At 62.8% G+C, this 54,803-nt stretch carries 60 protein-coding genes, 2 tRNA genes and 1 pseudogene (2 of these 63 only partly in view); 30 read left to right on the top strand and 33 right to left on the bottom strand.

All coding sequences use genetic code 11. From position 1 onward, the window contains the following. Nucleotides 1-728, bottom strand: partial view of a threonine aldolase family protein gene (locus LVY65_RS12500; protein ID WP_235068582.1) — the 5' portion only. It extends 274 nt beyond the left edge of the window; only the first 728 of its 1,002 coding nucleotides appear in the window; the start codon lies at nt 726-728; its stop codon lies beyond the left edge, outside the window. Between the two features lie 113 nt (nt 729-841). Next, nucleotides 842-916, bottom strand: a tRNA-Thr gene (locus tag LVY65_RS12495). 91 nt (nt 917-1,007) lie between these two features. Between LVY65_RS12495 and LVY65_RS13285 the strand changes: the two genes are divergently transcribed. Continuing rightward, nucleotides 1,008-1,136, top strand: a complete 129-nt coding sequence (locus tag LVY65_RS13285; protein ID WP_268828752.1) for a hypothetical protein — start codon at nt 1,008-1,010, stop codon at nt 1,134-1,136. Nucleotides 1,137-1,218: 82 nt separating this feature from the next. Here LVY65_RS13285 and LVY65_RS12490 read toward each other — a convergent pair whose 3' ends face one another. After that, complete coding sequence (locus tag LVY65_RS12490) at nt 1,219-3,018, bottom strand: aminopeptidase P family protein (RefSeq protein ID WP_235068581.1); 1,800 nt, start codon at nt 3,016-3,018, stop codon at nt 1,219-1,221. Between the two features lie 91 nt (nt 3,019-3,109). Here LVY65_RS12490 and LVY65_RS12485 point away from each other — a divergent pair, with 91 nt between their 5' ends. Then, the gene (locus LVY65_RS12485) at nt 3,110-5,176 is read left to right on the top strand and encodes a S9 family peptidase (protein ID WP_235068580.1); all 2,067 of its coding nucleotides are present in this window, start codon (nt 3,110-3,112) and stop codon (nt 5,174-5,176) included. Here LVY65_RS12485 and LVY65_RS12480 read toward each other — a convergent pair whose 3' ends face one another. The 3 genes from LVY65_RS12480 to LVY65_RS12470 form a co-directional block, all read right to left on the bottom strand. Next, a complete protein-coding gene (locus tag LVY65_RS12480; RefSeq protein WP_235068579.1) occupies nt 5,177-5,503 on the bottom strand; it encodes a TraR/DksA family transcriptional regulator in 327 nt (108 codons plus the stop codon). Between the two features lie 86 nt (nt 5,504-5,589). Continuing rightward, complete coding sequence (locus LVY65_RS12475; protein WP_235068578.1) at nt 5,590-5,964, bottom strand: hypothetical protein; 375 nt, start codon at nt 5,962-5,964, stop codon at nt 5,590-5,592. A gap of 214 nt (nt 5,965-6,178) precedes the next feature. Further along, the gene (locus LVY65_RS12470; protein ID WP_235068577.1) at nt 6,179-6,592 is read right to left on the bottom strand and encodes a hypothetical protein; all 414 of its coding nucleotides are present in this window, start codon (nt 6,590-6,592) and stop codon (nt 6,179-6,181) included. Nucleotides 6,593-6,814: 222 nt separating this feature from the next. Between LVY65_RS12470 and LVY65_RS12465 the strand changes: the two genes are divergently transcribed. After that, nucleotides 6,815-7,381, top strand: coding sequence for a thermonuclease family protein (locus tag LVY65_RS12465; RefSeq protein WP_235068576.1), 567 nt, complete (start codon nt 6,815-6,817; stop codon nt 7,379-7,381). Between the two features lie 49 nt (nt 7,382-7,430). Here the strand turns inward: LVY65_RS12465 and LVY65_RS12460 are convergent, their stop codons facing one another. Continuing rightward, nucleotides 7,431-8,045, bottom strand: a complete 615-nt coding sequence (locus LVY65_RS12460) for a hypothetical protein (RefSeq protein ID WP_235068575.1) — start codon at nt 8,043-8,045, stop codon at nt 7,431-7,433. A gap of 127 nt (nt 8,046-8,172) precedes the next feature. On the opposite strand from LVY65_RS12460, the gene LVY65_RS12455 reads away from it, so the two are divergent. The 3 genes from LVY65_RS12455 (at nt 8,173) to LVY65_RS12445 (ending at nt 9,694) form a co-directional block, all read left to right on the top strand. Then, on the top strand, nt 8,173-8,745 hold the full coding sequence (locus LVY65_RS12455) for a hypothetical protein (protein WP_235068574.1): 573 nt from the start codon (nt 8,173-8,175) through the stop codon (nt 8,743-8,745). A gap of 165 nt (nt 8,746-8,910) precedes the next feature. After that, nucleotides 8,911-9,258 (top strand): HNH endonuclease, encoded by a 348-nt coding sequence (locus tag LVY65_RS12450; protein WP_235068573.1) that lies wholly within the window; start codon nt 8,911-8,913, stop codon nt 9,256-9,258. A gap of 190 nt (nt 9,259-9,448) precedes the next feature. Next, entirely contained in the window at nt 9,449-9,694 is a 246-nt protein-coding gene (locus LVY65_RS12445) for a hypothetical protein (RefSeq protein ID WP_235068572.1), read from the top strand. 180 nt (nt 9,695-9,874) lie between these two features. Here LVY65_RS12445 and LVY65_RS12440 read toward each other — a convergent pair whose 3' ends face one another. The 7 genes from LVY65_RS12440 to LVY65_RS12410 form a co-directional block, all read right to left on the bottom strand. Then, nucleotides 9,875-11,431: an HNH endonuclease family protein gene (locus tag LVY65_RS12440; protein ID WP_235068571.1), complete on the bottom strand. Its 1,557-nt coding sequence runs from the start codon at nt 11,429-11,431 to the stop codon at nt 9,875-9,877. 97 nt (nt 11,432-11,528) lie between these two features. Then, nucleotides 11,529-12,107 carry a hypothetical protein gene (locus tag LVY65_RS12435; RefSeq protein WP_235068570.1) on the bottom strand — a complete coding sequence of 193 codons (579 nt, stop codon included), beginning with the start codon at nt 12,105-12,107 and terminating at the stop codon, nt 11,529-11,531. Between the two features lie 100 nt (nt 12,108-12,207). Next, on the bottom strand, nt 12,208-13,263 hold the full coding sequence (locus LVY65_RS12430; RefSeq protein WP_235068569.1) for a ribonucleotide-diphosphate reductase subunit beta: 1,056 nt from the start codon (nt 13,261-13,263) through the stop codon (nt 12,208-12,210). 6 nt (nt 13,264-13,269) lie between these two features. Continuing rightward, on the bottom strand, nt 13,270-13,539 hold the full coding sequence (locus tag LVY65_RS12425) for a hypothetical protein (protein WP_235068568.1): 270 nt from the start codon (nt 13,537-13,539) through the stop codon (nt 13,270-13,272). Then, nucleotides 13,536-13,760 (bottom strand): hypothetical protein, encoded by a 225-nt coding sequence (locus tag LVY65_RS12420; RefSeq protein WP_235068567.1) that lies wholly within the window; start codon nt 13,758-13,760, stop codon nt 13,536-13,538. Before LVY65_RS12420 ends, LVY65_RS12425 begins: the two co-directional genes overlap by 4 nt. Continuing rightward, the gene (locus LVY65_RS12415) at nt 13,760-13,987 is read right to left on the bottom strand and encodes a hypothetical protein (protein ID WP_235068566.1); all 228 of its coding nucleotides are present in this window, start codon (nt 13,985-13,987) and stop codon (nt 13,760-13,762) included. The genes LVY65_RS12420 and LVY65_RS12415 overlap by 1 nt, the downstream gene beginning before the upstream one ends. A 27-nt stretch (nt 13,988-14,014) precedes the next feature. Next, nucleotides 14,015-15,892, bottom strand: coding sequence for a ribonucleoside-diphosphate reductase subunit alpha (locus tag LVY65_RS12410; protein WP_235068565.1), 1,878 nt, complete (start codon nt 15,890-15,892; stop codon nt 14,015-14,017). A 542-nt stretch (nt 15,893-16,434) separates the two neighbouring features. On the opposite strand from LVY65_RS12410, the gene LVY65_RS12405 reads away from it, so the two are divergent. The 4 genes from LVY65_RS12405 to LVY65_RS12390 all read left to right on the top strand — a co-directional run bounded on the left by LVY65_RS12405 (nt 16,435) and on the right by LVY65_RS12390 (nt 18,636). Further along, complete coding sequence (locus LVY65_RS12405) at nt 16,435-16,626, top strand: YdcH family protein (RefSeq protein WP_235068564.1); 192 nt, start codon at nt 16,435-16,437, stop codon at nt 16,624-16,626. Continuing rightward, complete coding sequence (locus LVY65_RS12400; protein WP_408021993.1) at nt 16,613-16,885, top strand: TFIIB-type zinc ribbon-containing protein; 273 nt, start codon at nt 16,613-16,615, stop codon at nt 16,883-16,885. The genes LVY65_RS12405 and LVY65_RS12400 overlap by 14 nt, the downstream gene beginning before the upstream one ends. Before the next feature lie 137 nt (nt 16,886-17,022). Continuing rightward, nucleotides 17,023-18,030, top strand: coding sequence for a TerC family protein (locus tag LVY65_RS12395; RefSeq protein WP_235068562.1), 1,008 nt, complete (start codon nt 17,023-17,025; stop codon nt 18,028-18,030). Between the two features lie 135 nt (nt 18,031-18,165). After that, nucleotides 18,166-18,636 (top strand): c-type cytochrome, encoded by a 471-nt coding sequence (locus LVY65_RS12390; RefSeq protein WP_235068561.1) that lies wholly within the window; start codon nt 18,166-18,168, stop codon nt 18,634-18,636. 10 nt (nt 18,637-18,646) lie between these two features. On the opposite strand, the gene LVY65_RS12385 is transcribed toward LVY65_RS12390, so the two are convergent. From LVY65_RS12385 to LVY65_RS12360, 6 genes are all read right to left on the bottom strand, one after another. Continuing rightward, nucleotides 18,647-19,846: a serine hydrolase domain-containing protein gene (locus LVY65_RS12385; RefSeq protein WP_235068560.1), complete on the bottom strand. Its 1,200-nt coding sequence runs from the start codon at nt 19,844-19,846 to the stop codon at nt 18,647-18,649. Next, nucleotides 19,843-20,721 carry a diacylglycerol/lipid kinase family protein gene (locus LVY65_RS12380; RefSeq protein WP_235068559.1) on the bottom strand — a complete coding sequence of 293 codons (879 nt, stop codon included), beginning with the start codon at nt 20,719-20,721 and terminating at the stop codon, nt 19,843-19,845. The genes LVY65_RS12385 and LVY65_RS12380 overlap by 4 nt, the downstream gene beginning before the upstream one ends. A gap of 3 nt (nt 20,722-20,724) precedes the next feature. Then, a complete protein-coding gene (locus LVY65_RS12375; RefSeq protein ID WP_235068558.1) occupies nt 20,725-21,129 on the bottom strand; it encodes a VOC family protein in 405 nt (134 codons plus the stop codon). A gap of 201 nt (nt 21,130-21,330) precedes the next feature. Next, a complete protein-coding gene (locus LVY65_RS12370; RefSeq protein WP_235068557.1) occupies nt 21,331-21,837 on the bottom strand; it encodes a DUF3617 domain-containing protein in 507 nt (168 codons plus the stop codon). 28 nt (nt 21,838-21,865) lie between these two features. Beyond that, complete coding sequence (locus tag LVY65_RS12365) at nt 21,866-22,426, bottom strand: DUF3617 domain-containing protein (RefSeq protein ID WP_235068556.1); 561 nt, start codon at nt 22,424-22,426, stop codon at nt 21,866-21,868. A 310-nt stretch (nt 22,427-22,736) separates the two neighbouring features. Further along, a complete protein-coding gene (locus LVY65_RS12360) occupies nt 22,737-23,318 on the bottom strand; it encodes a hypothetical protein (RefSeq protein ID WP_235068555.1) in 582 nt (193 codons plus the stop codon). 100 nt (nt 23,319-23,418) lie between these two features. Between LVY65_RS12360 and uvrB the strand changes: the two genes are divergently transcribed. The 3 genes from uvrB (at nt 23,419) to LVY65_RS12345 (ending at nt 28,641) form a co-directional block, all read left to right on the top strand. Then, a complete protein-coding gene (gene uvrB / locus LVY65_RS12355; protein ID WP_235068554.1) occupies nt 23,419-25,614 on the top strand; it encodes an excinuclease ABC subunit UvrB in 2,196 nt (731 codons plus the stop codon). Nucleotides 25,615-25,703: 89 nt separating this feature from the next. After that, complete coding sequence (locus tag LVY65_RS12350) at nt 25,704-27,014, top strand: L,D-transpeptidase family protein (RefSeq protein WP_235068553.1); 1,311 nt, start codon at nt 25,704-25,706, stop codon at nt 27,012-27,014. Between the two features lie 103 nt (nt 27,015-27,117). Beyond that, nucleotides 27,118-28,641, top strand: coding sequence for a S10 family peptidase (locus LVY65_RS12345; RefSeq protein ID WP_235068552.1), 1,524 nt, complete (start codon nt 27,118-27,120; stop codon nt 28,639-28,641). A 51-nt stretch (nt 28,642-28,692) separates the two neighbouring features. Here the strand turns inward: LVY65_RS12345 and LVY65_RS12340 are convergent, their stop codons facing one another. Next, nucleotides 28,693-29,151, bottom strand: coding sequence for a hypothetical protein (locus LVY65_RS12340; protein ID WP_235068551.1), 459 nt, complete (start codon nt 29,149-29,151; stop codon nt 28,693-28,695). Between the two features lie 155 nt (nt 29,152-29,306). Between LVY65_RS12340 and LVY65_RS12335 the strand changes: the two genes are divergently transcribed. After that, the gene (locus tag LVY65_RS12335) at nt 29,307-29,897 is read left to right on the top strand and encodes a hypothetical protein (protein ID WP_235068550.1); all 591 of its coding nucleotides are present in this window, start codon (nt 29,307-29,309) and stop codon (nt 29,895-29,897) included. 9 nt (nt 29,898-29,906) lie between these two features. On the opposite strand, the gene LVY65_RS12330 is transcribed toward LVY65_RS12335, so the two are convergent. From LVY65_RS12330 to LVY65_RS12315, 4 genes are all read right to left on the bottom strand, one after another. Further along, complete coding sequence (locus LVY65_RS12330) at nt 29,907-30,824, bottom strand: CPBP family intramembrane glutamic endopeptidase (RefSeq protein WP_235068549.1); 918 nt, start codon at nt 30,822-30,824, stop codon at nt 29,907-29,909. 75 nt (nt 30,825-30,899) lie between these two features. Then, the gene (locus tag LVY65_RS12325) at nt 30,900-32,720 is read right to left on the bottom strand and encodes an autotransporter domain-containing protein (RefSeq protein WP_235068548.1); all 1,821 of its coding nucleotides are present in this window, start codon (nt 32,718-32,720) and stop codon (nt 30,900-30,902) included. 130 nt (nt 32,721-32,850) lie between these two features. Then, a complete protein-coding gene (locus LVY65_RS12320) occupies nt 32,851-33,354 on the bottom strand; it encodes a low affinity iron permease family protein (protein ID WP_235068547.1) in 504 nt (167 codons plus the stop codon). 81 nt (nt 33,355-33,435) lie between these two features. Then, the gene (locus tag LVY65_RS12315) at nt 33,436-34,746 is read right to left on the bottom strand and encodes a M20/M25/M40 family metallo-hydrolase (RefSeq protein WP_408021998.1); all 1,311 of its coding nucleotides are present in this window, start codon (nt 34,744-34,746) and stop codon (nt 33,436-33,438) included. A gap of 94 nt (nt 34,747-34,840) precedes the next feature. Between LVY65_RS12315 and LVY65_RS12310 the strand changes: the two genes are divergently transcribed. Genes LVY65_RS12310 through LVY65_RS12300 form a run of 3 tightly spaced genes read left to right on the top strand, consistent with a single transcriptional unit; the run spans nt 34,841 to nt 36,378 of the window. Then, complete coding sequence (locus LVY65_RS12310) at nt 34,841-35,371, top strand: DUF4142 domain-containing protein (protein ID WP_235068546.1); 531 nt, start codon at nt 34,841-34,843, stop codon at nt 35,369-35,371. A 3-nt stretch (nt 35,372-35,374) separates the two neighbouring features. Further along, entirely contained in the window at nt 35,375-35,695 is a 321-nt protein-coding gene (locus LVY65_RS12305) for a cupredoxin domain-containing protein (protein WP_235068545.1), read from the top strand. Beyond that, on the top strand, nt 35,692-36,378 hold the full coding sequence (locus LVY65_RS12300; RefSeq protein ID WP_235068544.1) for an RNA polymerase sigma factor: 687 nt from the start codon (nt 35,692-35,694) through the stop codon (nt 36,376-36,378). Before LVY65_RS12305 ends, LVY65_RS12300 begins: the two co-directional genes overlap by 4 nt. A gap of 19 nt (nt 36,379-36,397) precedes the next feature. Here LVY65_RS12300 and LVY65_RS12295 read toward each other — a convergent pair whose 3' ends face one another. Further along, nucleotides 36,398-36,994, bottom strand: a complete 597-nt coding sequence (locus LVY65_RS12295) for a hypothetical protein (RefSeq protein ID WP_235068543.1) — start codon at nt 36,992-36,994, stop codon at nt 36,398-36,400. A gap of 276 nt (nt 36,995-37,270) precedes the next feature. Here LVY65_RS12295 and LVY65_RS12290 point away from each other — a divergent pair. From LVY65_RS12290 to hslU, 4 genes and pseudogenes are all read left to right on the top strand, one after another. Continuing rightward, nucleotides 37,271-37,811: pseudogene (locus tag LVY65_RS12290) on the top strand (glycoside hydrolase family 108 protein). Between the two features lie 66 nt (nt 37,812-37,877). Continuing rightward, a complete protein-coding gene (locus tag LVY65_RS12285; protein ID WP_235068542.1) occupies nt 37,878-38,291 on the top strand; it encodes a holin family protein in 414 nt (137 codons plus the stop codon). Between the two features lie 32 nt (nt 38,292-38,323). Next, nucleotides 38,324-38,893: an ATP-dependent protease subunit HslV gene (gene hslV / locus LVY65_RS12280; protein WP_328282526.1), complete on the top strand. Its 570-nt coding sequence runs from the start codon at nt 38,324-38,326 to the stop codon at nt 38,891-38,893. Then, nucleotides 38,890-40,188: an ATP-dependent protease ATPase subunit HslU gene (gene hslU / locus LVY65_RS12275; RefSeq protein WP_235068540.1), complete on the top strand. Its 1,299-nt coding sequence runs from the start codon at nt 38,890-38,892 to the stop codon at nt 40,186-40,188. Before hslV ends, hslU begins: the two co-directional genes overlap by 4 nt. Here the strand turns inward: hslU and LVY65_RS12270 are convergent. Next, nucleotides 40,176-40,874 carry a TIGR02117 family protein gene (locus LVY65_RS12270; RefSeq protein ID WP_235068539.1) on the bottom strand — a complete coding sequence of 233 codons (699 nt, stop codon included), beginning with the start codon at nt 40,872-40,874 and terminating at the stop codon, nt 40,176-40,178. The genes hslU and LVY65_RS12270 overlap by 13 nt on opposite strands. 50 nt (nt 40,875-40,924) lie before the next feature. Beyond that, nucleotides 40,925-41,001 (bottom strand) — tRNA-Pro (locus LVY65_RS12265). Nucleotides 41,002-41,150: 149 nt separating this feature from the next. Here LVY65_RS12265 and yajC point away from each other — a divergent pair. The 9 genes from yajC to LVY65_RS12220 all read left to right on the top strand — a co-directional run bounded on the left by yajC (nt 41,151) and on the right by LVY65_RS12220 (nt 50,469). After that, nucleotides 41,151-41,480, top strand: a complete 330-nt coding sequence (gene yajC / locus LVY65_RS12260) for a preprotein translocase subunit YajC (protein ID WP_235068538.1) — start codon at nt 41,151-41,153, stop codon at nt 41,478-41,480. Continuing rightward, nucleotides 41,480-43,072, top strand: a complete 1,593-nt coding sequence (gene secD, locus LVY65_RS12255) for a protein translocase subunit SecD (protein ID WP_235068537.1) — start codon at nt 41,480-41,482, stop codon at nt 43,070-43,072. The genes yajC and secD overlap by 1 nt, the downstream gene beginning before the upstream one ends. Before the next feature lie 16 nt (nt 43,073-43,088). Further along, nucleotides 43,089-44,042, top strand: coding sequence for a protein translocase subunit SecF (gene secF / locus LVY65_RS12250; protein WP_235068536.1), 954 nt, complete (start codon nt 43,089-43,091; stop codon nt 44,040-44,042). A 76-nt stretch (nt 44,043-44,118) separates the two neighbouring features. Beyond that, the gene (locus LVY65_RS12245; protein ID WP_235068535.1) at nt 44,119-44,913 is read left to right on the top strand and encodes an outer membrane protein assembly factor BamD; all 795 of its coding nucleotides are present in this window, start codon (nt 44,119-44,121) and stop codon (nt 44,911-44,913) included. Nucleotides 44,914-44,932: 19 nt separating this feature from the next. Next, the gene (gene recN / locus LVY65_RS12240) at nt 44,933-46,585 is read left to right on the top strand and encodes a DNA repair protein RecN (RefSeq protein WP_235068534.1); all 1,653 of its coding nucleotides are present in this window, start codon (nt 44,933-44,935) and stop codon (nt 46,583-46,585) included. Beyond that, on the top strand, nt 46,582-47,298 hold the full coding sequence (locus LVY65_RS12235) for a dienelactone hydrolase family protein (RefSeq protein ID WP_235068533.1): 717 nt from the start codon (nt 46,582-46,584) through the stop codon (nt 47,296-47,298). Before recN ends, LVY65_RS12235 begins: the two co-directional genes overlap by 4 nt. Beyond that, nucleotides 47,295-47,945 (top strand): hypothetical protein, encoded by a 651-nt coding sequence (locus tag LVY65_RS12230; protein WP_235068532.1) that lies wholly within the window; start codon nt 47,295-47,297, stop codon nt 47,943-47,945. The genes LVY65_RS12235 and LVY65_RS12230 overlap by 4 nt, the downstream gene beginning before the upstream one ends. 64 nt (nt 47,946-48,009) lie before the next feature. Then, nucleotides 48,010-50,034: an NAD-dependent DNA ligase LigA gene (gene ligA, locus LVY65_RS12225; protein WP_235068531.1), complete on the top strand. Its 2,025-nt coding sequence runs from the start codon at nt 48,010-48,012 to the stop codon at nt 50,032-50,034. Between the two features lie 9 nt (nt 50,035-50,043). Next, complete coding sequence (locus LVY65_RS12220; RefSeq protein ID WP_235068530.1) at nt 50,044-50,469, top strand: RidA family protein; 426 nt, start codon at nt 50,044-50,046, stop codon at nt 50,467-50,469. A gap of 31 nt (nt 50,470-50,500) precedes the next feature. Here the strand turns inward: LVY65_RS12220 and LVY65_RS12215 are convergent, their stop codons facing one another. The 5 genes in view from LVY65_RS12215 to LVY65_RS12195 are tightly spaced (at most 38 nt apart) and all read right to left on the bottom strand, a layout consistent with a single transcriptional unit that may run on beyond the window. Continuing rightward, nucleotides 50,501-51,391, bottom strand: a complete 891-nt coding sequence (locus tag LVY65_RS12215; protein WP_235068529.1) for a 50S ribosomal protein L11 methyltransferase — start codon at nt 51,389-51,391, stop codon at nt 50,501-50,503. Beyond that, nucleotides 51,388-52,314, bottom strand: coding sequence for a subclass B3 metallo-beta-lactamase (gene bla / locus LVY65_RS12210; RefSeq protein WP_235068528.1), 927 nt, complete (start codon nt 52,312-52,314; stop codon nt 51,388-51,390). The genes LVY65_RS12215 and bla overlap by 4 nt, the downstream gene beginning before the upstream one ends. After that, nucleotides 52,304-53,005: an SDR family NAD(P)-dependent oxidoreductase gene (locus tag LVY65_RS12205; RefSeq protein WP_235068527.1), complete on the bottom strand. Its 702-nt coding sequence runs from the start codon at nt 53,003-53,005 to the stop codon at nt 52,304-52,306. Before LVY65_RS12205 ends, bla begins: the two co-directional genes overlap by 11 nt. Before the next feature lie 38 nt (nt 53,006-53,043). Next, nucleotides 53,044-54,321 (bottom strand): methyl-accepting chemotaxis protein, encoded by a 1,278-nt coding sequence (locus LVY65_RS12200; RefSeq protein WP_235068526.1) that lies wholly within the window; start codon nt 54,319-54,321, stop codon nt 53,044-53,046. Nucleotides 54,322-54,339: 18 nt separating this feature from the next. Continuing rightward, nucleotides 54,340-54,803, bottom strand: the final stretch of a protein-coding gene (locus LVY65_RS12195; RefSeq protein ID WP_235068525.1) for a methyl-accepting chemotaxis protein. Its footprint extends 883 nt past the window's final position; the window shows 464 of its 1,347 coding nt (coding positions 884-1,347); its start codon lies beyond the right edge, outside the window — the gene reads right to left on this strand; the stop codon is at nt 54,340-54,342.

Here is a 54,803-nt window from a genome sequence, read left to right as displayed (position 1 = left end):
ATCTGGGCCGCAAGGTAGCGGCCTTTCGACAGGAGATGCCCTGCACGTTTCCTCAGCCGCGGCACGACCTCGGCTGCGGCCGGATCGAAGAAGATCAGCGCTTCCGCATTCATCCCGCCATTCTTGACGAAACCGAAGCTCAACACGTTCACGCCCGCCCGCCATGTAAGATCGGCCGGATCGGCGCCGGTAAAGGCGATGGCGTTGGCGAAGCGAGCCCCGTCCATGTGGAAGCCGAGCCCACGCCGCCGGGCTACCTCGCCCAGCGCGGCGACCTCGTCCGGCCGGTAGCTCAGGCCATATTCGGTCGCATTGGTGATCGACAGCGCCGACGGCTGGACCTGGTGGACGTCATCTCGGACGCGGGCGCATGCTTCCTCGACCCCATCGGGCGAAAGCTTCGCGCCTTCGCCGGCAAGCAACGTCAGCTTGGCGCCATGGGTGAAGAAGCCCGGCGCTCCGGCTTCGTCCACTTCGATATGCGCTACCTCATGGCACAGGATCGCGCCATGCGGCGGGCATAGCGTGGCGAGGCCGAGGCAGTTGGCAGCGGTTCCCGTCGTCACCCACAAAGCGCGGACCTGCTTGCCGAACAAGTCGGAAAAAGCCCCGTCGAGCCGCTGCGACCATTCGTCGCCGTCATAAGCCGTATCGATCCGGTTCGCCCTGGTGAGCGCCTCCATCACCTGGGGACAGGCCGCGGCGGCATTGTCGGAGAAGAAGCGCATCGACGCCCGCATGGCGGGGGCGAGGCGGCTCGTCAATGTGGGGAAATGGAAGTCGTGGCGGTGAAATCAGATTTCCATGCTCGCCATGCCCCCGGCATGGCTGTGCGTGGAAATGGTGCTGCCGGTGAGGATTGAACTCACGACCTCAGCCTTACCAAGGATGCGCTCTACCACTGAGCTACGGCAGCATGTCGGAATGACGGGCGGGCCTATGGCCGACCCCCGTCCAACCGTCAACCCGCTTGCCGAGCGGGCGCGGGAATATTAGCCGCATGTGGCATGCGCAAGGGCGACAAGGACAAGGAAGAGCGGCTCGCCGCGGCGCTGCGCGAAAACCTCAAGCGGAGGAAGGCGCAATCGCGTGAAGCTCAGCCGAAAAAGGACCCGACCCAGGCGGCCAACGAGTAGCCCGTGTCGAGCCCGCGATTGAGCGCAACACGCGGCCCGAGAATGTAGAGCGCCGCAAGCGTCCAGCCGAGCGCGATCCAGCCTAGCGGCTTAGCGCCGCACATTGCCTTTCCAGCCATGCCTTATCCTCCCACGAAAGCTGCGGGCCAATCAGGGCCAGCACCTTTGCATGATAATCGTTGAGCCAGTCGAGCTCGCGGTCGGTCAGCATCGCTACGTCGATCAGCTTTTTCTCGATCGGCACATAGGTCAGCGTTTCGAACCCGAGCATCTCCTTCTCGGCGCCCGCGACATTTTTCTCGACCACCAGCACCAGATTCTCGATCCGGATCCCATATTCGTTCGGCTTATAATAACCGGGCTCGTTCGAAATGATCATCCCCGCCTGAAGCGGTTCGTCGCCGCCCGACTGCGAACTGCCGACCGGCGCGATCCGCTGCGGCCCTTCGTGCACTGCCAGAAAAGCGCCTACGCCATGGCCGGTGCCATGGGCATAGTCGACGCCCGCTTCCCACAGCGGCCGGCGGGCGAAGCTGTCGAGTTGCGAACCTCGCGTGCCCTTGGGGAATAACGCGGTGGCAATGGCGATGTGGCCCTGCAGTACGCGGGTAAAGCGGTCGATCATCTCCGCGGTCGGTTCGCCGATCGGCACGGTGCGGGTGATGTCGGTGGTACCGTCCTGGTACTGCCCGCCCGAATCGACCAGGTAGAGCGTTCCGGTCGTGAAGGGCAGGTTGGACTCCGCCGTTCCCTTGTAGTGCGGCAATGCGCCGTTGGGCCCGAAGGCCGAAATGGTGTCGAAGCTGAGGTCCTTTAGGCCGCCCAATTCCTCGCGGAATCCGAGAAGCTTATCCTGTGCGATCATTTCGTCGATCCCGCCGTTCGGGGCCTCTTCCTCGACCCACTTCAGGAACCGCGACACCGCCGCGCCATCGCGCGCTTGTGCTGCCTGGTGCCCTGCAATCTCGACCTTGTTCTTTACCGCCTTGGGCAGCACGGCCGGATCGCGGCGGCTGAGGATGCGCGCGCCACCTTCTTCGAGCGCTTGCGAAATCGCCGCGACCGAGCGCTCGGGGTCGACCGCCACCAGCTTGCCAGCCAGCGATCGCAGAAAGGTCTCAAACTCATCACGTTCGTGCAGTCGCACACCGTTGCCGAGATGCGCGCGGACGTCGTCGCCCACCTTCTCGCCCTCGACGAACAAGTCGGCGGTGCCATCACTATGGGCTACTGCATAGGCCAGGGCGACCGGGGTGTGGGTAACGTCGGCGCCCCGGACGTTGAACGTCCAGGCGATCGAATCGAGCGCAGCCAGCACCGCCGCATCGGCGCCCTCCTTGGCCAGCCAGTCGGCCATGCCATGGCGCTTGTCGGCGGACGATTGTCCCGTCAGTTCCTCGGGCTGGACGATCAACCTTGCCTTCGATGGTTCAGGCCGGTCGGCCCAAACTGCATCGATCGGGTTCCTCTTAACCGCAACCAGTTCGGCACCCTTGGCGGCCAGCTGGGCCGTGGCCTGCTTCACCCAATCGGCTGTGTGTAACCAGGGATCGTAACCGATCTTGGCGCCCTGCGGCGCATGTTCCTTCAGCCATTGCGAGATGCTGGTTTCGGGGACGGACTGGTAGCTCCACTCGGTCGGGCTGACCTGCTGCCGCACCTGGATCGTATAGCGGCCGTCGGTGAAGATCGCCGCTTGTTCCGGCAGTACGACCGCGGAGCCGGCGGAGCCTTTGAATCCGGTCAGCCACGCAAGCCGCTGTGCGTAGCTTCCGACATATTCGCTCATATGCTCGTCGGTCAGCGGGACGACGAAGCCGTCGAGACGGTCCTCCTTCAGCTGTTGGCGGAGGGCAGCGAGACGGTCGGCATAGGATGACATACGGCACCTTCTTCAAGCGAATGGGTGAATCGGTCCCCTCTAACGCCGTTTTGCGCTGGACGCGACCGCTGCCGATTGCTTGATGGCGACGATGAACAAAGCTCCGAACCTGCCCGCCCCGCCGACCGCCGAACAGCGCCCTTATAGCTACGAACGCCATGGCATCCGCATTGACGATCCTTGGGCGTGGCTACGGGATAAAGACTATCCCGACGTCCAGGATGAGGCGGTCCTTGGCTACCTCAAGGCCGAAAATGCCTATTTCGAAGCATTGATGGGACCGCACAAGCAGCTCATCGACGAACTGTTCGAAGAGATGAAGGGCCGGATCAAGGAAGACGACGCCTCGGTCCCGATCAAGGACGGCAACTGGCTCTACTGGTCGGAATTCAAGAAGGGCACCCAGTACCGCGACTGGTACCGCAAGCCTGCGGCTGGAGGCAAAGGGACGCTGATCTACAGCGAGAATGCAGAGGCTGAGGGCAAGGAATATTACCGGCTCGGCGCCTTCGCAGTCAGCCCGGACGGCAAGCTGCTCGCCACCCTGGCTGACGACGACGGATCGGAACGGTTCAAGCTGGTTGTCCGCGATCTTGCGACCGGCAATGATATCGAGACGGTGACCAGGGTTGGCATCGGCAACCCCGTCTGGACGAGCGATTCGACGGGCCTGGTCTTCACCGAAGTCAACGACCAGTGGCGCAGCTACCGTGCGCAATATCATCGCATCGGCGACGATCCGGCGAAGGCGGTGACGCTTTATGAGGAGAAGGACGACATTGCCTTCTCGGTCGGCGCGGCACGCTCGACCGACGACAGCCGGATCTTCATCTCGACCGGCAACAACTCATCGAACGAGGTGCGCATCGTTCCGGCCGACGATCCGACCATGCCGCTGGTGCTGGTCAAGCCTCGCCGGCCGGATATCCAGTATGAGATCGACGCAGCCCACGGCAGGCTGTGGATCCTGACCAACGATAGCCATGTCAATTTCCGCATCGCTTCGGCCGACCCGGCAAAGCCCGGCGAGTGGGCCGAGGTGGTGGCGGGGAGCGACCGCACCTACCTCCGCGGCCTAACCAGCCACCGCGACCACCTCTTGATCGGCAGCCGGGTCGACGGCCTCGATCAGCTCATCTTGCGCGACTACCCCAGCGGCAGGGAAGAGCGCGTTCCCTTCGCCGAGGCGAGCTACAGCGCCAGCTTCTCCGGCAATCCCGAATATGCCCCCGACAGCTACCGCCTGGCCTATTCGTCGATGGTCACGCCGCAGACGACTTACGACTATCATCCGGCGGAACAGCGGTTGGAGGTCCGCAAGGTCCAGGAAATCCCGTCAGGCTATGATTCCAGCCAATATGTCACCGAACGGCTGATGATTCCCGCCCGGGACGGCAAGCGGATCCCGGTATCGGTCCTCCGCCGCAAGGAGTTCGCCAAGGACGGATCGGGCAAGCTGTTCGTCTATGGCTACGGTGCCTACGGCTATGCAGTCCCGCCCAGCTTCTCGACCAGCCGCCTCAGCCTGGTCGATCGCGGCTTCGCCTTTGCCATCGCCCACATCCGCGGCGGCGACGACCTTGGCTACCAATGGTTCCTCGACGGCAAGCTGAAGCAGCGGACCAACAGCTTCAACGATTTCGTCGACGTGACCCGAGGCCTGATCGCAGAGGGTTATGCGAAGGCCGGGCGGGTCGCTGCGCAAGGCGGATCGGCCGGCGGCGAATTGATGGGCGCGGTGGTCAACCAGGCGCCGGAACTGTTCGGGGCGGTGGTTGCCGACGTTCCGTTTGTCGATGTCTTGAACACTATGCTCGACGATACGCTTCCGCTGACCCCCGGCGAGTGGACGGAATGGGGCAACCCGATCACCGATCCCGACGCATTCCACCTGATCAGGAGCTACAGCCCCTACGACAATGTCGAGGCCAAGGCCTATCCGGCGATGTTGATCACCGGCGGCCTTACCGACCCGCGGGTGACTTATTGGGAGCCGGCCAAATGGGCGGCCAAGCTCCGCGCCACCAAGACCGACGACAATCTGCTGCTGCTGAAGATCAACATGGGCGCGGGTCATGGCGGCAAGTCGGGCCGCTGGAACTCGCTGTTCGAAGTGGCGGAGGCTTATGCGTTCGTGATTACCCAGCTGGGCGATTGATCACTCCGCGGCGCGGGCGCAGTCGATGCACAGCGCTGCTTCGGGGCGGGCCTCGAGCCGGGCCGGGGCGATGTCCTCGCCACAGCGGACGCATTCGCCATAGGTGCCGTCCACGATCCGCCCAAGCGCGCGCTTTACCGAGGCGATTTCCTTCGCAACCAGCGCGCCCTGGCCTTCCAGCGAGGCGTCATCCTCCATCTCGACCGCCTGCTCGCCGCTGTCGGCATTGAGCGGCTCGGCAAGGTCTTCCGCGATGCGCGCCTGGCGCGCTTCAAGCTCGGCGAGCTGGACTTCAAGGCGAGCCTTGGCGGCGGCGACGTCGGGCATTGCTATTCTCCCCTCACGCAATCGGAACGGAGCGTAGCAAGGCGCAGCGGCCGAGACTAGCGCGGCGTTTGATCAAGCGTACCGCGCTAGCAGCGCCAGCCGCTGCCGGACGACCACATCCTCTCGCAATTGGTGTTGGTCATGACCCAGCGCGGGAAGGCGCGGTCGGGGCGATCGTGCCACCAGTCGTTGTAGCTGTCGGCCTCCCACGTCCGGTTGTTGTACAGGGCCCATTCGCCGCCCTCGTACCAGGTGCCGATCGCTCCGCCGTCGTCGAACCGCCCGTGACGGCCGCGATCGCCATGGCCGCCAAAGCCGCGATGAACGCGCACACCGGTGCCGCCATTGCCACTGGGAACGCCGACGAAGGCTGCGCTGGCCGAGCTTTGCGCCTGGGCCGGGAAGGCCGGAACCGCGGCGGCGGCAAGTATGGCCGCCGTGGCAAGCAACAGATTTCGCATGTCGCCTACTCCTAAAATTGTCCGTTTCGGACGCGGCATGAACGCAGGACCGGGGCAGTCGTTCAATTGGGAGAATCGCTGATGTCGGCAGGGTTTACAGTCTGGGGCGCCAAAGCCGCGTCCCCCGGACGGTCTAGCCTCTCATCATCGGGACTAACGCTGTCCCCCGGACAGCTACTCCCGATCACCGGGACTAAACCGTCCCCCGGACGGTCTAGTCGCGGTGATTATCCCAGATCATCGACACTATCCGCCACCCCAGGTCGGGGTGGCGGAAGAGTTGGATGGAGTTGATTCCGCGGCGCTCGGGGGTGGCGTCGTCGGGGGCGGTGCGCGCTTCGTAGTTGCTCCAGACGTGGGCCATGTTGCCGAACCGGTCGATACGGCGGCCGGTCTCCACTTCGTAAAAGTCGTTAGCGGCGAAGAAGGGCGTGACGTTGGCGGCATATTCGTCCGGCCCCATCGCCAGCATCCCCGGCCGCCCTTGATCGTCGACGAAGGTCCGTACCAGCCGCGCTTCGGGCAGGAAGCAGTTGGCGTGACGGCCCCAGTCCCGCGGCCCCGCCGGGCCGGAAATCATGTCGTACATCTCATCGATAACGGCGCCGATCGCCTGTTCGTCAGTCATGGTCACCCCCACGCATTGCGCCCGAAGCAGACAAAACAGACACTACGTCCCCCATGGATTTCGGGCTTCGGGAAAGATTGCCGTTGGTTTGGGGAAGGCAGGATTCCGGTTCGAATGCCACGTCGCCGAAGATCATGACGCGCCGGGGACGTGTAGGACAGAAAATTCGACCGCCGGACGTAAAGTGGTGCGCTTCTTGCCGAAATTGATTAAACTAAATCAATGCGGGGGCGTAACAAATTCCGCGTCGTCGATGGCGGACGACGCTGGACCAAGGCACAGGATTATCAGCGGACCAGCACGGGTTGGTGGCGCTATTCGGGTATCTGGCTGGGTGCGATCCTGGTCGGCCTGATTGCCGGCGTGGGGCCGAGCTGGCTTGGCGGGGTTGGCGCTTCAGGCGGGGAGGAAGTGCAGGCGCTTCTCGGCGGCGCCAGCGGCGTCAGGGCGCGCTTCGGCTCCTGCCACGTCGGCGGCGGCTATAATTGCGTGGTCGATGGCGACACGCTCTACGTTGAGGGCGTGAAGATCCGGGTGGCGGACATCGACGCGCCCGAAACGCACGAGCCGCGCTGCGCCAGCGAAAAGGCGCTGGGAGACCGCGCGACCGACCGGCTGCGTCAGCTGGTCAATAAGGGAACGGTGACGCTGGCCCCGATCGACCGCGACGAGGACCGCTATGGCCGCAAGTTAAGGATCGTGAAGGTCGACGGCGATTCCGTCGGCGACACGCTGGTCGGCGAGGGGTTGGCGCGATGGTATGCGGGCGGACGACGGCCGTGGTGCTGATATGACGATCCAACGAATGCCGAAGCGTGAAGTGGCTAAGTTGCTTTTATCACGGCACTGGGCGCACCTTGCTCGCGCGATAGATCGAAGGTTGAATGCCAGCAGCGCAAGGTGGCGGCGGTTGGGTAAACACCCCGTTGAGGCAGCCCAACAGCACCCACTCGATGGGCTTGCTCCAATTCGGCGATTTTTCGGCAACATAATCATAGACGGCGGATGTATCCGTCACCGGGGTCGAATGGCTGCCTGCCCCGACCCCTTTGAGGCAATATTGACTGTCGGAAGGCTTGATCCAGCAAGTCCCACCTTGCGTGGCAGGTAGCTGGTCAGTGTCGAGGCAGTAGCCGTACCATTCCTCAGGCTGTCCAGGTACCGCGATATTGCATTCTTCCTGTTTGGTGCACGACTTGCCTTCAACCGGAATCTTCGCAAGCAGGCAGGCGCCTCCGATTGTCGCTGGTGCCTCGAATGGCTCGTTTGGCTTTGCCGCGCGAATCTCGAAAGTTGCGTGAAGTGTGCGGATATTTCCGGCGTCGCTCACGATCTTCTGCGGATCGACAGTCATCGCGCCAGACGGAGGCTTCGGGTTAGCCCCAGGATTAGAATTGCAGGCGGTGGCGAATAAGGTGGCGCTGCACAGCAGGCCGAGCGTGAACTGACGCATAGACGAAGCTCCTGCATCAAGATCGATTCGGCGGCGTTACGGTTAACACCGACCTCCGACTTAGGCCATTGGACATTGCGGGGCTGGATTGCTTCGTTACGCTCGCAATGACGAAGAGGGGCCTCCCATGAAACCACCGAAATCCGTGCAGACGCTGACCCAGCTTGGGCGGGTGCGGTTGTCGAAGAGCTTCTTCATGCGCGACATGCTCTATTCGGAGATTGCGCAGGTTCATGGGCTATTGAACGTGCCCGACGATCCCGACCTGGCGATCGCGGCGGGAACGCGGCTGTGCGAGGAGTTGCTGGAGCCGCTGCAGGATCATTGGGGGCGGATCGCGATCCGATCCGCCTATCGCAGCCGGGAAGTGAATGCGCTGGGCAACAAGATGATGCGCCTGGGCAAGGCGGGCTATAATTGCGCCATCAACGAGACCAGCGCGGCCGGCCACATCTGGGACATGCGCGACCGCAACGGCCATATGGGCGCGGTGGCCTGCGTCGTCGTACCGGCCTTTTACGACCGGCATCACGGGCCGGGCGACTGGCAGATACTGGCCCGCTGGATCCACGATCACCTGCTCTATTCGACCCTGTGTTTTTACCCGACCTATTGGGCGGTCAACATCGGCTGGCACGAGCGGCCGGAACGGCGGATCGACAGCTTTGTGGCGCCGAAGGGGCGGTGGGTGGCGAGTTAGTGCGGTCGGCGTTGTTCTAGCCTCTTCCCCGCGTCCTGGCCGACATTTACCGCATGTCAGCAAATTGTTCGTATCCGCCACCCAATGGGTGCGATGGGACCTCAAAAACGCGAACAAATTCGCGCTCGGCTTGGTACCGACGACTGTTGGTGGTGTTTCAAGCCAATGGATTTTACATCCGGCGCTCGCAAAACTCAGAAGCCGACAATTGAGCATCTGCAACCCAAGTCGCTCGACGGAACCGATGCCCTCGAGAATTTGGTCTTGTGTCACCCGGGCTGCAACAAACAGCTAGGCGATCGTCCCCGCGACGAAAAAGAGCGCCTCCGGGCTCGCCGCTTGAGGAGGATGCAGAAATCGAACCCGCCGGTTGCCATCGCAACCCCCGCCAAAGCGGCTTCAGCCATCATCGCGACACGTTCCGGCCCGCCCAACTGGCGCAGCATCGCGTTGATCGCACTCACGCTTGCGGCGTTCTTTGCAGGTCTCAGCATCGGCCAAATGCTGAGCTGACGGGGAGCGAGGTCGTCACGGAGTAAATCCGTGACGTCGATCACCTCTCCCCCGAATCAAGTCCGGGCTCGGGTGTCGGCCGGATCTCGCCGTCTCTCGACGTAACGACGCTCGCTTCGCTCCGCTTACGTTACGCTCGGCGGCTCGATTGCTAACCCGATGATAACCGCTTCGTTGTAATTACCGATGCATGGCCCGTCCGCTCTCAACCGGAAAGAAGTCCGTCAACCTGGCGACGCCCGAAGTGCGCGTATCAAAAATCCGCTGCGATCCGCCGCCGGTGGTGAAGGAGAAGATCGTCCTCGATCCGGACGAGCGGGACCAATGGAATGTGGTCGTCGGCGTCCTTGCCTTCACGCTCGCCATCTTCGTCATCATTCTGGCGGTCAGCAGCTACACCGACCACTCCCCCCGGCAATATACCGTGCAAGTTTGAGCCGCAGAGCGCAGGTGAGCGAATGCGAAGCTTTCGGGAGGCAGCGCGAAGAGACGGCGAATATCGGCCGGCGCCCGAGCGAAGTGAGAGGCGTTCGACGTCACGGATTTGCTCCGGGACGGCTTCAATCGAGGGGAAAGAGACGGAAAAGGTATTGCGGAAATGATGCGCTGATGCCCGCTAACCCTTCAGGCTGTTGCAATAAGGATGTGTGATTTGGCAATTCTTTTCCTCGCCCGTACCACCATCCTTCTTCCTCTGAACGTGGTCATATGAGGCTGATTTAGTGGGGTCCAAATAGCCGCCACATAGTGGGCACGTTAATGCCTGCTTGAACGCTTCGCGAAGGAAAGCAGAACTCTTCGCATCGTCAGAGAAATCCGCGCCAGGCTTCGACTGAATGGTATAAAGTCGGCTCTCAAGGCCAAGAATTTCAGCAAATGCGTTTGGCGTAATCTCCGTCTCTTCAGAACCAGCCGTTTCAATTATGTAGTTTAATATTTTGACCCCGCCATCGACGCGTACCTTGCTACCCAGGGCTGAAATCAAAAGCGTAATAATGCCTTTATGCTCTATCAAAAGCCTTTCGACAGTTTGCCGACGATCCGTGAAAGCTTTAAACCAATTTTTGTCATTGTTCCTCAGTTTGCTCGAAAGTAGGCCGAACATTGCCAACATCAGCGGAGGATAGTGACGACCTTTCGCAGTATAAAAATAGACGAACGGATGGAGGCCCAAGCTCTTTGGCTTATTGCCAATCATTCTGGCTACAACCTGCTCAAGTTCCTGCAAAACCTCAATCGTCCGCTCACCGGTTTCATCGTCTTGAAAATCTTCAATTGGCCGAGCCTCTCGATCAGCAAGCTGGGCAAGTGTAATTAAGAGATCCAAAGCGTCCGTAACGGAAGTGGTTCCACCTAATGGAAGATCAATCGTCTTTATAGGCGACGTGACTTCAGGAGAAAACAGCGATTTATGTATTTCCTTCGCCTTCACTGAAATCTGATCTTGAATATCGTCACGGAACTTTGACCAGTATTTGTGTCCGGTCGCCGCGCGCACGACTGATCGAGCAGCGATCGCAGGCGCCTTGCGGCGATTCTTCAGAATTCTCGACTCGACTGGATCCAGTACTGACCCCTGCGTATTGATCTTGAAGAACGAAGATTCGGCCTTATCGGCATCTCCGACAATCCATTGGACTTGTAAGCCACGGGTCGCAAAATTCATTATTCTCGGGTCGGGCGCTTCGTCATCTTCCTTTGCATTTAGCTTTGCCTGAAAATGCTGGAAGGTTCCTGCACGTAAGATCAGTTCAGTTCTAGTTTTCCTCGCCAAACTCCGCTGGGCTTGGGGGATTTCACCCTTAAAGAAGGTCAGTGAACGAGGTCCGTCCCCGTAGTCGTCCTGGGCCCACGCCAAAAGGGCGCTGAGCCGGTGACCTCCATCAATTACAAAGACGTGTGTGTCGGACTTCCACAGAATCACGGCGGGAATGAGCTCGCCGTTCAGGAAGCTCTCGACGAGCATCGCAATTTGCAGCGGCTTCCACTGCGTAGTCTCGCGCTGGAAATCTGGCTTTCGTAAGAGTTTTGGGAGCCAGGCCCCGTCCCCAACCAGGTCCTTGAGCGCAATTTTTTCGAAATTATCTGACGTTTGGGTTGCCGCCTTGGAATCATCATTTGCGAAGTCTGACCGCATGATCATCGCGTCGAGATTCACTGTATTAAAGGCCATATTTACACTCCGCCGTCACTCAAAACGGCTGCTGACAGGTCAATTTGATTCGGCGCTTGCTATCCTGTTGAATTGCAAATTTAGGTCAAGTGTGGCCTTAACGTACGATCTCCATGTCCCTCTGAAGTTGCCGCTTCTTCGCCACCTGTATTTTCTGAGCAAGTGCAACTTCACGAGGGTCGCCGGTAGTTAGATCTCGCGCTGCATCTTCCAGCATTTCAATTGCCCGTTCATCATCTCCTTTGGATAACGCTTGCTCACCAAGCCACACTTTCTCCCTGAACGTAAGCTCGCCCAAGGTCATCGTGTTGCCTCCGGCCTGTGACATTCCATAAATAAACATGAAGAGTAGGAAGCCGCCCACACTGAAGGCCGACAGCGCGTAAAATTCGTTTTTGCGATTCCTCATCTCCGCCATCACGCCGAGAAACAGGAATACGAGGCCGAGGCCAATACAAAGCGCCATCAACAAAGCCAACGGCGATCCATCTGGCGACAATACGATTTGAAGGCCGCTGGTCGCAGTGATAATCGATCCAACGAAAACGCCGAAGCTTACCAACAAAAATCCACGTCGAAATTCTGCATACCGTGGGAATGCCTTCAAGCACTCCGCAATGAATGCAACGATCGTAATTGCGCCCGAAACGGTCGCGAGGTTTAGCCAGCCAAGCAAGGTTATTTTGCTGCCCCCTGTGCGGAGATTCCATCGACCCTCAAGGTCGCTGGAGCCTTGAAGTCCGCTCCGCCCCAGCCCGCAAGTGGACGCCGAATGATCATTCAGCAGCAACCCCAGCCCTAGAGAACATATCCTCCCCGTCACCCTCGCCGCTCGGCGTATCGTTCGCGGCCTTTGCCTTCTGCCGCCGGTCGAAATTGTCCCACACCTCGCCCCAATTGCCGCGGGTCGCGGCCTTGGAATATTCGGTCGCGCGGGTTTCGAAGAAGTTGGCGTGCTCGACGCCGTTCAGCATCGGCGCGAGCCAGGGCAGCGGGTGCTCGTCGACCATGTAGATCGGCTTGAAGCCCAGCTGCCCAAGCCGCCAATCGGCGATGTAGCGGATGTACTTCTTGATCGAATTGGGGGTCATGCCCTCGACCGGGCCATGTTCGAACGCCAGGTCGATGAACGCATCCTCCAGCCGCACCGTCTTCTGGCAGACATCCAGGATGTCTTCCTTGACCGACTTGGTCAGGCAGTCGCGTTCCTTGACGAAGGCGTGGAACAGGCGGGTGATGCCTTCGCAATGCAGGCTCTCGTCGCGCACGCTCCAGCTGACGATCTGCCCCATGCCCTTCATCTTGTTGAAGCGCGGGAAGTTCATCAGCATGGCGAAGCTGGCGAACAGCTGCAGCCCCTCGGTGAAGCCGCCGAACATGGCCAGCGTTTTGGCGATGTCCTCGTCGGTGTCGACGCCGAAGGTCGCCAAATAATCGTGCTTGTCCTTCATCTCCTTATACTGAAGGAACATGCCATATTCGCTTTCGGGCATGCCGATGGTGTCGAGCAGATGGCTGTAGGCGGCGATGTGCACCGTCTCCATGTTCGAAAAGGCGGCGAGCATCATCTTGATCTCGGTCGGCTTGAACACCCGGCCGTATTTTTCGTGGTAGCAGTCCTGCACCTCGACATCGGCCTGGGTGAAGAAGCGGAAGATCTGCGTCAGCAGGTTGCGCTCATGATCCGACAGCTTTTGCGCCCAGTCGCGGCAATCCTCACCCAAAGGCACTTCCTCGGGCATCCAGTGGATCTGCTGCTGGCGCTTCCAATATTCGAACGCCCAGGGGTATTCGAAGGGTTTGTACTGCTTACGGGCTTCGAGGAGGGGCATAACAAACTACCTTCTTTTTGCACTGCGGGCGCCGACGCCCAAAAAGCAGATGCCGATGAAATATCCGAAATCGTACCAGGTGCCGTTGTTGGGAACGGCGTAGACCGCGACATCGTCGGTGAAGACCGAAAAGATGAACGTCACCGGGAAGATGAAGCCGTGCCAAACGCCGAACCAGAAGCCCGGGGCGGACGGCTGCACCGCGGTCGGCGATTCCATCGCCAGGCATCCGGCAAGGGCAACGGCCATGGCAATGACGATAAGCGCGCGCTTCATTGGGCAGCCTCCGCGTTGAGATCGAGCGGGTCGGCGGTCGCATAGGCGATCGCGAAACCGGCCATCAGCAGGCCGAAGGCGGTGGCCATCATCCCGGCGATCAGCATCGCCACGCCCTTCGGGCTCTCGCGGCCCTGGCGGAGCGCGGCGACCAGCACGGCAAGCCCGACCAGCAGCGACACCGCGCCGATCGCGACGAACAGGATGTTGGCCCCGCTCATCAGTCGAGCCTCATCGGATGATAGGCGAGCAGGCCGAGCCCGTGGATCGCCAGGATCGCGCCGATGATCAGCATGATCACCGCGCCCTGGCTGCCATGGTCATGATCCTCCCGCCCGCGGCGGCGATAGAGGATCACCGCCGCGACGATGAAGACCACTCCGGCGCCAAGGGTGAGGGGATGGGCCAGGTACATGGCTTCAGCGATCCTGCGCCACTGACATGCCATGCCGAGGGCTGCCTATGATCCGGGGGATCATTGGCATGCGAGGCACTCGTCATAATCGGTGGTCGGCCCGACCTGGATCTCGCGCAGCTCCGGCGTGTTGTCGGCCTCGACCCCGCCGGCGAAACCGGCGCGCTGCACCGACTTCGAACGGAGGTAGTAGAGCGACTTGATGCCCAGCTCCCACGCGCGGAAGTGGAGCATCATCAGGTCCCACTTGTCGCAATCGGCCGGGATGAACAGGTTCAGGCTCTGCGCCTGGTCGATGAACGGGGTGCGGTCGGCGGCAAGCTCCAGCAGCCAGCGCTGGTCGATCTCGAACGAGGTCTTGTAGACGTCCTTCTCTTCCTGGGTCAGGAAATCGAGGTGCTGGACCGATCCGCCGCGCTCCAGGATCGACGACCACACCGTCTCGCTGTTCTTCGACTTTTCGGTGAGGAGCTTCTCCAGGTACGGGTTCTTGATCGAGAAGCTGCCCGACAGCGTCTTGTGGGTATAGATGTTGGCCGGGATCGGCTCGATGCAGGCCGAGGTGCCGCCGGCAATGATCGAGATCGACGCGGTCGGCGCGATCGCCATCTTGCAGCTGAACCGCTCCATCACGCCCATGTCGGCCGCGTCGGGGCAGGGGCCGCGTTCCTGCGCCAGCATCATCGAGGCTTCGTCGACCTGCGCGCGGATATGCTTGAAGATGCGCAGATTCCACGACTTGGCCATGGCGCCTTCGAACGGCAGTCCGCGCGCCTGGAGGAAGCTGTGGAAGCCCATCACGCCAAGGCCGACCGAACGCTCGCGCTCCGCACTATATTTGGCGCGGGCCATCTCGTCAGGGGCGCGGGCGATGTAATCGCTCAGCACATTGTCGAGGAAGCGCATGACGTCCTCGATGAACTGCTTGTCGCCGTTCCATTCGTCCCAGGTTTCAAGGCTGAGCGACGACAGGCAGCAGACCGCGGTCCGCTCCGCGCCCAGATGGTCGCGGCCAGTCGGAAGCGTGATCTCGCTGCACAGATTGGACGTCGAAACCTTGAGGCCGAGGTCGCGGTGATGCTTGGGCATCGACCGGTTCACCTGGTCGATGAAGATGATGTAGGGCTCGCCGGTCGTAAGGCGGGTCTCGACCAGCTTCTGGAACAGCGAGCGGGCGTCGACCTTGCCGCGCTCCGACCCGTCCTTGGGGCTGCGCAGGATGAACTCGTCCCCGGCCCGTACCGCTTCCATGAACTCGTCGGTGACGAGCACGCCATGGTGCAGGTTCAAGGCCTTGCGGTTGAAGTCGCCGGAGGGTTTGCGGATCTCCAGGAACTCCTCGATCTCCGGATGCGAAACGTCGAGGTAGCAGGCGGCCGAACCGCGGCGGAGCGAGCCCTGGCTGATCGCCAGCGTCAGGCTGTCCATCACCCGGACGAAGGGGATGATCCCGCTGGTCTTGCCGTTGAGGCCGACCGGCTCGCCAATGCCGCGGACACTGCCCCAATAGGTGCCGATGCCGCCGCCCTTGGACGCCAGCCATACATTCTCGTTCCAGGTGCCGACGATGCCGTCCAGGCTGTCGTCGACGCTGTTCAGATAGCAGCTGATCGGAAGGCCGCGGCCGGTGCCACCGTTCGACAGGACGGGGGTGGCGGGCATGAACCACAGCTTGGAGATATAGTCATAGACGCGCTGGGCATGGTCCTGGTCGTCGGCGTAGGCCGAGGCGACGCGGGCGAACAAATCCTGGTAGCTTTCGCCGGGAAGCAGGTAGCGATCGCGTAGCGTCTCCTTGCCGAATTCGGTGAGGAGCGCGTCGCGGTCCGAGTCGGTTTTCACGTCGAACGCGCGATTGTCGATCGTCTTGCTGGTCCGCTTGGTCTCGGTGACCGAGACATCGTCGGCGTTGACGTCGCTCGAGGTTGCAAAATCCATCTCTTTTCCCCGTGCTACTGGCCGTTCTGCGACGGCTTGTTCTGTTTCTGTTCGACTCGGTGCCATGGCGCCAAGCCTAGCCTAAATTCAAGCGCCGCGGGGGTTTTTCGTGGCCCGTTCCCCGATATCCACAGGGCACAAGCGGGCGCCTACGGAAGATAATCATCTTCCGTCCCAACCACAATAGATTGAGATGCCCCCCAACGCTCAAACCAGATATTGTGGTCAAACTGGGTTGGGACGCAAGATCAAAATTAATCCGAAGTGAAAATTTAGCTGCCCTCAGAGGGCGCTGTGGCAGCGGAGTCACGAACATTCGGAGACCCCGGCTGCAAGTTCAAAACATCGCCCACTTGAAATCGGATCAAATATCTCGCATTTACGGGCTGCGGACCGGGCCCCTCTGGCGGGTGCCACCAGGCACTCGTGATGTCGGACCGCATCGGATGATCCGGTGCGTTCGGCGGGCGGTTCCCAACCCCCTCCACAATCAGCTTCCGGGTCTCCGATCGAACTTCGGTTTGAACTAGAGGAGATTGAAGATGCATCCGCGTTTGTACCGGCTGATCGAGAAGCACCAGCGAATCGACCGGCTGTTGGAATTGGAGCAGCGCCGCGCTGGACGGGACCCGTTCCGGGTGATGCGGCTCAAGAAGCTGAAGCTAAGGGTCAAGGACCTCATCCATCGCTTCACTTTCCGATCGGCCAGGAGGGTTCGCCATGCAATGCCCTAGCTGCACCACAATATTGACCATGAGCGAGCGGCAGGGGATCGAAATCGATTATTGCCCGAGCTGCCGCGGCGTGTGGCTGGACCGGGGCGAGCTCGACAAGATCATCGAGCGCAACCTGACGGCGACGTCGGCGGGGCCTGTTCCGCCTGGCCCGGCGGATACGCAGCCGCGATGGGACGATGGTGACCGCTATGGCCATCCGCAACCCTACCGCCGCCACAAGCGGCGCAAGAGCTTCCTGGAGGAGCTCTTCGATTGAACCAGCGGCGCCGCTGCCCGATGCGGCGGCGGCGCCTTCACCCAAGCCCATCCGGGCCCCTCTGGCGGTCGCTCAAGCGGCCGTGATGTCGGACGGGAACGCTCTCCATTCGGAGCGCCAACACAAAGGGACTCATGATGGATTTCCTGTTCTTTGACTGGCTCGGCAAGCCGCTGTGGATGTGGCTCGGATTCCTTGGGATCGTTGCCGCGCTGCTCGTGCTCGACCTTGGCGTGCTGCATCGCAAGCAGCGAGAGATCGGGGCGCGCGAAAGCTTGCTGATGTCGGCTTTTTACATCGCTCTCGGCCTCGCCTTCGGCGGTTGGGTCTGGTGGTACATGGGCCCCACGGCGGGCATGAACTATGTCACCGGCTTCGTGATCGAGAAGAGCCTGGCGATGGACAATGTGTTCGTCATCGCCATGATCTTCACCTACTTTGCAGTGCCGCGCGAATTTCAGCACCGCGTGCTGTTCTGGGGCATCCTTGGCGTCATCGTGCTTCGGGCGATCATGATCGGGCTGGGCGCGACCATCGTCAGCCAGTTCGGCTGGGTGCTCTATATCTTCGCGGCCTTCCTGATCGCCACCGGCATCAAGATGTGGGTGTTCGCCGACAAGGAATATGATGTCGGCTCATCGCCGGTGCTGAAATGGGTGAGGCGGCGGTTCAATGTGACCGACCGGTTCCACGGCAATCGCTTCTGGGTGCGGCAGGTTCCGGACAGGACGGGCAAGGCGGCGTGGTTCATGACGCCGCTCTTCCTTTCGCTGGCAATGGTCGAGGTGGTCGACGTGGTGTTCGCGGTCGACAGCGTTCCGGCGATCTTTGCCATCACGACCGACCCGTTCATCGTCTACACCTCGAACATCTTCGCGGTACTTGGGCTGCGCGCGCTATATTTTGCTCTGGCGGCGATGGTGCACCGATTCCACTATCTCAAATATGCGCTGGCGGTGCTGCTGGTGTTCATCGGTTCCAAGATTTTCATCGCCGATGCGCTGGGGCTCGCCAAGATCCCGCCAGCCATTTCGCTTGCTGTTACCTTCGCGATCCTTGCAGCCGGCGTCGGCTATTCCTTGTGGCGGACCGGACGTAAGCCCGAGCCGGACTGGCCCCCGGCGAGCAGGGAAACCGCGGCCTGATACCATGGCGAGCGGTCGAGCCACAGGCGGGGGCGCAAGCCGAAGCATACGCGTCCCCGGCGTGGCCGACCCATTGCGGCTCCTGCCGCGCAGTGCCATGTTGGCTTGCCGATTGGATATGACAGGGGCTTGCAGATGATCCGCTATTTGACCGCCGCTGTTGTCACTGCCCTGCCGCTGGCCGTTGCCGTGGCTCAATCCGACATGGACCGGCCGCGCTGGATGGCGAATATGGCGCGGCACCAGAAAGTCGTCATGTACGGCGTTCCCGCGCCATATGCCGCGATGCGCGACCCATCGCCGGATACGCCTGCAAAGCTGAAGCGCGGCGCGGCCGTTTTCGACCAGCACTGCGCATCGTGTCACGGATGGGGCGGGGAGGGCACCGGGCCCGAGGGATATTTCCTTGTTCCGGCGCCGGCCGACCTGGAGTGGTTGGCACATACGCCGAAAAACCGGGCCGACCCCTATATCTATTGGAGCATCGCCGAGGGCGGGCGGTCCTTCAATTCTGAGATGCCGGCGTTCAAGAAGTCCCTGTCGAAGCGGGATATCTGGTCCGTGTCAGCCTATCTTCGGGCAGGGGTCCCGAACGCCTCGCCGTAGGACTGCGAAGCTATTTGCGCGCCTTTGATAGCCGAACGGCATCGTTGAAGATGCGTTCTTCCGCCGCCCTGAAAGCACTCCGCCCGCGCGGGGGATCGTCGGTCAGGCCGGTAACGAAATAGGCGATGCCGACGCCGCTATTCGGGTCGATCCAGATTCCGGAACGCAGCCCATAGGCCTCGCCGGCATGGCCAACCCATTGGCGGCCTTTGCCTTCGGGGTCGTCGGCACATCCGGCCTGCCGCGTCGCCAGTCGCTGGGTGGCGAGACCGTAGCGGCAGTAGAAGCCGTGGTCGGTGTCGCCATTGGCGCCGTCAAAGGTCCAGGCGGACCGAAGCAAGGCCTCGACCGATTGCTGCGACAGGATACGCTGGCCGTCGATCATTCCGTTGCTGAGCAGCATCCGGCCGACCCGGGCCAGCCCGCGAGCGGAGATTCGAAGGCCGCCCTGCGGCGCGAACAGCGCGCCATTTTCACCCAGCCGCCAGCGCGCCAGGTCGCACGGCCCTTCCTTGACGAACACAGGACATTCCGGGCGGATCCCGTGAAGGTCGTCGCGGACCGCTTCGCCGCCTTGCATCAGGACGATGGCGCTGGCCACGCGAGTGTCGCTGCAGGTCGGCCAGTTGAAGCAGGCGTCGAGCTTCATCGGGTCGATCACCAGGCGCTTCATCAGGAGGTCGAACCGTTCGCCCGTGGCCATTTCCACGACGCTGGCGACGATTGTAAAATTGAGGTTTGAGTAAGTGAAATAGCTGCCGCCCGGGCCATGCCTCGCGTCCCAGCTGTCCGGATCGGCAAGGACCGCCCGGACCGATCCGCCCAAAGGGATCGCATATTGGTCGTCATGGTCGCGGACCGAACTGGTGTGCGAAAGCAATTGCCTGAGCGTCACCGGCCGGTCGGGGAAAGCGGGATTGCGCAGCTTCCAGCCGAGCTTTGACGAGACATCTTCATCAAGGTCGAGCTTGCCCTGCTCGACCAGGCGCATCACGCCGACCGCAACCACCAGCTTGCTCACCGACGCGACGCGCACCGGATCGTCCGGCGTGACCGCGCGACCGGCGGCAGGATCGGCGAACCCCTCGGCCAATGCACCGCGCTCGCCATTGACGTCGAATGCCACGGCGACACGCGGCGGAGGGATCGGCGAGTCGACCGGCACTGTCGCGCAGGACGCCAGCGCGAAGAGCGGAGCCAGACGCTTCATGCCGGGACCATCACCTTCAGCGCATGCCGCCTGATCCTGAAATCCAATGGCGGCTTCATGCTTGTCGTCTCACCGTCCAGCGCCAGCGTAATCGTCGACCGTGGGCTGCCGACCCGCAATTTTTCGATGTCGTCGATCCTGACCATGTCATCGTTTCGAGTCATTCCCAGCAACGCCCGGCCGACCGCGGAGAGAAACCCGGGCAAGCCCTTCTTGCGCAACACCAGCACGCATAGCCTGCCGTCGTCCAGTCGCTCACGCTTGCCGGCCCCGGGCATCTCCAATTGATAGTCGTTGTTGCCGACAAACAGCAGCGGAGTATCGACCCGCTCTTCGCCGTCGTTTGACGTCAGGGTCAGGCGCTGGTGGTGGAACCGGACCATGGTCCTTAGCGAGGCGACCAGCATCGCCAGCCGTTTCGACCGGCCAAGCCGTTCCTGCTGCGCTTCCCGGTCCAATACCATCAGCGGATAGAGGCCGATGGCGGCATTGTTGACGAAGACTCGGCCATTGATCTCGGCAACGTCGATCGCGCGGGTTCGGCCCTTGGCAATCACCTCTACCGCCCTTTCGAGCTCGAAAGGCAGGCCGAGATCGCGGGCGAGATGGTTGAGCGTTCCGATCGGCAGGATGGCAAGTGTCGCCTCGCTATCCGCCAGGACCTGGGCCGCGGCACTGATGCTGCCGTCGCCGCCGCCGACGATGACCAGGCGCGCGCCGGCCTCGACGGCATCGCGAACGCACTGCTCAATCTCATTGCCTTCGACCGCCTTGATCGACGCGGAGACCCCGGCCGCCTCGAGCGCGGCCTCGATCTTGGCGCGGTCACCCCTGTTCCGATTGAAGATGACCGCTGCTTCCATGAGGAAGCGCAACGATCAGCGAGCAGGTCCGATGCAGAAAGCCGCCAGCTTATTTCCGTCGAGGTCGCGGAAGTAGGCGCCGTAAAAGGCCTGCGGCCCTTCGTCCCCGCGTAGTCCCGGCGCACCTTCGTCGGTCCCGCCAAGCTCCAGCGCCTTGGCATAGAGCGCGTCGACCTTGTCGCGGCTGTCCATGGCGAGCGCGGTCATATTGCCGTTGCCCGGCGACGCCGGCCCCTTGTTGTAGGGGTTGGTGACTGCAAGGCCGGGCTTGTCGAACCCGGTGCCCCACATGGTGAAGCCGCCAAGATCGTCGCCGAACTCCATCATCCGCTTGGCGCCAACCGTGGAGCCCAAAAGCTCGTCATAGAAAGCGCGGGCGCGCGGCAAATTGTCGCTGCCCAGGGTGACATAGCCGATCATCGAAATCCCTCCTTATTCACAGGCAAATGCCAGTGAACATATCAAGAACATGAATACATGCAACAGGTCATGCTGAACTTGTTTCAGCATCCATTCCGGAGACCCGCCTCGCCCTGCTCCAAGATCGACCCTGAAGCAAGTTTGGTGTGACGGGTGTTCGGGGAACAGCCGCCACACCAACTCAGGGTGACGTCCCGAATGTCAGGCCTTTTTCGCAGCCTCGTCCGCCGGGCAATCGCCGACCCGATTCGCCTTCACTTCGCGGACCAGGCGGTAGTCGCCGTCCTTGACTAGGTAGGTCATCGTCGTGACCTCACCCTCGAAGCTGTCGGCGGTGAAGCTGCCCATCATTGCCGGCATCACTTCCCCGGCGAAGCCCTCGCGCTTGCAGCTCATCTGCGCGCTCATCCGGCCGTAGTTGATATAGCTGTTCTTGATCGTGCACTTGTCGCCTTCTTCGCCGAGCAGTTCGGGCGCCGGCTTATTGTCGGAGGCGACGCAGGCCTTGATCACGCCCTTGTCGCCGACTTTGAGCTTGGTCGCCGGCGTCGTCTTGTCGGTCGAGGAAAGCGAGGTCACTTCGTAGCTCACTTCGTAAAGGCCCGGGCTCAGCTTGGCCGCGGCCTCCTCCTCGGCTGGCGCCGGCTTCTCGCTGCCGCAGGCCATGAGCATCATCGCCAGTCCCGCGACCGGCATCAACTTGAACATTCCCATCACTTCCCTCCCCATTTTCTAATCAACTGGCGACGTCGGCCCCTTCCGTCCCGTCGCAGGCGCCGACACGCTTGGCGTCGACCTTCATCTTCATCGTCATTTTCTCCATCGGGCGGCTGCCCTCTGAATTGCTGGTCATGGTCAGGACATAGCTGTCGGGCTCATAAGTGCCGGTCAGCACCATGGTCTGCGTCGCATTGGGATGCTTGCAGTTGAGCTTCAGGTCGATCTTCCCGTCGCCCCAGTTGAAATGTTCGTAGCGGCAATTCTGGTCGGCGCCGGTGAAGAAATCCTCCTTCGGGCTCTTCGCCTGGGCCTCGGTCAGGCAGACGGTGTGGACCTGCACCTTCTCCATCGCCCGTTGCATCATCGATTTGGCTTCCGGGGACATTCCCTGCGCATCCATCTCCAGCAGTGCGACCGTTTGCTGCCACCGCCCCGGATTGACGAAGCTGTCGCTGCCGCCCTGCTTGCGCATTTCCTTCGCAACCTCTCCCACGGTTGCATTTTCCATCTTCACTTCGGGATCTTTATTGCATGCCGCGATCAAGATCAGCGGCAAGGCGAGCAGCAGCCTGTTCATCAGCTTCCCCCTCGTTCGGCGGCGCCGGAGGGCGCGAAGCCAGGCTCTCACCATATGGCGGCGGCGCGGGTTTGCAATCGATTACCGCCACCTGGCGTGCCGCTATTACTTCACTCGGGATAGCAAGTCGGCCGTTCGTTGGGATGGTCCTTGAACCACTTCTTGCGGGCCGCTTCGTCGGCGCGTACGGGCCGCCCGAGCCCTTCCTCCACCGCGACCGCAACCATCTGGTCAAGGTAGCCGAGCCGGATCTGAATCCATGGGCGAAGCTGGCGGCAGCGAAGCGCTAATCCGTTGCGAGCCTTCGGCGTTACGTGGTCCCGAAATGGAAGAGATTGAACAGCCGCAGCAGACCGAACAGGACATAGGCCAATTGTCCCACGGCGATGACCGCCTGCACGGCCGGACGCCGGACCGCGATCCCGATGATGCCCGTCAATGCCAGGATGGAGTTGAAGACGATGGCGTCCCTACCGACTACGGCGAACCATTCGGCGCCCTTCATCCAGGTATCGATCACATCGATCCCGGCCCAGCCGATCACCAATCCGAAAAACCAGTGCCGCCGGGCCAGGAAATATTCCTGGTACCCGTCATATCCTTCCAGACGGGTGGGGAAGAGCACGGCGCTGATCAGATAGAGGTAGAAGGCGTAGAAAATGACGAACAGGTAGATGGGAAAGGTCCAGACCTTGATCTGCTGGAGATTGAATTCCCACCACCACCAGAAGACGATGGACAGGATCATATAGGCCACCCACACCAGGTGCACCCACCAGATGCGGGCACGCAACGGGTTCTGGATCAGCCCCGCAATCCCCTGCATCAAATGCGTCACCGCCAGGCCGATGACGATCGAGATCAGAACGATGACATATTCGAACATCTGCATGGCGGCCCTCACGTTCGATCAGCGAGCGTAGCAGAAATCCACTTATGGCAAACTCCGCTGCCGATTTGCCCCTCGCGTCATCGTTCCCCATATGGTCTCCATGCCGATTCAAATCCGTACCTCGCTCGCCGAACCCGAGACCGGCGAGACGTTCGTCCCGCACCGTCCGGCGCGGCCCGACAAGGCCGAGGGCGGCAAGCGCTTTGTCCTGAAATCCGATTATGAGCCCGCCGGCGACCAGCCCACCGCGATCAGGGAACTGATCGAAGGGATCTCCGACAATGGCGAGGTCAGCCAGGTGCTGCTGGGTGTTACCGGATCGGGCAAGACCTTCACCATGGCCAAGGTGATCGAGCTGACGCAGCGCCCCGCGCTGGTGCTCGCGCCCAACAAGATCCTGGCCGCCCAGCTTTACGGGGAGTTCAAGAATTTCTTTCCCGACAATGCGGTCGAGTATTTCGTCAGCTACTACGACTATTACCAGCCCGAGGCCTATGTGCCGCGGTCCGATACCTACATCGAGAAGGAAAGCTCGGTGAACGAGGCGATCGACCGGATGCGCCACTCGGCGACCCGGTCGCTGCTTGAGCGTGACGACGTGATCATCGTCGCCTCGGTCAGCTGCCTCTACGGCATCGGATCGGTCGAGACTTACTCGGCGATGATCTTTGACCTGAAGAAGGGCGAAAGCGTCGACCAGCGGGAGATTATCCGCAAGCTGGTCGCGCTTCAGTACAAGCGCAACGACCAGGCTTTCGCCCGCGGCAATTTCAGGGTGCGCGGCGACAATCTGGAGATTTTCCCGTCCCACTATGAAGACAGCGCGTGGCGCATCAGTTTCTTCGGCGACGAGGTGGAGGATATCACCGAGTTCGATCCCCTGACCGGCAAGAAGACCGCCAGCCTCGATAGCGTCCGGGTGTTCGCCAATTCGCACTATGTGACCCCGGGGCCGACCCTGAAGCAGGCGATGGAAGCGATCCGGCACGAGCTTGCCGAGCGGCTGAAGGAGCTGGTTGCCGAAGGGCGGCTACTGGAGGCGCAGCGGCTGGAGCAGCGGACGAATTTCGACCTGGAGATGATTGCGGCGACGGGTTCGTGCGCCGGTATCGAAAATTACAGCCGCTTCCTCACCGGCCGCCTGCCGGGCGAACCGCCGCCGACCCTGTTCGAATATCTTCCCGACAACGCCTTGCTGTTCGTCGACGAAAGCCACCAGACGGTGCCGCAGATCGGGGCGATGGCGCGCGGCGACCATCGGCGGAAGATCACGCTGGCCGAATATGGCTTTCGCCTGCCGAGCTGCATCGACAATCGCCCGCTGCGTTTCAACGAATGGGAAGCGATGCGCCCGCAATCGGTGTTCGTGTCCGCGACCCCGGGCCCATGGGAAATGAACGAGACCGGCGGCGTCTTCTCCGAACAGGTGATCCGTCCCACCGGCCTCATCGACCCGCCGGTCGAGATCAAGCCGGTCGAAGACCAGGTCGATGATTTGGTCCACGAGGCGAAGGAGACGGCGCGAAAGGGCTATCGTACCCTGGTCACGACCTTGACCAAGCGGATGGCCGAAGACCTCACCGAATATCTGCACGAGGCGGGATTGCGCGTCCGATACATGCACAGCGATGTCGAGACGCTGGAGAGGATCGAACTGATCCGCGACCTCCGCCTCGGCGTCTATGACGTGTTGGTCGGAATCAACCTGCTTCGCGAAGGGCTCGACATTCCCGAATGTGGGTTGGTGGCGATCCTCGATGCGGACAAGGAAGGCTTCCTGCGCTCCGAAACCTCGCTGATCCAGACCATCGGCCGCGCCGCCCGCAATATCGACGGGCGGGTGATCCTTTATGCCGACCGGGTGACCGGATCGATGGAGCGGGCGCTCAACGAAACCGACCGGCGGCGCGAAAAGCAGGTGGCCTACAACGCGGCACACGGCATCACGCCGGAATCGATCAAGAGCCAGATCAACGACATCATGAGCGACGTTTCCCTTCGCGATGGCGTGCTGGTCGAAACCGGCGACGAGGAGCGGCCGCACCTGGTCGGCCACAACCTCCGCGCCTACATCGGCGAACTGGAAGAGCGGATGCGGAAAGCCGCCGCCGACCTGGAGTTCGAGGAAGCCGCGCGCCTCCGCGACGAAATCCGCCGGCTGGAGGAAGACGAGCTGGGCATTCCCGATCCCGATCGCGTGGTGCCGCGGCCCGCCGGCAACTCCAATCAGGGCAAGCCCGGCACGCGCCGTACCGGCTTCGGGAAGACCCAACGACGATGGGGTGGGAACCGGTAAGCGTTCAGGCCAGCGCAACCCTAAGCCGCGCAGGGAGTTTGGTCAGCAAATCCATTCGGGGAATGCGCCGCAAACGCGGCGCAAAATTTATGCGTAAGAAGCTTTGTCTAGTCCTTGGCGCCGTGGCGATGCTCTCGGCAACTCCGATGTCGGCAGAGCCGCGTGGTGACGAGCCGGTCGCGGTGTCGCGTGCCATCAAGCAGGGGATCGACTTCGTCTATGTCGACCCGAAGATGTCGAGCGTGGCCAGGCGCAAGCAGCGGCCGCAGAATTGGCTTCAGCGCATCCTGAACCCCAACGCCGCCCGCCGCACCGGCGCGCCCAATCCGATGTTTGCCGAACTCTCGCGGGGCCTGCAGCAATATCAGGCGACTTGGGGACGCCTGCCGCAGGACAAGATCCCGGCTGGTCCGACGCTCAAGAGCGGATCGACCGGCAAGCGCGTGGCCTTGCTTCGGACCCGCCTCGGGCTTCCTCCGGAGGGCGGATATGACGAGGCACTGGCCCAGGCCGTTTCGGCCTATCAGACGGTTCACGGACTTTGGCCCGCCGACGGCATCGCCGGCAGGGCGACGATCGCCTCGCTCAATCGCGGCGCGACCTATTATGCGCGGCGCATCGCGATCAACATGGAGCGCGCCTACCGGCTGCCGCAAGGCCGCGCGTTCGACCGCTATGTGGTGGTCGATTCAGGTGCGGCCGAAGTATATCTGTTCGACCGCGACCGGCGCGTCGACAGCATGCGCGTCGTCGTCGGAACGCCCAAGACCAAGACGCCGATGATGGCCGTCCTGATGCGCGACGCGAAGGCCAATCCTTATTGGAATGTGCCGCCGGAGCTGGTGCGCTCGCTTACGGCCAAGCGCATCAACGAGCAGGGCATCTCCTACCTGAAGGACTTCCATTACGAGGTTCTGTCGGACTGGGGACCGGATGCCCGTGTCATCGACCCCAAGACCGTGAACTGGAAGGGCATCGCTTCCGGCAAGGTCAAGCCCACGGTCCGGGTTCGCCAGCTTCCGGGCCCATGGAATTCGATGCGCAACATGAAGTTCGAAATGCCGAACGATTACGGCATCTACCTGCACGACACGCCGCACCCGGAACTGTTCGCCGAAGCCGAGCGCCATCTCAGCAATGGCTGCGTGCGCCTGGAGGACTACCGCCGTTTTGCTTCATGGGTGTTCGGCAATGTGCCGCAGCCGACGTCGCAGTTCGAGCAGGTGTTCCCGCTTCCGCGGCCCGTGCCGGTTTATATGACCTACCTGACGGTTGCGGCGAGCGGCAACGGCGTTATCTTCCGTCCGGACCCATATGGTTTCGATGCGCTGGCGATGCCGCAGATGTTTGGGACTGCCAGCAAGACGGCATTGGCTCCCGAGGGAACCGAGCGGTCCTGATACCGCCACCCGCAGCCTAATAGACGCCGTTCATCGACGGGGCTTTGTGAAGGGCGTCCGGCGCGCCATGGTCCGCGCAAATTCGACTCGCTGGAGGGGTATGATGAAATTTGCTGCATCCTTGGCGCTGGCCATTGCGCTGGCCGCCGCGCCGGCACTGGCTGAGGAAAAAGCCGCCAAGGAGGACAAGCCGGCGGCGGCCAAGCCGGCCGAGGCAAAGCAGGCGGAGGTGGTGCCCCAGGTCCACTCTACGAAGCACAGCGGCGTCTTCGGGGGACAGAAGCTCAGCTATACCGCGACCATCGGCGAAACGATCCTGAAGGGCGAAGACGGCACGCAGAAAGCGGCGGTCGTCACCACCAGCTACGTCAAGGAACCGCGTGACCCGTCGCGGCCGGTGACCTTCCTGTTCAACGGCGGACCGGGATCGGGATCGGTCTGGCTGCAGATGGGCGCCTTTGGTCCCAAGCGCGTTGCCATTCCTTCCGACGCTCGCGACGATGGCGCGCCGCCCTATCCGATCGTCGACAACCCCGACAGCCTGCTCGACGTCACCGACCTCGTGTTCATCGATCCGCCCGGCACCGGCTTCAGCTATCTGATCGGCAAGACCGAGCCCAAGGAATTTTACGGCGTCACCCAGGACGCGAAGGCGGTGGCGGAGGTGATCCGCCGCTGGCTGGGCGACAACGGCCGCTGGAACAGCCCGAAGTTCCTCGGCGGGGAAAGCTATGGAACGACACGATCGGCCGCAGTCACCAACCAGCTGGTCAATTCGACCTTCAACGACGTCGGATTGAATGGCGTCATCCTGATTTCAACGATCCTCGATCTCGCCGCGGGCAGCGAGTCCCCCGGGAATGAACTCGGCTACATCACCAATTTGCCGTCGATGGCCGCCGTTGCGCTCTATCATGGCAAGGCGACCGCGCCGTCCGTCGAAGCGTTCGCCGAGGAAGCGCGCCAGTTCGCCATCGGCCCCTATGCGTCGGCCTTGCTCAAAGGGCAGAAGCTGTCGACCGAGGAGCGAGCCTCGATCCGTCGCCAGCTCGCCCATTTCACCGGACTCAGCGAAGCCTATCTGGAAGAGGCCGACCTTAGGGTCACGCCGGGCCGCTTCTTCAAGGAATTGCTGCGCGACCGCGGCCTTACGGTGGGCCGGCTGGATTCGCGTTATACCGGCAAGGACGCCGACAATGCCGGCGAAAATCCCGATAACGACCCGAGCTTCTATGGGATCGATGCCGGCTACACCGCGGCGGTGAACAGCTGGGAACGCGACAGCCTCGGCTTCAAGACGGATCGGGAATACCAGTCGATTTCCGGCATCGGCGAGGATTGGGACTGGCGCGTCAAGGACCTGCCCGACGCGCGGGGTTATCTTAACGTCGCCCCTTATATTGGCCAGGCATTGCGGGAAAATTCGGCCATGCGCGTCTTTGTCGCCCAGGGCTATTACGACTTTGCCACGCCCTTCTTCGGGGCCGAATATTCGCTGTCACGCAGCGGCATTCCTCAGGACCGCATCCAGTTCAGCTATTACCACGCCGGGCACATGATGTACGTCCGCGACGAGGATCGCTCGAAACTGTCGCACGACATCAGGCAGTTTATCCGCGCGCGATAAGAGACTGGCGCGGATGGAAGTCATCCCATCCGCGCCAATTTGCCGATCGACCTAGCGCAGCACGCCCGCCTTTTGCTGGCGGTAGGCGTAAAAGTAGAGCGCGCCGGCAACGGCGATGATCACCCACGGCATCATCGCCATGCCGCCCTTATCCATTGGCGGCGGCGGCGGTACCGCGACGAAGATCTGGTAGCCGAGCCCGATCACCGCGCCTAGAAACGACAGGCCCAGCGCCGGAACTGCCCAGCGATGGCGCATCAACAGCAGGATCGAACCGACGAGGCCCATCCATACGCCGAGCCCCCAGCCGAATTGCGCATAGAGTGGAAATCCGTCGACCCACGCCAGCATGGCATTGGGATCGACGTCGGGCGCCATGCTCCTGAAATAGTCCAGGTTGCGAAAGCGCGTCATCAGATAGTCGTAACAGCCGAAGCCGTTCCACAGGAGTGCCAGCAGTCCGACGATCCACAGGTGGATCGGCGCCTTCCGGGCTTGAACATCGTCCATAATGCATCCCCCTCCGTTACCGGCTTCCGGCTGCCCAGGGACATCACGCGGGCAGTCAGGGCGATCCTCACCGTGCCGGCTGAGGCGCATCAGCAGTGTTTTGACTCCGCCTGTCAATTGCTGAACCCAATGGCCTGAGCGGCGTTGAGGGCGTCATGTGGAGACTTATCGCCCTGTTCCCGATGTTCGGCTTTCTCGCGCTGCTGGCCTGCGCCAAGCAGGATCCGGTCGCGGACAATGCGACGGCTCCCCCGGACGAGCTGGTCGGCGATGCCTCGGCAACCGGCTTGGCCGCCCCGGCCAACGCCGCGGCCGCCGAGGCGGTGCAGCAGGCCGCCGTGCCGGCCGCTACCGGCGGACTGCGGTGGGCTTATCAGGCCGCCGCACGCACCGCCGAATTCGGCCCGCCTGGCACGCCTGCATTCTCGATCCAGTGCAGCGAGCAGCGTGAAGCAGGCAGCCAATTGGTGTTCACCCGCTTCCTTCCACCAACCAATGACGGCAAGGGGACGCTCAGCTTCACAGGCAACGGTCAGGTAGCATCGGTACCCGTGGCCGGGGTCACCAACCCCAACGGCATCGGCGGACTATGGCGTGCGACAATTTCCGTCGGCGACATTGCGCGGGATGTTGCCGAGACCTTCTCCGGACCGGGCGCCGTCAACGTTTCGATCAGCGGACTTCCGGCGCTGGTGGTACCCGCTTCGCCGGAGCCGCGCCGCGTGTTCGCCGAATGCCTTGGCTAGTGGTGCCGATCAGCGCCAGAGCGAGATAAATTCGCTGCTGAAGGGCAGCACGTCGACGCAGGCGTGGAGAAGCACGACCAGCAACAGGCTTCGGGTCCGCGCCCACAGCACCCCGAACAGGATGCTAAGCGGTGACAGGGTCGCGATCGTGAATGCAACCACCTGGATCGGGTCGGTCGACCAGCCGTCGACCCCCGGCCCGCCGCGCAGATAAAGGCCGGGTGCATGGGCCAGGCCGAACAGCAGCGAGGTTGCTACGATTGCCGCCGCGTTCGATTTGAACCAGGCCGCAAAGCGCGATTGGAGCGCTGCCCGGAACAGGAATTCCTCGCAAAGGCCGGCTTCAAGCGCGTTCCAGACGAAGGCGCCGGTGATACCCCAGACCAGCACCATCGGGGTTGGATTCAGCTTCGCAATATTGGCAAGGCTAGGGCTGACCACCGCCAGCAGGCCGATCAACACCGCCCCCATCACGATCAGCGTCGGCCAGAAGCCACGACGGCCAAGGCCGCTGTCGAACAGCGGTTTGAGCGGCGCCCGCAACCACCAGAGAATCGCCGCCGGGATGCCGACATGGACCAGCAGCTTGACGATGAGCACCGCCACTTCCTGCGGTCGTTCGGCGACAACCGCGGCCTTTAGCGCTCCAAGCCCCCAACCGAGGAAGATAAACGCATAAAGGGCGAGAAAGCCGAGCAGGGCGGCAAGCTCGATTCCCGGCCGGGGAACCGGCACGTTGGGCGCCTCGCATTTGCGCGTCAGGAACCAGGCAAGTCCTGAAAGTGCCCCGCCAAAAATCCCCAGCGAGACGATCGGGAAAACCCAATCCGCCCCGCGCGCGAACAGGTATAGCGTCGAAACGCCCCACGCCCCGAGAAATGCAACCGCCGCCCAGACGGCCGGCCGCGACCTATATGCATCCGTCATTCGCCCCTCCCAATGCCGGCCGCGAATGCACTGGCGGTCGAATGCGTATCTCCTACAGCCGGTTCGCCCCCGCGACTAGAAGCCTATGCGGACTCCGACATTGGCCGACGTCTCGTTGCCCTGGTCCTTGCCGATGGTCGCCGAACCGGCGACATCAAGATTGACGTTGGAGAAGATCGCGGCGCTGAACCCGCCGGAGAAGCGGCCATAGGCCTTCTTCGACGCATCCTCGAGCGCGAAGCTGTTGACGATGGTGGGTGCCGACGTCTGGGCGAAACGGATCGTCCGCTCATCGCCGGTGAAGTCTTTTTCGACCGCCGCCGCGGCGAAGGGACGGAACTGCACCCCGTTGCCGGCAAAGTCGCCACGTACTTCAAGCCCAAGGCTGCCGCGCAGGGACTGGTAGGTCAGCGAGTCGACGTTGAGCGTCAGCGCCGGGTCGCCGCTCTCCGTATAGCTGTCGACCTTCGCCTTGGCGTAATCGAGCCCGATCACGGGACCGGCCCGCACCTTGCCCACCGGCATCAGATAACCGGCCTTGCCGCCGGCAATGAAATGATGGCCCTTGGGATCGGCTTCCATATCCTGGACCACACCGGTGCGTTCGATGTCATGCTTGTTCCAGCCATAGCCGGCATAGCCCTGGACAAAGCCGCCGGCGATGCCGACCCCGGCATAGCCGCCGAGCTGGATCGAATGGCCTTCGTTGCCGGCGGCATCGTTGCCGAAGTTGATCTTGGGCTTGGTGTAGTTGACGGCGACGCCGGCCACCCCGGACCCAAAGCCATATTCGACACCGGCGGTCGCTCCGACCCCGCTCGACCGGTAGGCGTCGTTGCGCTGGCCGGCATTAAGGTGGCGGGAATAGCCGTCCCCGACCACGAATAGCTTCAACCCTTCGGGCATGTCGCCGTCACGCGGGGAGCCGGTGTCCATCCGCGACGTCAAGGTCCGGCCGAACTGATGGGCCACGTCGAGGCTCATGTCGCTGGCGCCCTGCAACACCAGGGGCGCCTCCAGCTGGGTCGCGACATATTGGCCGACGATCGCGAACCCGGCCGACGTCAGGTGCAATTGGTCGAAATAGAACAGGAATTTCTGGCTGGGATCGGCGATGCAACTGGTGTTGGGCAGGGTCGGGCAGGCAACTCCGGTCAGTCCGTAGGCGGCCAGATTATTGGTGATCTGCTGGCCGACCAGGCTGAGGTCGAGATAATGCACCATGACCCCATCGGCGGCATAACCTGCGAGGGTCGATTGAATGGCCGAATTGAAGGTTGTCGAATAGGCGCTGCGGACCGCCTGGGCCGCGGGATCTCCCGCTACTTCCGGAAGAATGGCGGTGTTGCCGGCAAGGAAGCTGATGTTCTGCGCACCCGCGCCGACCAGGGCATTGAGGCCGGCCGTCGCAAAGGCGGCGGAAGCGGTGGCCGCCGCCGGGGCGCCCGCTACGGTCCCGCCATTGCGCTGGTAAAAGCGCGCATCGTTGCCGCCGATCGACACCGCCAGAAGATCATTTTCGCCGAAGGTACCGCTGACGGTCGGGAAGGCGCCGCCGCCACCGGCCAGGAAGGCATTCCACTCGGTGACGAAGCCCAGCGGCGGACCGTTGGTATTGGTGTTGTCGGTAAGGGCCCCGCCGATCGCGAAATCGTCGATCGGTGCGTTCAGCAGCTGGCCCAGCGTATCGATATAATTGGTCGCGCCGGAAAAGCGCCCCGTCGAATAGGGGGCCGGGGGCGGGATCAGCCCAACCAGCTGGAAGAAATTGCCGTCGTCGGCATAGCTGTCGCCAAATGCGACGATACGGTCGATCCGCTGGGCATATGCTGGTGTGGCGGCAGTCAGTGCGCTGGCAGCAAGCAGCGAGGCAGCAAACAGGCGGCTTCTGATCATGGAATTTCCTCCCCGGAGCCGCTCGGTACGCGCGGCTGGCAGGGAGAAGTAATGCATGGCTGAATCGGCGAAGCAAGTGACAGAAATGTCAGCATCGTGCGGGGCGCCGCACATTGGCGGCGGTTCGGCGCTAACTCCCGCTTGAAGCTGCCGGGAGCCGCCGGTTGGCCTCATCCGCCTCCTCGCTTGCGGCAGCCAGCCTCTCCTGCTTGATTTCGGCAATAACCTCTTCGGGAAGATCTTCGATCCCGGCAAGGTCGTTGCGAGCCCGGCGTGAGGCGATCAGCAGCTCGTCGAGCTTGGCATGCATTGCAACATCGCGGCGATGGGCGTCGGCCTCGCGCTCGTTCTGGCGATTGAGTACCATCTGGCTGAGCGTAATCGCCAGGATCGACAGCGCGGCGGTGAGGAGGTCCGCGGTCAGCCCGAATGCGAACCAGGCGACGCAGAATATGATGACCCCCAGCTGCGCAAAGGGATGGGCGGAGAGATCCGATGCCCATTCCGAAAAGCGGCAGCCGAGCTGGTATAGCCGGCCCGGCTCGGCCGATTGCGGTTGGCCAGGCGCGCCCGACATCGCGCTCGCGCGTCGGTGACGGGCAATTCCTTGCTCGATCTGCTCGTGCTTGCTCATCGCCGGTTCTCCTCGGAATGGGACCTAACGGAGCTGGCGGCTGGCGGTTCCGCGACGAACGATATGGGGTCGGGTGAAAGTTCAGCGTTTTTCGCGGCTTAATCGGCTCATCAGGATCGCGGCGCGCTTTGCCTGGCGCCAGATGGAGGCAATGTCGACCCGCTCTCCGGGCGCATGCTCACCGTCGGCGGCGGGGCCGAGGCCGACCAGCCCGTCGACATCGCGGGCGACGAAGCTGATGTCGCCCGCGCCGCGCATCGCCGGATCCAGCTCACCCATTTGCTCCAGGCCCATGTCGGCGTTCACCGAATTGAGCCTCGCCAGCAGGGCCCGGTTTCCCTCGGTCGGCGCCATCGGCGGATATTCGTCAGGGTCGAACTCGATCTTCGCGGTGGCGCCGGGCAGGGGGCGGGCGACGATTGCCTGCATTTTCGTTTTTGTCCGTTCGATCTGGTCCTGGCTAAGCGCCCGAAGATCGCCCCGCGCGACGGCGATCGCCGGGATGATGTTGGTCTTGCCGGTCGCGGCAATGCGGATCTTGCCGGCGTCGAGCTCGGCTGTCTGGCCGCCGCCGATCAGCCCGACGTTGAAGGTCAGCTTGTCCTCCTGAAGCTCGCTCCTGAAGGTGTCGATGATGCGCGCCAGCTCATAAATGGCGCCATCGCCCGACCCGGCGGAAAAAATGCCGCTGGAATGGCCAGGGCGGGCGGTCACGGTAACGGTCCATGCGCCCGAGCTTCGGCGGGCGATCGAGCCCACGTCCGCGCCGCCCGCCTGGGCAAGCCCTTCGAAGTCGAGCGTGGCATCGGCGCGCTTGCCGGCGGCGACCAGGTCGCGGCGGGCGATGCTGATCGGATTGCCATTGTCCTCTTCGTCGCCGGTCAGCATGACCTCGATATCGGCATTATTTAGCGTGCCGGCGGCATGCATGGCGCGGAGCGAGGCGATGATCACCGCCATTCCGCCCTTGTCGTCACCTGCGCCCGGGCCGACGCCTTCATTGCCGCGCCGCTCCCATCGCTGGAACGGGCTGTCAGGCTCGAACACCGTGTCGAGATGGCCGATAAGGAGCAGGCGCTTGCCGCGGCCATTGCCTTTGTGGGTGGCAAGGATGTGACCGGCACGGCCGGTCTCGCGCATGTCGATCCACTGAACCTTGAAGCCAAGCGGCTCTAGCTCGGAGCGAAGCATCGCGCCGACCTTGGTCACGCCATCGAGGTTGAGCGAGCCGCTGTTCTGGTTGACCCATTTCTCGAGCATGGCGAGCGTCCGCTCCTGCTCGGCATCGACGTTTCGGATCATCCGCGTTTCGGCGGGTGAGAGCTCGGCCAGCGCGGGAACGGACAGCACGGCCAGCGACAGGGTTGCAGCGAGACGGGTGAGAAGACGCAAATGCACCGCGGGGAACCTTTCAGAATTGCTGCCATCCAATGGTCGAAGGTTGGCCGCAAGGGCCGCCGTTCGCAATCCATTGGGAGGAAATAAGATGAATCTTATCGTCAAATTGCTCGGTGCGTCGACGCTGTTGGCGGCCAGCGCGATGGGAGCTCAGGCCATTGCTGGCGACGGGCCAAGCGATGCCGAGATTGCGCACATCGCTTACACCGCCGGACAAATCGACATCGATGCTGCCAAACAGGCACTGGCCAAATCGACAGATGCCGACGTGCGCAGCTTTGCCGAAATGATGGCTCGCGACCACAAGGCAGTTAATGACAAGGCATTGGCGCTGGTTACGAAACTCGGCGTTACGCCCGCCGACAATGGCACCAGCCAAGCGCTATCAAGGCAGGCCGCGGCGACACATGACCGACTAAACCGGCTCGATGGGCACGCCTTCGATCGAGCCTATTTGCAGAATGAAGTCGCCTATCACCAAACGGTCAACGGCGCCCTCAAGACGGCCCTGATCCCGTCAGCCGACAATGCCGAGCTGAAGACGCTTCTGGAAACCGGCCTCGAGTTGTTCGGTGAGCATCAGGTGCATGCCGAACAACTCGCCAAGCAAGTGAAGTAACGGATGCGGGCGAAACTCCTCCTCGCCTGCTTCGCGGTGTTGCTGCTGTCACCGCCCCCGGCAGTGGCAGCACCGCGCACGCATGTCGTGGTGATCGACAAGATGAAATTCGGCGCAATGCCGGCAGCTGTACGTGCCGGCGACCGCATCAAATGGATAAACCGCGACCTCTTTCGCCACACCGCGACGGCGAGCGCGGGTGGCTTCGATGTCGACCTGCAGCCGGGGATGACGAAGACGATCATTATGTCGCGTACCGGTAGTTTTGCCGTCACTTGCCGCTATCATCCGGGCATGCGTGCCACGTTGAAGGTCTTGCAATGAGGGTCCGGCAGGCAGCCAACCCGGCCGCGCTCGACGATATGGCCCTGGCGCGCCTTTGCGCAGATCGCGAACCTGCGGCCGTCCGCCATCTGCTGACCGCGAACAACCAGCGCTTGTTCCGCGCGGCATGGAGCATTCTAAAGGATCGCAACGAGGCCGAAGAAGCGGTCCAGGCCGCCTATCTTAAGGCCTTTGGCAGGATCGACCAATTCGAAGGTCGTTCGGCCTTGTCCACTTGGCTGACGCGGATTGTCGTCAACGAAGCGTTGGAACGCCTTCGCGCTATCCGCCGCCGGACCACGCATCTGGAAGCGGAAGGCGTTTCGGTGCTCAATACTTATCGGGAGGCTTTGATGCGGGGTTCCGAACCGGCGGCTCCCGACGCCGCCCTGGCCCAGCGACAATTGCGTGATCTGATCGAGCGCGCCGTTGCCGATTTGCCGGCTGCATTTCGCGCGGTGTTCGTCCTTCGGGAAGTCGAAGGAATGAGTGTCCGGGAAACCGCCGAAGCGCTTGGGCTGGAACCTGCAACGGTCAAGACCCGGCTGCTGCGCGCGCGCCGCAAGCTCCAGGAGGCTTTGGCGCCGGAAGTCCGAAGCGCGCTGGAAGGCGCTTTTCCGTTCGCCGGCGTCGACTGCGAAAGGATGACCGCAAGAGTTCTTGCCGCACTTCAAATAGAATAAATCTCTGTCTGGCCGCGAACTAACCGGCCTTGCGTCCAAACACTGTCCGCTGCTGCCGGGCGAATGGCTCAGGCTCGAACAGCGGTGCGAGCGGAACGTGAGAATCCTCCTCGGGGGGCAGAGGCAGGTCGACGTCTGCCTTCTCGATGTCCACAGGCACGGCGACCTCCGCCTCCTCGAGGGGCGCGCGCTCGGTAGCTTTCGTTTCCTTGGGTTCGCTTGCGCTGCGACCGCCACTCTTTCGGGGAGCTTTGGCTCGGCGACCCTTGCTTTCAGAGGGAGTCGCTGGCTTGGCGGGTTTCACTTCCTCCACGGCCATGTCGGTCGTTGCCAGCTGGTCGGCCGCTGCCAGTGGCACGCCTGAATCCGGTGCAGCCAATAGGCAGCCGTGCTGGTCCGTCGCGAAATCGATTCGTTGCGGATCCGCGGCGCCAGCCGGGTTGCGCCTGGCCAAGTCGAATGCATGGACGACGCCATAGAGCAGCGCAACGAGCGCCACTGGAAGCAATGCCGAAGCGCCAGTCTGCATCCAGGCGCCCGCGCAGGACGCCGCGACGGCAAAAGCGCAGAATACCTCAAAAAGGATCCTGCCGCGGGATTGGTGAAAGTCGCGCATGGGCCCTCTCTCCTATGCGCAAAAGTAACGCGTCGGCACCTACCTAAGGGTTAACAACGCGCAAGCGCCGTGGGATGGCAGGTGTCCGCTTTCCACCCATTCCGTCCATGCCGCCTTCGACCCGAAGCCGAATTTTCAGCGGGTCCCCCTTTTGTTCGCTCGGCCATCTCCTGGCTTACTCACGTAAGTGCCAAACGTTACGGTTAGTCCGGCTGTCCTACAGATAACCAAATAGGTAATCATTGCGCGACTCGGGCGAACCGGAGGAGCGGCAATATGGACTTGAGCGACTTGATCGACGAACTGATCGAGCGGGAAGGGGGCTATGTGAACCACCCTGCCGACAAGGGCGGACCGACGAAGTTCGGCATTACCGAAGCGGTGGCGCGGGCGCATGGCTATGCGGGCGCAATGGCGGAGTTGCCGCGCGACGAGGCTGCGGCGATCTACCGTCGGCTTTACTGGCTGAGGCCGCGGTTCGACCAGGTTGCGGCGCGCGCCCCGGGTCGCGGCCGAGTTGTTCGACACCGGCGCAAATATGGGGCCGGCGGTCGCCGCCACCTTCCTCCAGCGCGCGCTGACCGCGCTCAATCGTGGTGGGAAGGATTATCCCGATCTCACTCCTGATGGCCGGATCGGGCCGGCGACCCTGGCCGCGCTCGATAGCTTCCTCGATGCGCGCGGGAAGCGTGGCGGGGAGACGGTTCTGCTTCGGGCGCTCGAAGCGCCGCAGGGCGAGCGCTACCTCCGCCTCGCCGAAAAGCGGCCGGCCAATGAGGCGTTCCTTTATGGCTGGCTTGCAAACCGTATCGGCTAATTGCCTAATTTCCGACGAACCACGTTGTGCCATCAACTTCATCAACTTCCCCTCCGGAGAAATCCTATGGCAATCATCGAAGCAATCGTCGGGCCGGTGTCGAAGCTGCTCGACAAGATCATTCCCGACCCTGAGGCGCGCGACCGGGCCAAGCTTGAGCTGATCAAGCTTCAGGGCGACCAGGACATGGCGGCGATCGGCGCGCAGATGCAGGCGATCGTCGTCGAGGCCCAGTCGCCCGACCCCTGGACCAGCCGCGCCCGGCCGAGTTTTCTCTACGTGATGTACGCCCTGATCCTGTGGGCGATCCCAATGGGCCTCATCGCCGCCGCCGATCCCAAGCTGGCACTCGGCATCGGCAACGGAATGACCGCCTATCTCCGCGGCCTGCCGGAGGAACTCTACGCGCTCTTCGGCACCGGCTACCTCGGCTACACGGCGGCGCGGACCTGGGGGAAGGTGAAGGGGGTCGAACGATAGCGAGGCTTGCGTGCTGGCTCCCGCTTTCCCACATCCCTGCCCAGACCCGAGCGGGAGCTTCTAAATTGGAACAATATCACGGCACCACCATCCTGGGGGTGAAGAAGGGCAGCAAGACGGTGATCGCCGGCGACGGGCAGGTCAGCCTGGGCAATACCGTCATCAAGCCCAATGCGAAGAAGGTCCGGCGCCTCGGCGACGGCAGCGTGATCGGCGGCTTCGCCGGCGCCACCGCCGATGCCTTCACCTTGTTCGAGCGACTGGAAAAGAAGCTGGAAGCGCACCGCGGCCAGCTGCTCCGCGCCGCGGTCGAGCTGGCCAAGGATTGGCGGACCGACAAATATCTCCGCAACCTGGAGGCGATGATGATCGTCGCCGATGCGGATACGATGCTGATCCTGACCGGCAACGGTGACGTGCTGGAGCCCGAGGGCGGGATTGCCGCGATCGGCTCCGGCGGCAACTATGCCCTCGCCGCTGCCCGGGCGCTTTCGGAATATGAGCAGGACCCGGAAGTCCTCGCCCGCCGCGCCATGGCGATCGCCGCCGAGGTCTGCGTCTTTACCAACGACCGGCTGACAATCGAGACGATCGGCGAATGAACGACAACCTCACCCCCAAGGCCATCGTCGCGGCGCTTGACGAGCATATCATTGGCCAGAACGACGCGAAGAAGGCGGTCGCGGTCGCGCTTCGCAATCGATGGCGTCGGCAACGGCTCAATCCCGAGCTTCGCGAGGAAGTGACGCCCAAGAACATCCTGATGATCGGCCCGACCGGTGTCGGCAAAACCGAGATCAGCCGGCGGCTGGCGAAGCTCGCCGATGCTCCGTTCGTGAAGGTCGAGGCGACCAAGTTCACCGAGGTCGGTTATGTAGGTCGCGACGTCGAGCAGATCGCCCGCGACCTCGTCGAGGAAGCGGTACGGCTGGAGCGGGAACGGCGCCGCGAAAAGGTACGAGAGGCAAGCGAAACGGCGGCGATGGAACGGCTGCTCGACGCGCTGACCGGCAAGGGATCGAGCGAAGCGACCCGCGCCAGCTTTCGCCAGCGCTTCGCCGATGGAAGCCTCGATACTGCCGAGGTCGAAATCGAGGTCTCGGAGGCCCCCAACATGCCGTTCGAGATTCCCGGCGGCGGGGGGGTCGGCATGATCAACCTCAGCGAAATGATGTCCAAGGCAATGGGCGGGCCGCCGAAGAAGAGGCGCAAGCTGAAGGTCCGCGATGCCTTTGTGAAACTGGTCGAGGAAGAGGCCGACAAGCGGGTCGACCAGGACGATGTGACCCGGGTCGCACTCGCCGACGCCGAGGCCAATGGCATCGTCTTCCTGGACGAAATCGACAAGATTGCGGTCAGCGATGTGCGCGGCGGCTCGGTCAGCCGCGAAGGCGTGCAGCGAGACTTACTGCCGCTGATCGAGGGAACGACGGTCGCGACCAAATATGGTCCGATCAAGACCGACCATATCCTGTTCATCGCATCGGGCGCCTTCCACGTCGCCAAGCCGGCCGACCTGTTGCCTGAGCTTCAGGGCCGCCTGCCGATCCGGGTCGAACTCAATGCGCTGACCGAGGAGGATTTCGTCCGGATCCTGTCGGCAACGCGGGCCAGCCTGACCGAGCAATATCGGGCGCTCCTGGCGACCGAGGAGGTGATCATCGACTTTACCGACGACGGGATCGCCGCGCTGGCTCGGATCGCGGCGGAGGTGAACGATTCTCTGGAGAATATCGGCGCAAGGCGGCTCCAGACGGTGATGGAAAAGCTGGTGGAAGACATCAGCTTTACCGCGGAAGATCGCGCGGGTGAGACGCTGGTGATCGACGCCGCATTCGTGAAAGGACAGCTGGCGGGCATCGCCAAGAATGCGGACCTCAGCCGCTACGTCCTCTGATTCGCCGGCCGGTAATAGGGCACCAGCCCTTGCACGAACGGCGACCATAAAGGCGTCTTGACCCCGGCAAGGCGCAGGCGGCTGGCGACCCATTGGTTGCAGGTGTGGACGGCGTTGGCCTTGCCGGTTCCGCGATAAAAGGCGTCGCGTGGTCCGTAGCCGGGATGACCGATGCGGATGGGCCGGCCATTCCGGTCGAGTTCGAAGCCGGCCCGGATCGAGGCCCAAAGGCGCCGATACTGCTCCGGCGTCAGGCGGATGGCGCGGGCGGCAAAGGTCGGATCGCGAGTCCATTCGACATGCATCACCCGATCGCCACCGGTAAGCGCGACGGCGGCAGTCTTGAACGAGAGATCGCCCCAGGTTGGCGTTTCCAGGTAAACCCGCCGCTCGCCCGCACCGAACGCGATCCAGTCGGCGTCGGCAGGAACATCGGCGAAGTCGGACTTCGGAAGCAGCGGCCGCCAGTCCAGGCCCTGAGTACTCGCAGGCAGCACGAGATCGACGTGCACGCCGTTGTTGGCGAGGTAGATGGTGATGCCATCGTCCGGCTCCTGCCAGCTGGCGTTCACCGGAATCAGTCCGCCGATCAGCGCGGCCAATAGGTAGAGCAAGGGAATCGCCAAAACCGCGAGTGCGATACGGGCGGGCCAGCTGAGTTTCTTGCGGCGGCGACGGCGGGGCATGAAATGATCCTTATTTCGGGTTCGTCCCCCGGACGAGCCCGAAATAAGGATGGTCGGGGCGACTGGATTCGAACCAGCGACCCCCACACCCCCAGTGTGATGCGCTACCAGGCTGCGCTACGCCCCGACCGGTCGCGCCCTGATGGACGCGAGAGCGGCGCATCTAGTGCCGCGTGGATCGCTTGGCAAGGCGGCCCGCGGCGTGATAGGCGGCCCGCCACTTCCTGTGCTCGGTAGATTCCGCGCGCGCCTTCGAAGAAGAGAATTTCTCACGCCATGACCATAACTTCGCTCCTTGCCGCCGCAGCGCCTTCGGCTGGCGCCAGCTTCTTCGTTCAGACGATCCCGCTGGTCCTCGTCTTCGTCATCTTCTGGTTCCTACTGATCCGCCCACAGCAAAAGCGGATGAAGGAGCATCAGGCCCAGATACAGGCCGTGAAGAAGGGTGACCGGGTGGTCACCGGCGGCGGCCTGATTGGCAGGGTGACGAAGGTCGGTGATGTTGAGGTTGAAGTCGAGCTTGCCCAAGGCATCCGGGTGCAGGCGATCAAGTCGACGCTAAGCCAGGTCGGAAGCGCCGACGCCGCCAAGCCGGCCAACGACTGATGTTCGACTTCCCCCGCTGGAAAGTGTGGCTCGTCACGCTGACGATTCTCGCCGGCATACTGCTGGCGATTCCCAGCCTGTTACCCAAGGACCAGGTCGAGCGCTGGCCAACATGGCTGCCGAGCGCACGGATTAACCTTGGACTCGATATCGCCGGTGGCAGCCAGCTGCTGCTGGAGGCCGACATTGGCGACGCCGCAAAGCAGCGGTTGCAGGCCAAGGAAGAGGAAGTCACGACCGAGCTTCGCCGCGGCGAGCCGCGCATTGCGATTGGCGATGTGTCGACCAGCGGCGGGCGATTGAGCTTCGTCGTTCGAGATCCGACCCAACTCGACGCGGCGTTCGAGCGGATGCGCACCTTGACCCAGCCGCAGGGCCTGACTGGAAACCGCGACTGGGAGGTCAGTACGGTCGACGGCAACCGCATCGTGCTGACCCCGACCGAGGCGGGCGCGAAAACCGCCCTCAAAAATTCGCTGACTGTCGCCCGCGACGTGGTCCGGCGCAGAATCGACCCGGGCGGCACCAAGGAAATCACCGTCATCAACCAAGGCGAGAGGCGGATATTCGTCCAGGTCCCGGGGGTCGAGGATCCCGAAGCGCTGAAGAAGCTGATCGGCCAGACCGCCCGGCTGGAATTCAAGCTGGTCGACCTCAATGCCGACCCGGCACAAGTCGCCGCGGGTCGCGCGCCGCCGGGCAGCCAGGTGCTGCCGATGGCCGACGGCACCGGCGCGGTAGCGGTCCAGCGTCGCGTGATGGTCTCTGGCGAGCAGCTCGTCGACGCCAAGCAGGGCTTCGACCAGGACGGCCGCGCGATCGTCGACATCACTTTCAATGCCGCGGGTGCCCGCCGCTTCGGTCGGGTGACACAGGAGAATGTCGGCAAGCCCTTTGCCATCATTCTTGACGACAAGGTGCTCTCCGCACCCAACATCAACGAGCCCATCCTTGGCGGCCGAGCGCAAATCAGCGGCAACTTCACCGTCGAAAGCGCCAACCAGCTGGCGGTCAGCCTGGCTTCCGGCAAGCTGCCGGTGAAGCTGAACGTAATCGAGGAGCGGACCGTCAGTGCCGAGTTAGGCAAGGATTCGATCGACGCCGGCACCATCGCTTCGATCTTTGCCACGCTGGCGGTGATCGGCCTGATGATCATCACTTACGGCAGGTTCGGCATCTATGCCTCGCTGGCGCTGCTGGTGAACGCCTTCATGATCCTCGGTATCATGGCGGTGTTCAACGCTACGCTGACGCTTCCGGGCATCGCCGGCTTCGTGTTGACGATCGGTGCGGCGGTCGACGCCAACGTGCTGATCAACGAGCGCATTCGCGAGGAACTCAGACGAGGAAGGCGCGTGCTCGACGCTCTGGAGACAGGCTACAAGGAAGCTTCGACCGCGATCTTCGACGCCAACATCACCAACACCATCGCCGCCGCGCTGATGATGTATTTCGGTTCCGGACCAATCCGCGGTTTCGCGGTCGTGCTGCTGATCGGCATCGTCACTTCGGTGTTCACGGCGGTCAATTTCACCCGGATGCTGGTCGCGCTGTGGGTCAAGTCCAAGCGCCCGCGCGCGATCAATATCTGACGGGGATAGGCAACAAATGAAACTGCTCAAGCTGGTTCCCGACAATACCAACATCGACTTTATGAAGTGGCGGAATATCGCCCTCATCCTGTCGATCGTCGCTTCCGTCGCCAGCCTGGTCCTGGTCGGGGTGCGCGGCCTTAACCTCGGCATCGATTTCGTCGGCGGCCAGGTGGTTCGCGCGACATTTGCCCAGCCGGTCAATATCGAGGACCTTCGCGGCCGGGTCTCCTCACTGGGGGTCGGTGAAGCGAGCATCCAGGAATTCGGCGACAACAAGACCTACCAGATTCGCCTGCCCAAGCCTTCCGGCCCCGATGCGGCCGCCAACCAGGTGGTCACCGCGGTCCGCGGAATGATCATCAAGGATTATCCCGGGGTCAAAGTAACCGCGGGCGAATCGGTTTCGGGCAAGGTCAGCGAGGAACTGGCCTGGGACGGAGCACTGGCGATCGGCTTCGCGATGCTTGGAATCGCCGTTTACATCTGGTTCCGGTTCGAATGGCAGTTCGGCGTCGGAGCGCTGATCACACTGTTCCACGACGTATCGATGGTACTTGGCTTTTTCGCAGTCACCCAATTGCAGGTCGATTTGAACATCGTTGCGGCGTTCCTCGCCATTGTCGGCTATTCGCTCAACGACACGGTCGTGATCTATGACCGTATCCGCGAAAACTTGCGAAAATACCGAAAGATGGAGATCGTCTCGCTGCTCAACTTCTCGTTGAACGAGACGCTTTCGCGGACGATTGTCACCTCTTTGTCGATCATGCTGGCTCTGGCAGTGCTGCTGATCCTTGGGCCCGACGTCCTTTTCGGCCTGACGATCGCTATCTTGCTTGGCACGTTCATCGGTACCTATTCGTCGATCTATATTTCCGCGCCGGCGCTGGTTTGGATGGGCCTAAAGCCCGACAGCTTCATCCGGGCGGAGGCCGAAGACGACGGAACCGTGGCAAGGCCCGCCTGAACTTTTGGGCGAAGCGGGCTGTCGCCCTGGCGAAAGCCCGCTTGGCCTTCTCAATTGCCCGCGCTAGGAACGCTTCATGGTGAACAAGACCCGTATCGCGGCGCTGTTGCTGCTGCCCGTAATTTTGCTTCCCGTCGCCGGCTGCGCCGGCAACAAAGTCAAGGGCGACACCGCTTATGTCGCTCGCGACGTCAACACGCTCTACAGCCTGGCCAAGCAGCGGGTCGATCGCGGCGATTATGAAGAAGCTGCGAAGCTATTCGACGAGGTCGAGCGACAGCACCCCTATTCGGTCTGGGCTCGCCGAGCCCAGCTGATGAGCGCCTTTTCCTACTATATGGCGCAACAATATCCTGATGCCGTCAGCTCGGCACAGCGGTTCCTGACGATCCATCCGGGCAACAAGGATGCGGCCTACGCCAACTACCTCATTGCGATGAGCTATTATCAGCAGATCGAGGACGTAACGCGCGACCAGAAGATTACCCAGCAGGCCTCCGACAGCTTCAACGAGCTGATCCGCCGCTATCCGCAAAGCCGCTATGCGTCCGATGCCCGACTGAAGCTCGACCTGATCAACGACCATCTTGCCGGCAAGGAGATGGAAGTCGGCCGATTCTATCAGCGCTCTGGCAATTGGCTGGCCGCCGCGACCCGGTTCCGTACGGTGGTAGACAAGTATCAGACAACCACTCACACGCCTGAAGCGCTTGAGCGACTGGTCGAAACCTATCTTAATCTCGGCCTGCCTCAGGAAGCGCAAAAGGCAGCCGCCGTGCTTGGCGCCAATTATCCGGGCAGCAAATGGTACAAGCGAAGCTATGACCTGATCCAGCGGCACCTGCCGGCCGCTGCCCAGCCCTCCAGCTAATCCGAAACGGCGGCGGCCGGTGCTGAGGCAGCTGTCGATCAAGGATGTGGTGCTGATCGACCGGCTTGAACTTGAGTTCGAGCCGGGTCTTGGCGTTCTGACCGGCGAGACGGGGGCAGGAAAATCGATCCTGCTTGACGGCCTCGGCCTGGCGCTCGGCGCGCGCGCGGACACCGGCCTGGTCCGGGCCGGCGAAACGCAGGCGATCGTCGCCGCCGAATTCGAACTCCCCGCCGACCATCCGGCCTTCGCCCTGCTTGCGGAGCAAGGGATCGAACCTGAAAGGGGCGAGCCACTGCTGGTCCGCCGCACATTGAAAGCCGACGGCGGCAGCCGGGCGTTCGCCGGCGGGGCCGGCGTTCCGGCATCGTTGCTGCGCGACATAGGCAATGGCCTGGTCGAGATTCATGGACAGCATGACGACCGTGGGCTGCTCAACCCGCGCGGCCACAGGGCGCTGCTGGACCTGTTTGGAAGGATCGATACCGCCCACGTCGAGAACGCATGGGCGGAAGTGGAGCGACTGTCGGGCGAGCTGACCGACGCGCGCGAAGCCGCGGCCGAGGCCGAGCGCGACCGGGAGTGGCTGGACCATGCCGCAAAGGAAATCGCCGCACTCGCACCTGAACCCGGCGAGGAAACCCTGTTGGCGGAAGAGCGCGCGGCGATGCAGGCCGGCGCCAGGGCAGGCGATACTCTGACCGGCCTAGACGAGTTGCTTGGCGGCTCCGACGGAGCTTTGGCCCAGCTACGCACCGCTGCCCGCAGGATCGAACGCGGCGCGGCGGAACATCCCCTGCTCGCAGAAGCGCTCGCCAGCCTCGATCGCGCCTTGATCGAGGCTAGCGAAGCCGAGGATCGAATAGGCCGGGCTGCCGAAGCAATGGCGTTCGATCCCGCTCGGCTCGAAGCGGTCGAGGCGCGACTGTTCGACATTCGCGGCTTGGCCCGAAAACACCGGGTCGAGCCTGACGAACTGGCGGCGTTGGGTAACCAGTTGGCCGCCAAACTGGCCTTGATCGAGGCTGGCGGGGAGCGAATTTCGATACTGGAGGCCGAGTTGGCTGGAGCGCATGCTCGCTATGAAGCGGCTGCTCAATTGCTGAGGCAGGAAAGGACGCAGGCGGCCGCCCGGCTTGATGCCGCTGTCGCGGAGGAATTGGCCCCGCTCAAGCTCGACGCGGCCAGGTTCCGTACGGCGCTTGGCGAGGCTGAGCCGGGCGCTTCAGGCATCGACCGGGTCGAGTTCGAGGTGTCGACCAACCCCGGTGCCCCGTTTGGCCCGCTCATTCGCATCGCGTCAGGTGGGGAGCTGTCACGTTTCATCCTGGCCTTGAAGGTCGCGCTGGCGGAAGCGGGGGACGCAGCGACGATGATCTTCGATGAAATCGACCGCGGCGTCGGCGGCGCAGTAGCGAGCGCGATCGGCGAGCGGCTGGCACGGCTCGCGCAGAAGTCGCAACTGCTGGTCGTGACGCACAGCCCGCAGGTCGCGGCCCGCGCCGCGCATCATTATCGGATCGAAAAGGCGCATGAGGACGGGGTCACCCGCACCTTCGTGCGAAAGCTGACGGCCGAGGAGCGGCGCGAGGAAATCGCGCGAATGCTTTCGGGCGCAGCAATTACCGATGAGGCACGCGCCCAGGCGGCACGGCTACTGGAGGCAGCATGAGCGAACAGAAATCCATCCTGCACGAATATAATGGACAGACCCTGGACCATCTAATTGTCCATGACGGCACCGGTCGCGTCCTGCCTACGGTGATTATCATCCCTACCGTCATGGGGGTGCAGCCGCTGGAAATCGGCTTCGCCGAAAGGTTGAACGACCTGGGGTACCATGCGGTCATCGCCGACCTGTTCGGTCGCCGCTTCACCCCGGTCGTCGACAAGGAGGCAGCCTTTGCCGCAATGGGCGAACTACGCGCCGATAGGGCTGCGCTTCGCGATCGGCTGCTGGCGATCGTCGACGTGGTCCGGGTGCGGCCCCATGTGGACAGCGCGCGCGTCGCTGTCATCGGCTATTGCTTTGGCGGACAGTGCGCGCTGGACGTAGCCCGGTCGGGGGTCGACATCGCAGGGGTCGCGAGCTTCCACGGCCTGTTCGATCCACCCGGCCTGCCGCCTCGGCCGATCAAGGCCAAGGTCGCCGCCTATCATGGCTGGGACGACCCGATGGTCCCGCCGGAGGCGGTTGTCGCGCTTGGCAACGAACTTACGGCGGGCGGTTGTGACTGGCAGATTCACGCCTATGGAAATGTCGCGCACGGCTTTACCAATCCCAATGCCAGCCAGATGGGCATCAAGGGCGTCGAGCATAATGAAGCGGCCGCCCGGCGCAGCTGGGCGAGCCTTGAATCGTTCCTGGACGAGGTGTTTCGTTGATCGACCAAGCGGCCGCTGATTATCGGTCGAGGGGCTATGCTCACCTACCGGACTTTGTGCCGCGCGAAGTATGCACCGCGATACTCGCACGGATGAAGACCGACCTTGCGCGGCAGGGAATGCAGCTTGCCAGCCTGGAGCAAGAAGGGCCGCTTCTGCGCTCAGCAGCGCCGGAGCTGTACGGCCATCATTATCCGATGTTCGCCAGTTTCCTGTGGGGAATGACCCCGGCAGTCGAGCAGCTGACTGGCCTGGAGCTGCTCCCAACCTATGCCTATTTCCGCCTTTATCGCCAGGGCGACATTTGCCGGGTGCATGGCGATCGACCGGCCTGCGAGCACAGCCTTTCCCTTACCCTTGGCTATAGCGATGAAATTGCATGGCCGCTGGAGGTTTCGACCCAACGGATCGAGACGCCGTTCGCCCGGATCGACGACGATTTCGCCTTGGCCGAGGTGGCTGGTTCGGTCGCAATGCAGGCAGGGGACGCCGTGCTCTACCAAGGGGTCCATCATCATCATGGCCGGACGATGCCAAATCCCAACCGCTGGTCGGCGCACCTGTTCCTTCACTGGGTTGCGCGCGACGGGCCCTATGCCGGCCATGCGTTCGACGGCCAGCCGCCGCCGACACAGGTCGACTTCTAGTGAGCGGTCCGGGTAACCCTATGTATAGCGCGGTGAAGATGGCCGAATATCTGGCGGGGATGGTATGAACGAAGCGGAAGCCGCCAACCGATTGATGCGCCTGGCCAGGCTGATCGCTCATCATGATAAGCTCTATCACGACCAGGATGCGCCGGAGATTTCGGACGCGGATTATGACGCGCTGGTGCGCGAGAATCGAGAGCTGGAGGAGCAATTCCCGCATCTCGTCCGGGCGGATTCGCCCTCGAAGCGGCTGGGTGCGGCGCCGACCTCCGCGCTGGCCAAGGTCACCCACGCCCGGCCAATGCTCAGCCTCGACAATGCGTTCAGTGCCGAAGAGGCTCGCGAGTTCGTGGCGCGGGTCCGCCGGTTTTTGAACCTTTCCGACAGTGAGCCGGTGGCCCTTACCGCCGAGCCGAAGATCGACGGCCTCAGTTGCTCGCTGCGCTATGAAAATGGCCGATTGGTTCTGGCCGCGACCCGCGGCGACGGGACGGTTGGCGAGGACGTCACCCCCAATGCCCGGACGATCCGCGACATTCCGCAGGTGATCAAAGGCGCGCCGGACATACTGGAGGTCCGAGGCGAGGTTTATATGTCAAAGGCCGATTTCGCGGCCTTGAACGAGCGGCAGGAAGCGGCGGGCGGAAAAATCTTCGCAAATCCGCGCAACGCCGCCGCCGGTTCGCTTCGGCAGAAGGATGCCAGCGTCACCGCGTCCCGACCGCTGTGCTTCCTCGCCCATGGTTGGGGGGAAGTCAGCGAGCCGCTGGGGACGACGCAAAGCGAGGCGATGGCAAGGCTGGCGGGCTGGGGCTTCCCAGTCAGCGACTTGCTCAAGCGCTGCGCCAAGCTTGACGAAGCGCTCGCCCATTATGCCCTGATCGAGCATGAGCGCGCCGACCTGCCCCTCGACATCGACGGCGTAGTCTACAAGGTTGACCGGCTGGATTGGCAGGAGCGGCTCGGCTTCGTCTCGCGCTCTCCTCGATGGGGCCTTGCCCACAAATTCCCGGCGGAGAAAGCCGAGACAACGCTGGAAGCGATCGACATCCAGGTTGGCCGCACCGGCAAGCTAACCCCGGTTGGGCGACTGAAGCCGGTCGGGGTCGGCGGGGTGATCGTACAGAATGTCACCCTCCACAACCGCGACGAAATTGCTCGCCTTGGCCTTCGCGTCGGCGACCGGGTGCGGATACAGCGCGCAGGCGACGTCATTCCGCAGGTGGTCGAGAATCTGACCCGAGACGAGAAGCGCGAGGCCTACGAATTTCCCGACCATTGCCCGGAATGCGACAGCGAGGCGGTTGCGGAGGAAGGCGAGGTCGACGTTCGCTGCACCGGCGGTCTGATCTGCCCAGCGCAGAGGATAGAGCGCCTCCGCCATTTCGTGTCGCGGGGGGCAATGGATATCGACGGGCTGGGCGAGAAGAGCATCGTCGAATTCGTCGAGTTGGAATGGTTGCACGGCCCCGCCGACATCTTCCGCCTCAAAGGCCATCGCGGCGAACTGATCGGTCGCGAAGGCTGGCAGGAGAAGTCGGTCGACAATCTGCTGGCTGCCATCGAGGCGCGTATCGGTTTCGATCCTGCGCGCTTCCTGTTCGGTCTTGGCATCCGCCACGTCGGCGCGGTGACGGCGAAGGATTTGATGAAGGCGTTCGGCACAATCGAGGAGCTGGAGCGGGTCGCGCGGGGCGACAATGCGGTTTCCGAATTGTCGGCGGTTGAGGGGATTGGCGGAATCGTAGCGGAGGCAATCGTCGATTTCTTCCACGAGCCGCACAACCGGGAGGAACTGGGCGAGCTATTAGAGCTGGCGCGTCCCGCCGCCTTCGTCTCGACCGCGAGGCTGACCGAATGGACCGGGAAGACCATAGTCTTCACCGGCAGCCTGGAAACAATGAGCCGCGACGAGGCCAAGGCACAGGCGGAACGGCTCGGCGCGCGTGCCGCGGGATCGGTTAGCGCCAAGACTGACCTGGTCGTCGCCGGGCCGGGCGCGGGGTCGAAGCTGAAGAAAGCCGAGGAGCTTGGCATTCGTGTGATTGGCGAGGCCGAGTGGGCAAAGATTGTGGCGGGGGCTTAGGAGGCAGGCATGCACATACCTCCCGACCCCGTCGGGCTTTATCAGCCGTTCACCCGCTCGGGCGATCTCGTTGCGATTTCGGCGATCAGTTCCGCGCATGAGGGCGCACTGGTTACCGGCAAGATCGGGCGCGATCTCGACCTCGCCTCCGGTCAGGAGGCGGCAAGGCGGGCGGCCGAGAACCTCCTCGCGGTCCTGACGGAGGCTGCCGGTGGAGATGTTGACCGGATCGATCAGATGCTGGTGGTGCGGGGCTATGTGAATGCCGCGGATGATTTTCCATCGGTTCACAAGGTGATTGATGCGGCTTCGGGGCTCATCATTGCGCGGCTCGGCGACAAGGGGCGACATGCCAGGACGGCTCTGGGGTGCGCGACCTTGCCGAACAATAATGCGGTGACGCTCGAGGCCATTGCTGTCGTCCGCTCAACCTAAACCTGCATCCGACAATGGACATGGGGCCGATTCAGACGGCTTCCATCACTAGGACACACCATTCCCCCTCACCCCGCTCAACCACCTTCATCCCCTCCGCCTCATAAGCCGCGACGACCGCGTCGGCCTGCGTGTCGAGCAGGCCTGCGAGGATAACGCTGGCGCCGGGCGCGACCGATTTAGCGAAGGCGGGGGCAAGGTCGATCAGTGGACCGGCGAGGATGTTGGCGATGAGCAGGTCGAACGGGGCGCGGGCGGTGATCAGCGGGTGATCCATGCCATCGGCGACCGCCAGTAACAGCTCGCCGGGGCCGTGGCCGAGCTTCACCCCGTTGATCGCGGCATTCTCCCGGCTGACGTCGACCGCGATCGCGTCGATGTCGGTAGCGATGGCCCTGGCTTCCGGCCACAGCGCCATGGCCGCGAAAGCGAGCAGGCCGGTGCCGGTACCGACATCGGCGATATTGGCGAACAGCTTGCCTGACATCTCCAGCCGGTCGAGCGCGGCCAGGCAGCCGGCGGTCGTGTCATGCTGGCCGGTGCCAAAGGCCAGGCCGGCGTCGATCTCGAAGCTGATCGCGTCCGCCGGGCGGTCGGCATAATGCATCGGCGTGTGGACGAAGAAGCGCCCGGCGCGGATCGGGCCGAGGCCCGACTGGCTCATCGTCACCCAGTCGGTGGTATCCTCCAGATGCTCGACATCGGGCTCGCCATTCAAGGCGAGGCGTCGCAGGAGCACAAGCTCTTGCGTGGTCGGCTGCTCGGCGAAATAGGCGTGGATGCGCCAGTCGTCGGGGGCGTGTGGGTCTGGCTCGTCGGCGACGATCACCGGTGGCTCATCGGCGTGAGCGAACAGGTCGGCGGATTCAGGGAGCGCTTCAGCCTCGGCCCGGGTGCAGCGAAGCGTTACCCGCCAGCTCATTTGGCGGCTTCTTTTGCCAGCCGATCGTCGAGGCGCTTGCTCAGCGCAGCAGCATAGTTACGGCAACCGGTGGGGTCGAACAGAGGCAGCTTGCCGGTCATCCGTTCCTTCATCGCACTCGCCGAAGGGTGCGGGGTCAACAGGATTTCGCAGCGAGTGTTGGCGATCTTGGCGATCGAAGCGCGATAGGCGGCGAGATAGTCTGGATGGTCCGAAAAGCGATAATCGTCGCGACTGATTGGTGACAGGCTGTCGGCATAAACCATCGTCCGGCAGACGCCGCCGTCGCAGCTCTCCCAGCGCCAGCTCAGTGCCCCGGGCGTATGACCGGGCGTCGTCATGGCGGTCAGGTTGAGATCATGAAGGCGGACCTCACCTCCGTCGCCGATAACCCGGCCGACCGTGGCAGCGGGAAATGGCTTGTGCATTCCCGACTGCGGGTCGTCGGTGCTGGCCACGCCCGTATTAAGAACCTTTTCCGCCGGCGCGGATGTTACCAGCGTAGCGCCAGTCAGCTGCTGCAGCCGGGCCATCCCGCCGACATGGTCGAAATGCTCGTGGCTCATCAGCAAATATTTGATGTCACCAAGCCGAAAGCCGAGCTGCCGGATATTGTCGGCGATTAGCTCCGCCCCCTTCTCGGTTCCCGCGTCGATCAGGACATGGCCTTCGTCGCCCGTGATCAAGATGGCGGAAATGCCGCAGGTGCCGACCAGGTAGGTATTGGCGTGGATCCTCACTGGCGGGGCAGGCTGGTCCCAGTCGGTGGAATCGCCGCACGTCGCGGCCCATTGCGGGCCCGATTCCTCGATCGGCGCCTTAGGACGTTCGATCTGTCGGGGCGTCTTCTGCAGAGGGATGGTCAGGATCGGGGATTGCGCGGCAATTGCAGCAATGGCGAGGGTGGCCAGCCTAACGAACATAGCTGGCTCCATTCAGGTCGATGACCGATCCAGTCGAGGCCGCGGGCGCATCGATCACCAGCCAGCGGATCGCCTCGGCGACCTCGGCAGTGTTCGTAACGCGGCCAAGGGGAATGTCGGCGACGATTGCCGCGCCGCCGCGACCCCGAAGATATTCCTCGGTCATTTCCGACACGGTGAAGCCCGGCGCGACGGCGAATGCGAGGATATTTTCTGCTGCATAGCCCCGGGCAATGGTCTTGGTCATGCCAATCATCGCCGATTTGGACGCAGCATAATGCCAATGCTGGGGAGAATCGCCGCGAAAAGCGGCGCGGCTTGCGACGTTGATAATGCGCCCGCCGCCATGCTCGCGAAAATGGCGAACCGCGTGGCGGCAGAGGTCGGCGCTCGCTTGCAAATTGACGGCGAGGGTTCGCGCCCAGGCGGAGTGCCATTCCTCGTCGGACGAATCGTCGGCGACACCTTCGTAGATGCCGGCATTGTTGACCAGCACGTCGACCCGACCGCCAAGCTGATCCAGCGCGGCTTGCCAGATTGCACGGGGCGACGCGGGCTCGGCGAGGTCGCCGGCGATCAACCCGCCGCCGCCCCTGGTCGAATGGCCCGCAACGCGATGGCCTGACTCGGTGAGCGCTTCGAGCGCGGCCGCGCCGATTCCACGGCTGGCGCCGGTAAGAAGGATGTTCATGTGCCCCGACTAGCGGGGCACGAGGCGACGGGGAAGCGTCACGCCGCCAGGTGAGCGACAAATTCCTTGGTCTTGCGGGTGAAGTCCGCGATCTGGTCGGTGAAATTGCCGAAACCCTGTTCGACCTGGTCGATGTCCTTGGCCACCTGCTCGGTGTCGGATCGGATCGCGGCAATGGTGGAACTCATCGAGTCGGCGGCAAGCGCAGTCTCATCCACCGCAGCCGTGATCATTGTTACCGTCTGTGCCTGAAGCTCCATCGCCTGGCGAATTCGGCCGGCGCTGGTCTGAACCTCTTCGACCGTCGCACTGATCGAGCCATTGGCCTCCACCGTCTGCTTGGTGGCCTGCTGGATCGCGGTGATCTTGTTGGTGATGTCGTCAGTGGCCCGGGCGGTCTGGGCGGCCAGGCTCTTCACTTCCTGAGCGACGACTGCGAAACCGCGACCGGCATCGCCCGCGCGCGCGGCTTCGATGGTGGCATTGAGGGCCAGCAAATTGGTCTGGCCGGCAATGTCGCGAATGAGGCCAAGAATCGATTCGATTGCCTCGACATGGTTCGACAGGGCCCGTGATACTTCGACGGCCTTTTCCGCCTGATCGCCCGCGCGAGTTGCAACACCCGACGCCGTTTCGACTTCAGAGCGAGCATCCTCGATGGCACGAATGAGGCCGGCCGCCGTCTGGGCCGCTTCCCGCATCGCCACCGCCGATTGCTCCGCTGCTGCGGCAACTTCGCTGGTCTTGCCCAGCATGCCGCGAGTCGAAGAAGCGGTGGCCCGCGTACGCTCGGTCAGCGCGGTCGACTGGGCGCCGGTAGAACGAACCAGGTCGGCAACGCGGCGCTCGAACTCCCCGCTCTCGCGTCCGCGCGCTTCGGCGGCCTCATTGGCTTCAAGCAAAGCAACCTGGGCGAGGATGATATCGGTCTCGTAACTGGTGAGCCGCTGCAGCGAAGTGACGCATTCGCGAAGAATTTCCGGTTGGTTCGAGAAGCAGTCGAACAGTCGACGGATGATGGCGCTGATCAACTGGTCGCGCTTGGCAATATAGGCCGGGACCGAGCTTTTCTCATGGTACAGGCGGCGGCCGTACTCGGCGACTTGCTGAATCCAATCGGCATCGACCGGCGTGGTGTAATGCACGCGCGCCTTGGCCGCGGCGTCGTCGCCGAATTGGTCGCGCACCTCGGACTCGATGATTTCGCCGGCATGCATCCACAGCTCGCGAATATCGCGGTCGAGGGCCCCGCCTGAATTATATGCTTCAAGTCGATTGGTCACTTGGCTGTCCGTCAATGGCTGCAACGCGGTCATGGGGATGCCCCTCCCGGGTTAGGCGGCGAAGGTTGAAACAAACTCGTTCGTGGCGGAACGAAAGTCGGCGATGCGGGTCGAAAAGCGTCCAAAGCCCTGCTCGACCTGGTCGATGTCCTTGGCGACCTGCTCGGTGTCGGAGCGGATCGCGGCGATGGTCGAAGACATTGAGTCGGCGGCGAGCGCGGTTTCGTCGACGGCGGCGGTGATCATTGTCACCGTCTGCGCCTGCAACTCCATCGCCTGGCGAATGCGATCGGCGCTGGTCTGCACTTCTTCGACCGTGGCGCTGATCGAGCCATTGGCTTCGACCGTCTGCTTGGTCGCGGCGGTGATCGCGGTGATCTTGTTGGTGATGTCGTCGGTCGCGCGCGCAGTCTGTGCGGCGAGGCTCTTCACTTCCTGTGCAACGACCGCGAAACCGCGTCCGGCATCGCCCGCACGTGCCGCCTCGATGGTGGCGTTCAGGGCAAGCAAGTTGG

The organism is Sphingomonas cremea (assembly GCF_021502585.1).
In the GTDB taxonomy this organism is placed as follows: Bacteria; Pseudomonadota; Alphaproteobacteria; order Sphingomonadales; family Sphingomonadaceae; genus Sphingomicrobium; species Sphingomicrobium cremea.
This window is presented reverse-complemented; position numbering and strand designations above follow the sequence as displayed.

Bases quoted from the DNA above. Each gene is read 5' to 3' on its own strand.
- LVY65_RS12200 (WP_235068526.1), bottom strand. From the start codon at position 54,321: ATGACCGCGTTGCAGCCATTGACGGACAGCCAAGTGACCAATCGACTT.
- LVY65_RS12340 (WP_235068551.1), bottom strand. From the start codon at position 29,151: ATGGACGATGTTCAAGCCCGGAAGGCGCCGATCCACCTGTGGATCGTC.
- LVY65_RS12430 (WP_235068569.1), bottom strand. From the start codon at position 13,263: ATGCCCCTCCTCGAAGCCCGTAAGCAGTACAAACCCTTCGAATACCCC.
- LVY65_RS13285 (WP_268828752.1), top strand. From the start codon at position 1,008: ATGCGCAAGGGCGACAAGGACAAGGAAGAGCGGCTCGCCGCGGCGCTG.
- hslU (WP_235068540.1), top strand. From the start codon at position 38,890: ATGAACGACAACCTCACCCCCAAGGCCATCGTCGCGGCGCTTGACGAG.
- LVY65_RS12455 (WP_235068574.1), top strand. From the start codon at position 8,173: ATGAAACCACCGAAATCCGTGCAGACGCTGACCCAGCTTGGGCGGGTG.
- LVY65_RS12370 (WP_235068557.1), bottom strand. From the start codon at position 21,837: ATGTTCAAGTTGATGCCGGTCGCGGGACTGGCGATGATGCTCATGGCC.
- LVY65_RS12390 (WP_235068561.1), top strand. From the start codon at position 18,166: ATGATCCGCTATTTGACCGCCGCTGTTGTCACTGCCCTGCCGCTGGCC.
- uvrB (WP_235068554.1), top strand. From the start codon at position 23,419: ATGCCGATTCAAATCCGTACCTCGCTCGCCGAACCCGAGACCGGCGAG.
- LVY65_RS12310 (WP_235068546.1), top strand. From the start codon at position 34,841: ATGAATCTTATCGTCAAATTGCTCGGTGCGTCGACGCTGTTGGCGGCC.
- LVY65_RS12460 (WP_235068575.1), bottom strand. From the start codon at position 8,045: ATGCGTCAGTTCACGCTCGGCCTGCTGTGCAGCGCCACCTTATTCGCC.
- LVY65_RS12490 (WP_235068581.1), bottom strand. From the start codon at position 3,018: ATGTCATCCTATGCCGACCGTCTCGCTGCCCTCCGCCAACAGCTGAAG.
- ligA (WP_235068531.1), top strand. From the start codon at position 48,010: ATGAACGAAGCGGAAGCCGCCAACCGATTGATGCGCCTGGCCAGGCTG.
- LVY65_RS12395 (WP_235068562.1), top strand. From the start codon at position 17,023: ATGGATTTCCTGTTCTTTGACTGGCTCGGCAAGCCGCTGTGGATGTGG.
- LVY65_RS12335 (WP_235068550.1), top strand. From the start codon at position 29,307: ATGTGGAGACTTATCGCCCTGTTCCCGATGTTCGGCTTTCTCGCGCTG.
- LVY65_RS12420 (WP_235068567.1), bottom strand. From the start codon at position 13,760: ATGAGCGGGGCCAACATCCTGTTCGTCGCGATCGGCGCGGTGTCGCTG.
- LVY65_RS12365 (WP_235068556.1), bottom strand. From the start codon at position 22,426: ATGAACAGGCTGCTGCTCGCCTTGCCGCTGATCTTGATCGCGGCATGC.
- LVY65_RS12405 (WP_235068564.1), top strand. From the start codon at position 16,435: ATGCATCCGCGTTTGTACCGGCTGATCGAGAAGCACCAGCGAATCGAC.
- LVY65_RS12485 (WP_235068580.1), top strand. From the start codon at position 3,110: ATGAACAAAGCTCCGAACCTGCCCGCCCCGCCGACCGCCGAACAGCGC.
- LVY65_RS12205 (WP_235068527.1), bottom strand. From the start codon at position 53,005: ATGAACATCCTTCTTACCGGCGCCAGCCGTGGAATCGGCGCGGCCGCG.
- LVY65_RS12425 (WP_235068568.1), bottom strand. From the start codon at position 13,539: ATGAAGCGCGCGCTTATCGTCATTGCCATGGCCGTTGCCCTTGCCGGA.
- LVY65_RS12480 (WP_235068579.1), bottom strand. From the start codon at position 5,503: ATGCCCGACGTCGCCGCCGCCAAGGCTCGCCTTGAAGTCCAGCTCGCC.
- LVY65_RS12295 (WP_235068543.1), bottom strand. From the start codon at position 36,994: ATGCGCGACTTTCACCAATCCCGCGGCAGGATCCTTTTTGAGGTATTC.
- LVY65_RS12245 (WP_235068535.1), top strand. From the start codon at position 44,119: ATGGTGAACAAGACCCGTATCGCGGCGCTGTTGCTGCTGCCCGTAATT.
- LVY65_RS12415 (WP_235068566.1), bottom strand. From the start codon at position 13,987: ATGGCATGTCAGTGGCGCAGGATCGCTGAAGCCATGTACCTGGCCCAT.
- LVY65_RS12320 (WP_235068547.1), bottom strand. From the start codon at position 33,354: ATGAGCAAGCACGAGCAGATCGAGCAAGGAATTGCCCGTCACCGACGC.
- LVY65_RS12440 (WP_235068571.1), bottom strand. From the start codon at position 11,431: ATGGCCTTTAATACAGTGAATCTCGACGCGATGATCATGCGGTCAGAC.
- LVY65_RS12470 (WP_235068577.1), bottom strand. From the start codon at position 6,592: ATGACTGACGAACAGGCGATCGGCGCCGTTATCGATGAGATGTACGAC.
- yajC (WP_235068538.1), top strand. From the start codon at position 41,151: ATGACCATAACTTCGCTCCTTGCCGCCGCAGCGCCTTCGGCTGGCGCC.
- LVY65_RS12475 (WP_235068578.1), bottom strand. From the start codon at position 5,964: ATGCGAAATCTGTTGCTTGCCACGGCGGCCATACTTGCCGCCGCCGCG.
- LVY65_RS12360 (WP_235068555.1), bottom strand. From the start codon at position 23,318: ATGCAGATGTTCGAATATGTCATCGTTCTGATCTCGATCGTCATCGGC.
- LVY65_RS12325 (WP_235068548.1), bottom strand. From the start codon at position 32,720: ATGATCAGAAGCCGCCTGTTTGCTGCCTCGCTGCTTGCTGCCAGCGCA.
- LVY65_RS12465 (WP_235068576.1), top strand. From the start codon at position 6,815: ATGCGGGGGCGTAACAAATTCCGCGTCGTCGATGGCGGACGACGCTGG.
- LVY65_RS12385 (WP_235068560.1), bottom strand. From the start codon at position 19,846: ATGAAGCGTCTGGCTCCGCTCTTCGCGCTGGCGTCCTGCGCGACAGTG.
- secF (WP_235068536.1), top strand. From the start codon at position 43,089: ATGAAACTGCTCAAGCTGGTTCCCGACAATACCAACATCGACTTTATG.
- LVY65_RS12445 (WP_235068572.1), top strand. From the start codon at position 9,449: ATGGCCCGTCCGCTCTCAACCGGAAAGAAGTCCGTCAACCTGGCGACG.
- LVY65_RS12330 (WP_235068549.1), bottom strand. From the start codon at position 30,824: ATGACGGATGCATATAGGTCGCGGCCGGCCGTCTGGGCGGCGGTTGCA.
- LVY65_RS12400 (WP_408021993.1), top strand. From the start codon at position 16,613: ATGCAATGCCCTAGCTGCACCACAATATTGACCATGAGCGAGCGGCAG.
- LVY65_RS12220 (WP_235068530.1), top strand. From the start codon at position 50,044: ATGCACATACCTCCCGACCCCGTCGGGCTTTATCAGCCGTTCACCCGC.
- LVY65_RS12345 (WP_235068552.1), top strand. From the start codon at position 27,118: ATGAAATTTGCTGCATCCTTGGCGCTGGCCATTGCGCTGGCCGCCGCG.
- LVY65_RS12215 (WP_235068529.1), bottom strand. From the start codon at position 51,391: ATGAGCTGGCGGGTAACGCTTCGCTGCACCCGGGCCGAGGCTGAAGCG.
- LVY65_RS12410 (WP_235068565.1), bottom strand. From the start codon at position 15,892: ATGGATTTTGCAACCTCGAGCGACGTCAACGCCGACGATGTCTCGGTC.
- LVY65_RS12305 (WP_235068545.1), top strand. From the start codon at position 35,375: ATGCGGGCGAAACTCCTCCTCGCCTGCTTCGCGGTGTTGCTGCTGTCA.
- secD (WP_235068537.1), top strand. From the start codon at position 41,480: ATGTTCGACTTCCCCCGCTGGAAAGTGTGGCTCGTCACGCTGACGATT.
- LVY65_RS12285 (WP_235068542.1), top strand. From the start codon at position 37,878: ATGGCAATCATCGAAGCAATCGTCGGGCCGGTGTCGAAGCTGCTCGAC.
- LVY65_RS12375 (WP_235068558.1), bottom strand. From the start codon at position 21,129: ATGATCGGCTATGTCACCCTGGGCAGCGACAATTTGCCGCGCGCCCGC.
- LVY65_RS12270 (WP_235068539.1), bottom strand. From the start codon at position 40,874: ATGCCCCGCCGTCGCCGCCGCAAGAAACTCAGCTGGCCCGCCCGTATC.
- LVY65_RS12450 (WP_235068573.1), top strand. From the start codon at position 8,911: ATGGATTTTACATCCGGCGCTCGCAAAACTCAGAAGCCGACAATTGAG.
- LVY65_RS12350 (WP_235068553.1), top strand. From the start codon at position 25,704: ATGCGTAAGAAGCTTTGTCTAGTCCTTGGCGCCGTGGCGATGCTCTCG.
- LVY65_RS12300 (WP_235068544.1), top strand. From the start codon at position 35,692: ATGAGGGTCCGGCAGGCAGCCAACCCGGCCGCGCTCGACGATATGGCC.
- LVY65_RS12235 (WP_235068533.1), top strand. From the start codon at position 46,582: ATGAGCGAACAGAAATCCATCCTGCACGAATATAATGGACAGACCCTG.
- bla (WP_235068528.1), bottom strand. From the start codon at position 52,314: ATGTTCGTTAGGCTGGCCACCCTCGCCATTGCTGCAATTGCCGCGCAA.